The following is a 57,671-nucleotide window of genomic DNA, read 5'->3' as shown; positions in this document are numbered from 1 at the left end:
CTGGTGATAGTTTTTATGCATGATGCGCTGGTCTGTGGCAGACGCTTCAGGACCTTCAATGTGGCGGATTACTTTAACGGCGTGGCCCTCGCAATTGAAATCGATCTGAATATCCCGGCACAGCGAATGATCAGGGTTCAGGACAGGCTCGTGGTAAACCGGGGCTATCCGCTGAAACTGCGGATGGACAACGACCTGAAACTGGTTTCGCCGACGCTGGAGCAGTGGCCTGAAGAGCATGATTTATCAAACCGTGAAAGCCACGCAGATGCCTTACCGAAAGGTCTAACCGGACGTACCGGACAGAAATTTTGAGTTTATTTCTGTCAAGAACCCTGAAGGAAGCACAGGAAATCACCGAGCGCTGACTGACCAAATATTCCAGCGAGCGGCCTCATAAATCCCTGAATAACCTGACACCGGAAGAGTACCGGCTGATGGCTGAAAAACCGGAAACCACAAAAAGTGCGTTGAACTAAAACGGGTTTACTTACAATAATTGAAGAATACGGTATGTATGGCGAGATCTCCAATGCCCCGCTGCATGCCGTGATCATACACCCGGTGAATATCTCTTTTACCAGCGGCGCAGCCAGCTGGATGATGTATATCACACTGCGTATGGTGCGCTGGTGGAGCTCAGAACATTACAGGTGGACCAGAATGTAGTCATCCGGACCGCCTCCAGCAGTGTTGGGCTAGCCGCTATTCAGATTAGTAATATACAGGGAGCCAAATCGATCACCCTTACCCGCACGAGCGAGAAACGGGAGATGCTGTTGAAAACGGGCGCAACTGCCGTGATTGCCAATCACGGAACAGGGCATGGTCACGGAGTCCCTGCATGTGAACGCACAACAGGGCATACATATCGTTTTCCGCCCGGTTGGCGGGCCTAATATGGCAAAACTGACCCAGGTAATGGCCCATCTGATCATATTTTTCCAGTACGACGCCCTCGACAGCCGCAATCTGATGTCCCGGCGTTTGATATCCTCAACAATCACCTCAACCTGGCGGTTATGAACGGTTTGAAATCATGCCGGATGCTGAAAAACTGGCGCGCGCAAAATCCTTCGTGCTGGATGGTTTGCGTTGCGACAAACTACAAACGTTGATTGATAAGACCCTCAGTCTGGATGCGATTGCAGAAGCCCATCGTTACATGGAGTCCAACCGACAGGTGGGCATGATTGTTGTTACTCTATCTGAAAAAATGATGAAATCAGGGAGTATCTAATGGGTATGCAACCTAAGTGGCAGGCACCAGCAATTAACCGTACACAAGTTGGCGATATGCTCGTCACTATGCTGAGTGATGGCTATCTCGATGTATCTTTTGAATTACTGTCGGGGATTAATGGCTCATGGGCAGAAGCGTTACTCCAGCGTCGCGGTGCACCGGTCGCGCCGCGCATCAATATCAACGTTTATGTGGTCCAGACCGCGCAACATACCATCCTGATTGACAGCGGCGCAGGAGGGATTAAAGGCTGGGGTGGAAGATTGCCGGTGGCACTGGCAGCCGCAGGTATCGACCCGTTGCAGATTGATACTATTCTGTTGACCCACGCGGCAGCCTCGCAGCTCCCTTGCAGACGCCGCTGTTTCGAAATGTGCAGCAGCTATTTATCCACGAAAAAGAACTGGCGTTCTGGCGCGATCAAATCATAGCTGCCAGTGCTCCGGATGCGTTTCGCCCCTACTTTGAGCTGGCGGGTAACGCTTTTGGCACTTATCACCAAAAACTGGTGCCGTTCCGCGAAGAAGCCATTCTACCGGGCATCCAGGCCGTACTGTTGTTCGGGCACACGCCGGGGCATAGCGGTTATCTGCTAGGTGATGAGAAAGCATCGTTGCTAATCTGGGGAGATATTGTGCATTTCCCGCATATTCAGGTGTCACAGCCAGAGGTGACCATTGCCTTTGACAGCGATCCCGCTGCTGCCTCACAAGTTCGCGGCAAAATGCTGGATCGGGCAGCCAGTGATAACCTTGCCGTCAGTGGGATGCATTTTAACTTGCCTACCACCGGGAAAGTGATACGCGAGGGTAACGGCTTTACACTCAACTACGACCTCTGGTCGCCGCTGATTTGACGAATGGGCGGCGCAAAAAATTGCGCCGCTACACCAGGCGGATATTCTGCGATTTAATATGTTGCCAGAAACGCTCCGCCGCCAGATTCAGTCGCGCTCCTGAACGATACACATAGGCCGAAATCGGTAACGACAGCGTACCATCCAGAATCATCAGCTTGCCTTCACGCAGTTCACGCTGAATCGAATATTGCGGCAACCACCCCACCCCATGTCCGTTAACAATCATCCGCTTAAGCAGCTCGCTCATCGAGGAGACAAAGCTGAGCGTAAACGTATTGTCGGGGATTTTATCAATCACCTGATTCACCTGACGTCCCATATAACTGTCGTTGGCATATTTCATCAAGGGCAACCCGCCCTGATTAAGGCTAAACAGCGGCCTGCCATCGACATCACAGGGAGAAACCAGATGCAAAAATGAATCAAAGATTTTGTGGTGGATAAACGGATAATTCATAAACTCTTCGTTGTAGAAGGTCAGAATAAAATCGCTTTTGCCTTCTTTGAGATTATATACCGCCTCATCCACGTTGATCGACTCGACGTAATGAATCCTTTCAGCACTGTCGGCAAAACCGGCAATCAAGGTGGGAAGTAACAAAACAGACAGTGAGGGGGCGGCATCAAACTTGATACTTTGGCGGAAATTATCCAGCCCTTGAATCCGATTCAGCTGGTAATCCATATCATCCAGCATATTGCGCGCATAGCTGACAAAACTTTTGCCCTGGCGGGTAAGCTGCAACGGATTTACACTGCGATCAAAAATCGCAAAGCCAATCGCCGATTCCAGCGACTGAATACGGCGGCTGAATGAGGACTGGGAAATGTTGCGCTTTTCAGCCGCTAACGTGAAGCTCCGGGTCTCTTCCAGAGCGATAACATCATAAAACCACTTCACTTCCAGATTACTGACCATCGCGCTGATTCTCACAAAACACTGACTTCCTCCATGCAAAGTATGCATGGCACATAGAAATTATGCAATCAATGCATCTGAATGTTGGTGCTAGTATCCAGAACAGTTGCATAACTGAACATCGCTATTTCATTAACAGCTCAGTTAACTGTCAAACAAACTAACGGCCGCAGTGCTATGCAGCCCAATATTCAGCCAGCAATCAGTCAGGTATAACATGTACAGCTCAGAGAAGATTAACACAGCCCTGTCAGATTTAGGGATCACCAACGTGAGCGAAGTGATCTACAACCCCGAGTATGACCTGCTCATCGAACATGAAACCTCGGCAGCGTTAAGCGGCTATGAGCGCGGTATCATGGCTGCTTCTGGCGCGGTAGCAGTCGATACCGGTGAATTTACCGGTCGTTCGCCGAAGGACAAATATATTGTCCGTGATGAGCTAACCAGAGATACCGTTTGGTGGTCTGATGCTGGGACTGGCCGTAATGATAACAAGCCACTTGCGCCGTCGGTGTGGGCTGAACTGCGTCATCTTGTCTCGAACCAACTATCTGGCAAGCAACTTTACGTGGTAGATGCCTGGTGTGGTGCCAGTAACGATTCACGGCTAGCGGTGCGCTTTATCACCGAAGTTGCCTGGCAGGCCCACTTCGTAAAAAACATGTTTATTCCTCCACTGGCTGATGAGTTGGCAAATTTCGACCCTGATTTTATTGTGATGAACGGGTCAAAATGCACTAATCCTAACTGGCAAGCACAGGGTCTGAACTCTGAGAATTTCGTCGCGTTTAACCTGACTGAAAAGATGCAGCTAATCGGCGGCACCTGGTATGGCGGCGAGATGAAGAAAGGTCTGTTCTCAGTGATGAACTATTTTCTGCCGCAGCGAGGCATCGCCTCCATGCACTGTTCCGCCAACCGGGGTGTGGCAGATGATGTGGCGTTGTTCTTTGGTCTGTCCGGCACCGGCAAAACCACCCTTTCCACCGATCCTCAACGTGAACTGATCGGTGACGATGAACATGGCTGGGACAACGAAGGCGTATTTAACTTTGAAGGTGGCTGCTACGCCAAAACCATCAATTTGAGCGAAGCGGCAGAGCCAGAAATTTACCGTGCGATTCGTCGGGATGCGCTGCTGGAAAACGTGGTGGTGCTAGATGACGGTTCGGTGGATTATGCGGACGGCAGCAAGACCGAGAACACTCGCGTCTCTTACCCGCTGGCGCATATTGAGAATATCGTCAAGCCGGTATCACGCGCGGGCAATCCGTCTAAAGTGATTTTCCTCGCGGCTGACGCCTTTGGTGTATTACCTCCGGTATCACGCCTGACTACTGATCAGATGAAATATCATTTCCTATCAGGATTTACCTCTAAACTGGCCGGAACAGAACGCGGCATTACCCAGCCTACGCCCACCTTTTCTGCCTGCTATGGTGCTGCGTTCCTGATGCTGCATCCAACGCAATATGCCGAAGTGCTGGCAGAGAAAATGGCGGAAAGCGGGGCTGAAGCCTGGTTGGTGAATACCGGCTGGAATGGTGAGGGTAAACGCCTTTCCCTGCGTGATACACGTAATATCATTCGTGGCATTCTTGATGACAGCATTGTATTGGGTGATAACACGGTGCCGGTGTTCGGCCTGTTGATCCCGGACGAGGTGCCGCAAGTCGAGTCACGTCTGCTGGATCCGCGCAACGGCTGGGCTAACGCGGAACAATGGCAGGAAGAAGCGGAAAAACTGGCGCGACTGTTTGTGACGAACTTCAGCCAGTATACCGGGACCCCGGAAGGGAAACGCATTGCACTGGCGGGACCAAACGCAGCATAACCAAACGATACCCGTCATTGTTCAGGCAGTGGCGGGCATCTGCTTTATCTTCAGGTATCCAATAAGCTTCTGATTTACCCCTCCTTCGATTTCTCCTCATTCACTGACCCTGACTGAACACAGTTTTTTTGTGATTCTCGCTGCAATTTCAGCCTTTAAGAGTGGATGAAAACCACACAACACTCGCACAATAGAATATATAACCATACTTGAATATATATTCTATCACAATGAGTTACTGACATCCGTATTCGTAGCGAATCTCTCAACATGATCATTCGAAGGTTTAAGGAGAACATCTTATGAGTACCTGGAACTACCCAAAATTCGGCGCGGGCTTGTGGCACTTCGCAAACTATGTTGACCGTTATGCAGTCGATGGTTATGGCCCGGCCCTGAGCACGCTGGAGCAAATCCGCATCGCTGGCACCGTCGAAGACCTTTCATATGTTGACGTTCCCTATCCCTTCACTGAGGGAGTCAGCGTCAGTGATGTCAAACAGGCGTTGGCTGCGGCGGGTTTGAAAGCCATCGGTGTTACCCCGGAGATCTACTTACGTCGTTTTTCTCGGGGAGCGTTTACTAACCCGGACCCGGTACTACGCAAGCAGGCATTTGATCTGATGCATGAAGCAGCCAGCGTGGTGCGTGAGTTGGGGGCTAACTATGTCAAGGTATGGCCAGGTCAGGATGGTTGGGATTATCCATTCCAAGTCGACCACAAAAATCTCTGGCGGCTGGCGGTTGATGGCATGCGCGAACTTGCCAGCGCCAATCCGGACGTAAAATTTGCCATAGAGTACAAACCCCGCGAGCCACGGGTCAAAATGACATGGGATTCCGCAGCGAGGACGCTATTGGGTATTGAGGAAATGGGGCTGGATAATGTCGGTATTCTGCTGGACTTTGGGCATGCATTATTTGCCGGCGAGTCACCTGCTGGTTCCGCGCAGCTGATTATCGATCATGATCGCTTGTTCGGCATGGATGTAAACGACAACCTGCGCGGCTGGGATGATGACCTGGTGGTGGGAACGGTACATATGACGGAGATCTTCGAGTTCTTTTACGTACTGAAGATCAATAACTGGGAGGGAGTCTGGCAATTGGATCAGTTCCCGTTCCGTGAGGATAATGTGGAAGCGGCTAACCTGTCGATTCACTTCCTGAAGCATGTGTATCGTGCGTTGGATAAGCTGGATATTGCAGGATTGCAGGCTGCGCAAGCGGAACAGAACCCGTTGCTGGCGCAGAGGATTATTCAGAATGCGTTGCTGACGGTGATTGAGGAGTGACGACGAGTTTATTTTGTGAATGATGAAACATAGCCTAAGCACTTTTTGTTTTGATGCCATGCTGTTATGTATCTGATACAGCAGCATGGCATCATATTCCAACATTTACAGGTCTTAATCAAGAGCCAAGTATCAAACGTGTGTTAACACGTGTTTTTTTCAATGCATACACGCAAAAGGATATTATGGATATGATTAATATAGAAAAAATGGCACTAATTAGAACTTCAATTATGACACTCGAGCCTAAAGAATAAGAGTTAATGAGTTCAATCTTCTTCCTAAGAAAACCAACAAAATACCCATGAAGAAAATAAATAGCGAAACTTGACGTAGCCAACCATGACAATGGCGTGGTCACATATGGCATATTAATTGAGGAAAGAGTAATACATAAAAAAAGAAATAAAAAAATCTTCGATAATACTGAAAGACTTGGTGTAACGTCAAAAAACACACGAATACCAAACAGTACTAAAAAAGCGAAAAGAAAATACCACTTATTCTTATTTTCAATCAAAGTATCTCTATACTCGCATATAAACATACCCAAAACATATACAGGAAGGAAGTGAATATATGCCAAGAAAGAATTAGAGTCACCAACTGGTCGTGAAGTGAAAAGAATCACAACGACAGAAAACACCGCTGCATATAAAAGATTTCTTCTATTCTCTCCCAGCATTTTTAACGGAATTGAGCTAAGAAAAATCAGGGAAAGCATTGGGATAAACCACAATGGCCCCAGATGTGCCCCTGTAGCATAGAATAACATTAAGATATAAATAATAGAATGTTGCATCAACTCATTAATATCAAGCCAGTTATGTTCTTTCTTCAAACCAAAAATATAAATACTAATTGCAGGGATAGAAATTATTAAATATGGAAGGATTACATTTTTTAACTTACTGGCGTAAAATTTTTTTACTTCATACCGAGGTAATAAATATTGAAATAAAAATCCAGAGATCAGGAGGAAAATCGCAGTCCATTCCCTTAAAAATTCACTCCATATTCGGGCTAAAATACCATCATCAGTTGTGAATAAATTGCAATGCGTTGTGACGATGAAAAATATAGCAATACCTCGAATACAATGTATATAATTAATTTTTTTATTCGGCATGAAAAGACCCACCTCTTAGATTTCGTTTTTTACAGCGTTTTATCCTGAAAATCTAGATTGCATATACAAACAATACATTAATTAAACCACTTTATTAATTTTATGGTGTATAGCCTGATCGAATATCTTTACATTCATCTGATTGAAATTTTACGACATAAAGCGCCATAACAAAGCACCATATCAATAGCTCACTAAACGTATCAGGCCTATACTCACCATATTAAAAATTAAGCTGCCAAAACATCTCTTTGCAAAAACCCGTTTAGAGTCAAGTAAAAAAGATTTCTTCTCTTTTCAAAGAAGGTATAAGTTAGCTGGGACTTATACTCTCGAAGTTTTTTCATTGTTATCAGTAACGTTTGACAAATTCGATCATCATCCCAACCTCGCAAAATAAGCAAAAAAACTCGCATTCTTGCATTATCTTCCTTCTGTTTAAAAGGTTTTACTTTCTTGAATACTTTACACCCTTGAAAATAATCGAAGACATCTTGTGTCCGAACATCGAGTGCTACGAAAGATACATCGCAAATTGACTGTAGTATGAATACTTCAAGATCATTGTTGTAAACTAACACAACATTTTTAGACCTAGAATTTATATCCCCTCGAGTCAAAGCCAGAAGGAAATGATGAATATCACAGACAAACAAACTCAACTTATTGCAAGGCATATTTCTAGATAGTTTCTCTATTGCACATTCGATAAACTTATTCTGTAAGTGTGTGATGACAGAGTTGATCTTTATCATATTAACTCCATTTAATAAATAAGAGGAAATTAATAGGCACCGTCACGCTTAAGCACCACGCCAACTGTCTTAAAAAGAATCGCGATGTCATTCCATAGTGACCAGTTCTTAACATACCATGAGTCAAAATAAACACGCGTTTCATAATCAACATCATTACGTCCACTGATCTGCCACAATCCTGTCATCCCTGGCTTAGCCATCAGATAATAATCGACGTCTCCAGCGTATCGACTGAGTTCATCTTCGATAACTGGGCGTGGTCCCACGAGACTCATTTCACCCCGAACTACGTTCCACAATTGCGGTAGCTCATCAAGGCTGGTTTTACGGATGAAGTGACCTACTTTAGTGATACGAGGATCATTCTTAAGTTTAAAATCTTTGTCCCACTCAGCTCTTGCAACAGGATCAGTGCGCAATACCTCCTCCAACACTTCTTTCGAGTTAATAATCATCGAGCGAAATTTGAGGCATTTGAACTTGCGACCGTTCATACCAACACGTTCATGACCATAAATTGGACTACCTCCGTCACGACTTACAAGATAGCCAAGAATCAATAATGCGGGAGACAATGCAACTATAATCGAAAGAGCCCCCAAAAGGTCAAACGCGCGTTTTAGGAAACGTGATGTACGTTTTGCCAGGTTATTGTTCACACGAAGAATCATCACCTCATGGCTGAAAATATACGCCATATCCGTCCCATAAAGTGGTACACCTCTCAACGTAGGAACAACTGAGACGGAACGACAATTACGTTTTGCCAAGGCTTTTAACCATTGATCACGATACTGACTTTGTTCGGTCTCAACTGCGACGATGAACTGCGTTTCATTATTTGTCAGCAACCAAAGGTCTTGCTCATTTCTCAATACCGGAATACCTGCCATACTAGACTGTTGGCAGCTACCATCCACGTCATAGAACGCAATGGTATCGAAGCCCATAACTTCTTCACTTTGTAATGCCTTCCACGCTTCCTGAGCATTCTTATTACTACCAATGATAATTGTCTGTTTTTTCCACATACCAAAATGGTTTAGTAACCGACGAGCAATGCTGCGACCGACCGGAATCACAATTAGTGCTAACAACCAGGTCAAAGCCCAGACAAATCGAGACATCTGCCACTGTGATAAGGCCGTGATTGCAAGATCAATCACTGAGAAGATAAAAATGGTGCGAAATATCTCTTTCAGTTCAAACCAGAATGGCTTGCGATAGGTAAAATGACGCAACCGTACCCAAAACCAAACAACACAGATAACCGACAAGCAGATATGAGTAAATATTTTCAGATTAAGATCTTTTGCTGATATATCAGCTAGGATCGAATGAGCCCCTGAGTCGATCAGTTTTAGTGCGATGAACAATGCTGCATTAATAAAAAGTAAATCTGAGAATGCCAAGGAGAGCTTTGTAAGCAGAGTTTTGTATGTAAACTCTGAGGTAATCTGTATACGATGCTGGAGTGTTGTCATATTATTAAACCCGGCCAATAAATCCATTAATGATTAGATGAATCTTGCCAAAAAAAGCAACAATGAATAATCTCTACTTCTTGTTGCATAGTGATAACTATGGTGAGCTAGTAAAAATGAGATTTAATTAATTTGTAAAGTGTGATTTTATTGGCAAAATCGCTTCTTTAATACGTTCTATTACTCGCCATTTACTATCTATTCCGCTACTGCAATTGAGAGTATGTTCCAGTGTATTGACCACCTGAATATTAATGCCGATATTTTCAGCACTTAGGAGTTTAATTTCCCCAAAAAAACCGTTGTCAACATCATAAAAAGAAAAGTGATTATCGAAAATTAGCTTATGAATTTCTGAGAACTTATTAATTGCCGACCGATAAACGACCAAGCCAAACCCAAGTGAACGAATATCTTGTGCGGCACTTATAAGCATGCCATCTGCTACCTTAGTTACAGATTCATCGATGATAGGAAAATAGACTTTACCATCCTCCTTTGACCTAATGTTAGGAATTTGCAGATCAATGTGAGTTGCATAAAACCTATCGAGATTGTTTAAATAGTTTTTATTCAGGAAACTATCATCATCTAAAAATACAAATCGTTCGATCTCACAATACTCATTGAGAATTTCATTATAGATTTTGCCGAGCAGGAGAGCATCGAGATACTCTTTGATATCTATACTTTTGACGTAGAAGCCCAAAGTATGGATAAAATCCTTATCAAACTGTAAAGCATCAGGCCCTGTATTAATAATAATGAGATCACAATTAACGTATGCCTTATTCATTAGGCAATTAAGTGTTGCAGAGTCTTTGTATGTCTTACCGCTTAAAACGACAACTAATAGTGTCTGGTACATGAGGATGCCTTTACTCTTTGAAATTAAACCCAGGTTTAACTTCTTTGTGGCCTGATGTGTCGAGACTGAAACACGACAAATTTTGTTGTAACTATCATGAATAGACCACTTCCTTGCTCAGTTTGAACATCTCCCATTTACTTTTAATGTATGTGTCCAGTTCATTACGAAAGCGCTCTGCTGAAAAACGCGTTGCATTGGTACGGCAATCAATTGGTAGTATGTCATGCCCAATAATATCAAAACTCTCAACCGCTTCGACAATAGCAGCGGCAGACTGTTCATAGAAGAATAATCCTGTCGGATATTCTTCACCATAAGGACGAATAGTTTCCAACGCCCCACCTTTACCAAAGGCAATTACCGGAGTGCCACATGCTTGAGCTTCAACCGGAGTAATGCCAAAGTCTTCCTCAGCAGCAAACACGAATGCTTTTGCACGCCTCATGTAGTCTTCCATTACCTCATTCGGCTGGTAGCCAAGTATTTCAACGTTTGGTGTTGCCTTAGATTTAATTTTAGCCATCTCAGAACCATCACCAATTACGACTAATTTCTTTTCTGGCATACGACTAAAAGCTTCAACAATCAGATCGATACGCTTGTATGGCACCATCCGCGAGGCTGTAAAATAGAAATCATCTTTCTTTTCATTTAAGGTGAAGCGTTCAACATCAACAGGTGGATAGATAACGTCTGCATCCCTGCCATAAACTTTCTTGATACGACGCGCAATAAAGTGTGAGTTAGCGATAAAATGGTCAACACCATTCGCCGTACGGTAATCCCACATGCGTATATTGTGAAGCATCCAACGAGCAAGCTTACCCTTAAATCCTTTATCTAACCCAGATTCACGCAGGTATTGATGCTGGAAGTCCCAGGCGTAACGGATGGGTGAATGAACATAACTGATATGAAGTTGATCAGGACCAGTCAACACCCCTTTGGCCACAGCATGGCTGCTGGATAACACCACATCATGTTTAGTGACATCAAGTTGTTCAATGGCTAATGGCATTAGCGGTAGATAGGTTTGATACTTTTTTTTAGCTCCAGGTAGACGCTGAATAAAAGATGTTGTCGCTTTTTTATCTTGAAAATGATGGCGGGAATCATCTGATAAAAAATCCACAACCGAATAAATCTCGGATGAAGGGAATAGATGGATAAATTCGGCAATCACACGCTCAGCACCGGCAAAGCCTACTAACCAGTCAGCCACGATCCCTATACTTATATTATGTGACATAATTTAACCCTCTTTAATACTGATTACGTCGAACAAAACTAACTCTCATAAAGCTTATTTTCTTTTAATTCCATTTTCAAAAAATGGATGGAGGAAGAAAATCGCAATATGAGAACAAATTGATGTAATTACATGATGATGAATAATGTTTAACTACGCAGAATAGCGAGAATATTATCAGTGTGCTTTTGCATTAAAGCGACGTTTGCGCGAGATTCTACATTGAGTCTAACTACTGGTTCAGTGTTGGAACTTCTTAAGTTGAATCGCCAGTCAGAAAACTCAAGACTAATACCATCAGTTCTATCAAGACTTAATGCTTCATCTTCATAATGCTGTAATACGCGTTCAATCGCCTGCTGAGGCTGGTCAATTATACTATTTATCTCGCCGGAAGCGGGGTAGGCCAGCATACGACTGTTAACTAATTCCCTCAGAGATTGACCTTTGACCTGGAGTAATTCGGTTACAAGCAACCACGGGATCATCCCACTATCACAATAAGCGAAATCACGGAAGTAATGATGAGCACTCATTTCACCACCGTAAACCGCGTCTTCATGACGCATGCGTTCCTTGATAAAGGCATGCCCAGTTTTCGACATTACAGGCACACCACCAGCGCCCGTTACGATATCTATGGTATTCCAGCTAAGGCGAGGATCATGAATTATGCGTGCACCCGGATCTTTTTCAAGGAAGGCAGCAGCAAGTAATCCGACAATATAATAACCTTCAATGAATTTTCCTTCGCTATCAAATAGGAAACAACGGTCAAAATCCCCATCGAATGCGATGCCCATATCTGCTGCATTTACGATGACTGCATCTGTGGTGTCCTGCCTACACTCAGGCAACAACGGATTGGGAATACCGTTAGGAAAATGTCCATCTGGTTGGTGATGTACCTTGACGAACTGAATATCAACTCCAGCTTGTTCGAAGCGCTCTTGGATAGCATCAATTACATGTCCTGCCGCCCCGTTACCGGAGTTGACCACAAGTTTCATTGGTTGCGTGAAATTATTCAAGTTGACATAGCTAAACAGTTTCTCGACGTAAGCATCCAGAACTGAGAGTTTGGTATAGCTGCCACGATCTTCTGGGGCAGACGGTGAGAAACTATTTTCCTCAGCAAGGCGCTGAATATCACGTAAGCCAGTATCCCCGCTTATCGGTTTAGAACCCTCACGAACTAGCTTCATGCCATTATAATCTAGCGGGTTATGACTGGCTGTAACTTCAATGCCACCATCAATATTTAAATATGAAGTAGCAAAGTAAATCTCTTCAGTGCCGGATAAACCAATATCAACAACGTCTGTACCGGCATCACGTAGACCATTAGCCAGTGCATTTTTCAAACCCTCACTAGTTAATCTCACATCACCACCAACCACCATTTCTTTAGGCTTCAGATATTCACCATAAGCACGGCCAATCCGGTAAGCAATATCTTCATTTAATTCTTCGCCTAATTTCCCTCTAATGTCATACGCTTTAAAGCAGGTTAATTTACCAGACATTTTGCATCCCTTGTTTAACTAAGGCCATAGTGATCTTTAGTACGAATAATATCATCATCACCAAGATATGAACCGGACTGTATTTCCAACAATTCAAGAGGAATCCTTCCTGGGTTTTCCAGCATATGTTGAGAACCTATGGGAATAAATGTGGATTGATTCTCTGTTAGTAAAAAGGTGTTATCTTCAATAGTCACCTTTGCAGTTCCTGAAAGAACAACCCAGTGTTCAGCACGGTGATGATGCATTTGTAGGGAAAACATACCTCCAGGTTTTACCGTCACACGGTTAACGTTATAGCGAGGCATGCTTACAACTTTGTCGTTTTTTCCCCACGGTTGGTATGACTCACGGTGGACTCGATGTTCACCACGCTCATTTTTCTTGAGAAACTCAACAACTTTTTTAACGTCTTGAACCTGTGATTTATCAATAACCAGTACTGCGTCTTTGGTATTGATAATCACCAGGTTATCAACACCGACTGCTGCAACCAATTTTTCGTCAGTGTTAATGTAGCAGTTACTGGTATGGTGTGTGAAAACATCACCGGCCAGAGCGTTGCCTTGAACATCTTTACTATTGACATCCCAAAGTGCCGACCATGAACCTACATCATTCCAACCCGCATCAAGAGGAACGACGACAGCATCAGTTGTTTTCTCCATAACAGCGTAATCGACTGATTCATCAGGACACGAGATAAAGGCTTGTTTATCGACACGGATAAAATCTTGATGTGTATCTGTCTGAGCAGACGCAATAGCTGTTTTGCATGCTGCCAGAATATCCGGTCTGAACTGAGACATTTCTTCCAGGAATCGACTTGCATGAAACAGAAACATACCGCTGTTCCAATAGTATTCACCTGACTCAAGATACTGTAATGCCGTTGGAAGGTCCGGTTTTTCAACAAAACGATGAACCCTGAATACAGGCGGGTTGCCACTTCCTAATGACGCACCACGTTGAATGTAGCCATAACCTGTTTCTGGCTCTGAAGCAACAATACCAAATGTCACAAGCATTCCCTGTTCCGCATAGGGAATTGCATCCTGAACCGCACAGTGAAATGCTTTTTGATTCCCAATGACATGATCTGCTGCTAACACTAATAACAGCGGGTCTTCTCCGTGAGTGATTGCATTTAACGCTGCCAATGTTATAGCAGGAGCAGTATTTCGCCCAACGGGTTCAAGAATAATATTCTTAGATAATTGCCCAATATTACGGAGTTGCTCAGCAACTAAAAAACGATGTTGTTCATTACAGATCACTAATGGCTCAGAAACGTCTAACCCTCTCAATCGGTTGATTGTTTCTTGAAGCATAGAGTAATCGCCATAAAGACGAAGGAATTGTTTAGGATAAAGTTCGCGAGACATTGGCCATAGGCGACTACCAGTGCCGCCAGCCATGATTACAGGAAGAATCATAATTCACGCCTCATAGTTAAACATATAGAATTAGTAATCATTCAAAAAAACCCAGTTAACTGTGACAACTAAGGCAATTAATAAATTCGCATGAGACTTATAAGCCAAGCTTTAAAAAACCATTGCTCTATTGAGAGAGCATTCAAATAATTTTATTTCTTTCCATTACATAATGACCTACACATTCAAAATTCATGAAATATTCGATCATTTTTTGGTTTTTAACAACACGTGAACTCTATTATCTATGAACATAAATATTGCTATAAATTTTCCTTCAGCGTCTTTTGTTTTCGCAATATCAAACTTAATCAAGGTCGGCTTCTCTGTATGGAAATTATTTTTGGAAACAATAAAATCACCATAACATTGCACGACCCTTATAAAATACTGAAGTTGTTTATACCGAATATTGAAATTTTCGCCATTGACTGTCTCTTTAAAAACATTGTTAATAATATAAATATTCTTTGCTTTTTTAGCATAATCATATGTGAGAATTGATACGCCAGTTAAACAATCTTGGATTTTATTATTCTTGAACGTAATGTTAGATATAAGTGATTTGGTATTTTTGTTAGGCCAAAACCTGATTCTCAATGCACCTGCCTCATCACTTTTAGAAGAAAGGCCTATTGCAGAAAAAAAGTTCCCCATTATAACGATGTTGTCTACCGTCGCATCATCTATTGAGTTCTTATCATCAGTTATATATACACCTCCTTCACGAGAATTAACAATACGATTGTTGTTAATGTTTACATCACTCGCAAATGAGTAAATTTTTATTCCACTCTTAGTGTTGTATATGTAATTATCTTTGATTACTACATTTTTAATTCTATATTTTGGATCAAATGAACCTGTAGAAATAGCATCATCGCCAACGTCATGTATGACATTATTTTCCACTAAAATATTCTCAGACCTATATATATGAATGCCATCTGTGCCGCTGGCTCCTCCCATATCATCTTGATGGTTATGTACATGGCAACGCTTTATAATTATGTCGTTGCTAAAATCGATATGAACTCCATAACCAATGCCATAGCACTCTTCTACATCATAAATTCTCAAAGGACTAGCATTAGCGACATACAAACCTTTAGGCCCAGCTGCTGATTTATAATCATTCGAATTTAGTCGCTTTATTGTGAAGCCAGAAAGATTAACACTACATTTATCATTTTTATTTCTCGGCTCGTCATATACTACCCCATGATTAATATGATCCAGTAAGAATACCGTCCTACCTTTTCCAAAACCCATGAAATCCAGACTTACTGCGGATATTCTGACTGTATCCCGGAGCAAATAAACCCCTTTATCAATTGAGCGTATCACTAAGCCCGAATTAAGTGCTAAGCTGATCTCTCTGGAACAGTCAGTTACACCATCAGAAATTGCCCCGAAATCTTCAAGCGTAAAATAATAATTTAATCTAGCCCAAACACCTCCTCTTCTGGTATAGACATAATCTCTACTATGAAATCCTAAGTTTTTAGGTTCTTCATGATAGACGTATAAATCCGCAATACCATCATTTTTGTTTTTTACAAACAAAAAATCAGAGTCGAATGAATCATTATTAATTAAATACTCTCTATCGACTTTATTACCTGATTTATGTATCAAAACATCCTTGTCAAATTTAAGCTCCGTAAGATCAGGTGAAATTGATGGTTTTGCAAAGCAATTCTCATGCAACGCAATTGAAGAAAGAATTACCGCGATAAATGAGCGCCTGTGCAAAATGCACCTCCAGTTCATAGGAGCTTTTTAATGCTGATTTGCCTAAATTTCATTAATTGCCGTTAGCATCTTTTTCATTCTTGTTTCATAGGTATACTCTTTCGCAAGATTAAGAAAATCCAGTTGTCTTGAGTTATTTTCCTCCAGGCAATCATCTATATGCCTGAGGAACTCACTGTGAGAGTGACCAATTTTAACCACTCCATCAAATTCACGAATTGATGAAAGATTGACACTCACTACAGGCCTACCTGCTGCAAGATACTCGAAGAATTTCATAGGGAACATGTTGTCAGTGTACTCATTTAACCTATTTGGTAAGAGCGCCACATCGAAGAACCTTAAGTAACTCGGTAAAGCATCGTAACTTTTTGGTCCTAGAAAATGTATATTAGAATATTTTTTTAATATGTTTACATTTGTTCCTGGTTCTCCCTCACCAACGAGCCCTATAATTACAAAATTATAATCTGGCCGTGAACTGGCGATATACTCTAAAAGTTCAAAATCCACTTTGTAGTTGCTTACTGCGCCGATAAATCCTATAAACGGACCTTTTAAACTTCTTAATTCTTCAGGTAGTTCATAGTCTACCGTAACTGCCTTGTTAAAATGACTGTAATCAGCAACATTAGAAAAATAAAAAATATTACTATTCCATTTCTTCTTACTTTCATAGAGCTGAGGGGCGGTAACAAAAATAGCATCCGAAACCTGCAATAACTTTATCTCTTCCCTTTCCAATATTTCTCTCGGCATTCCGGGCTGCTCTTTGATCTCATCCACGCAATGATATATTGTTTTCTCGTATTTACTTGGGTCGAGAAACTCCGTTGTTAAAGGATTGTAAGTCCATAAAATCGGACTTTTGAATTTAAGAGTCTTACTCCAAACCGAAAGGAATAAACGCAAGTAAGTTTTATTTACGAATCGCGCAATTGAAATATTATTCCATGGCAAATTAATCGGAGACCAAACCCATATGTTATCGCTCACTTTTTTAGGTGGTTTCAGTGCTTTGAAAATTCTTAAAAAAACACGTCTCATGTCCTTTTTATTCAGACCAGGCTTTCTCAGACCTAAAGAATCAACATATAATACTTTATAACCTAATCTGGCAAGCTCCACTGCAACATGTTGTTTATTTGTCCAAAAGGGGTTATCCCAATCTGCAGTTGATAATAGTATTATATATTTATTCATAAATTCCTCTTACCCGTTTGACCGGATTGCCTGCGTATAAGCTCTTCTCGTCCAACGAACCTCTGACGACAGAATTAGCACCAACGACAACATTCGACCCAATACTTGTTCCCTTAGTTATTACAGAACCTGCCCCGACCCAGACATTATTCGCAATGCATATTTCACGCACAACATACCCCTGGGAACTAAACTTACTACCAGGAATATCAAAGCGATGGTCTGAGTCAAAAATGCAAATATTATGACCAAACATACAGTCATCCCCTATTATTATCTTTTTATGACACACAATATGCGCGTTACTATTAAAAAAAACACCGCTTCCAATTTCCAACTCACCACCAGAGGCTAAAATAGATGAACCTTTAGAGATGTAAACTCTTCCGCCAGTTGTGCTTATTTTTATTCTTCCTTCACCTTTAATATTTACAGTAGCACTTGGATGAATGAAAACCTTTCTTATATCTAACTTTATTTTACTACCAAACCTAATTTTTAGAATTATAACGTTTAACAACGAAAGAAGATGTATTGGTTTTATTCTATTTTTTGCCACGACTTACTATCTCCTTAACAATTAGCACTCTCCAGGATGGAATTAGAAATACGCACCCACTCCAAAATAACAAGAACACAGCACTATTAATATAGAAAGTGAACATTGACCTATCGTTCATGTTAAGTGAATATGAAACCACAAGATAAATAACTGAAGATATTAATATCGGTGGTATTATTGTTTTAAATTCACCCCACAGCTTTAAATATGTCATTGCAGATATAAACATTACAATCCCATATAATGAATTACCTAAGCCTAAAGATATTTCTCGATAATGTTCATAAAATAGGATATTGAAAAGAGCATTAGAAACCACACTAAAGAACATAATTATTAAGACTGTTCCATTTCTAAACTGAGCAGTTAATGCTTTTACGAGTACATATCCAACAACATTAGCCCATAAACCAATAGACATACCTTTCAAAATCATTGCTGTGACATCAATTGACTCTTTATTAAAACGCCCTCTTTCGAATAAAATTGAAACTATCATTTCTGAATTCAGATAAATGAATAATGAAATAGGTAGTGAGATAATTAATATTATTTTTATTGCTTTTGCTAACTTTAACGTTAAGCCTTGTTTTGTTTCACCTGACCAATTCACAAGACCAACTAATGCAACTGGCGTTGACACTATAAGAAGCAAAGTTTCGTTGATAAACTTTGCGTAATCCAGAGCTGATATTGCGGTTAAACTAATTAGAGTTGCAACTGCTCGTTCTATCGCAATGTTACCCTGATATAAAAAGGGTAAAAATACTAAAGGTTTGATAGTTGCCCAGAAAGATTGCATTACATCCTTAATATCAATGCGTTGTATTTTACTTGGGAATGCAATAATTTTTTTCTTCAGGCCTCTTTTCAACACCCACAAAAAGAAGAAAACATAACCCACTGTAAATCCCCATGCTAAATAAAGTGGGTCATGGAGATAATAAGCAAAAAAAGCGCCTACAAGCATGCCTAAATTTTGTATTGATGGTCGAAGTGACATTGGTGTGAAATCTTCGTTTGCCATTTCAATATAATTTATTAGCGCTGAACTCAAGTATAAAATTATACCCAAGCTCATTATTAGTAACATTGATTCAGACAACGCTCTTGTCTTTGGGTCTAACCCAGGAGCGAGTAAGCTCAACCACTCATCTACAAATAAAAATGCCCCTAAAGTTAGCACAACCGAGAAAATGAGAAAGAAGAGCTGCATCAACCAAAAAAAAAGTAAGGCCTTATCTTCATCGTCCTCTCTGAACTTTTTGAACAATGGTATAAAAGCTGTCAGACTATCGCTTACAAGAAAGTTGACAGGTACTAAAGTTCCAGTTTGTGCTACACGATATGCTCCATTAACGTATCCTGTTCCGAATAAAGCTGCGACCACCATTTCTCTTATCAGGCCTAAGAGCTTCGATGCTAAATTACCACTCACCAATGATGTGATAGCTTTTTTCACTTCTGCTCCTTTTTAATCTGGCATATAGTTTCCAGATATTTTTCTGCAGTGTAATCAAGCGTATACTCGGACGGTAAGTAGGCATTGGTCAACGATTCTGTAGCTGACAATTTATCAACTATTATTTTAGCGTTTTTTGCGTACTCCTTTGGATTTACTGACGTTATTCTAATCGAATCAAAAAGTTTCACTTGCTCAGAAATAACAATATCAAGACCCACCGCAGATGCCTCAAGCACATTCAGTGGTAATCCCTCAACACGGTCAGTGAGAAATAAAAATAAATCACAAGCACTTTCGAGCTCTGCAATTTGTGGTCTCGATAATGAACCTGTAAATAGAACTCTATCTGTAAGCCCTAACTCATTAGTAACTTTTTTAAGATAACCTTCTTGTGGGCCAGAACCTACAACAACATAAAATAACTGTATGTCATCTTTTATTTTTTCCAGTGTTCTTAGACAATTCAAAACCCCTTTTTGTTCATGAAGACGGCATGCAGTTACTATCAGTTTTTTATTCTTGGGAATTTGGTATTTTTCTAAAACTTCATTTTTGATTACTTCATTGGGTGAGAACAAAACATGGTCTATCCCGTTTTTTATCATTATATGTTTATCAGGGGCTATGATTTTTGCGTATGGCCATTTTGAAAGATCATCAGACACTTGCTTACCGATACTGATTACTCTATCGAAATTGTTATAATTGACCAAATCTCTAAACATCCATGATAAATTTTTAGGCCATGTCAAGAATCCTTTTAGGGTTCTGGATTTTAATTTAGATATTAATTCTCCCCATGCTGTTCCATGAATCTGGATTACGAAGTCTATATCGTTGTAACTCATTTTATCTCTGAGTAAACCATACGCACCTGTGCTCACACTGAACACACAGTCGCATTTTTCTTTATAATTTAGATCAAAAATTTCTTTTGATCTTTTCCACCATTTCCTTGAATATTTCCCAGCTCTTACTCCTTCAATGAAATGTATTGGGACTCCATTTATTACATGTTTTCCTTTAAATTCTTTTGTTTCAGTAGTTATTATTTCTAGATCACACCCTAACCTGGACAAAGATTGGGCTAAATCCCACGCCACAACCTCCATACCACCAACACCGTGCATGGGTAAAGATCTTGTGAACATTATGATTTTTCTCATAGAGTGCTTCTATCCCTTGACCTGTAATTTTTTCATTTATTAAATTTAGGACTTTGGTATTTTTCTCGTGCTTGCGAATAAAATTAATGATGAACATAGTCCTAATGTTATAGGTGGAGCTACCGAACCGAATGATCCTCGGAATACAATAAATGCGAATGAAGAAATCCATAAACCTGTTAAATACATTGATGAAATGGCTCTATTTCGCAGTAACGAATCTGCCTTCCCTGTCAACCCACCTAATATGACAGCACCTAGTATTATAAATATAAAATTCCCCGCATAATACAATTCCCCAACTAGTGGCGCACTTAAATTAGTATAAAAATAACCTTGATGATCAGCTGCTAATATCCCTAAATTGCTAGGCTTCGATTCCCATATAAATCGTGGTATAAAGAAACAGACACCGGCAATGAAATTCATTCCATAAGAATATCCTTTATCCTGGACATATCTTAATATATTCACCAATTGTTGGAATGAATCAAAATCCACACCCTGCACGATATAACTTGCCGTATCATACGTCTTAAAATCTTGCGAAGAGTCTCCAATGTGCTTAATTGCGGGGAAAAGAATAAACAATAAGATAGGTGAAGCAAAAAATAGAATAACAAAGGATTTTTTACTATTCATAAATCCTGCCAAAATGACTAAAGCAATTGTCATACTCAGGAAGTGAAACCTTGGACTCGATAACGGATTGTTAATTATAAAATTGACCACTACAGACATCATCAAGACAATAGTCGCACCACTAGCATATTTGAAATCTTTTGTTTTTGTTTTCCATAACGACAAGTATACGACCAAGACTCCAAAGGCAACAAATTTTGACAATGCATAGAGCATCGGCATAAAACTATCTGCATATACCATTTCTCCCAGTGACGAGCGCCCTGAAAAAAAGGAACCAACACCTGTAATTTGAATGAATACAACAGCTGGTAGCAACATTATTATCGCCAAAACATTAGTCATTGTTGTAACTGAATATCTATACCCACTTGTGCTTTTTTCGCTTGTTTTTTTGAAACATAAAGAGTAACCAATAAATAAAAAGAGAGTAAACACAATCGACATTGTGTTTACCTCATTTATCTCGTTATCTTTAGGATAGTTTGGCCACGGAAACTGATGGGCGGAGTACTGTAAGAATGCAGGAACACAAAAGAACCATACAAGGTAAACTACCCATTGCGTGAAAAAAATCCCAACCTTTCCCGTTAACATCGAATATAAAAATGTTAGTATCGCTATAGTAACCAGAATAAACAATGATGTGTAAATCATCCTTTAAGTCTCAAGTAGTAATTTTGCTACACATCCTAATTTTTATCTTGCTTTAATCAGGAACTTCACTGTAATTATGACCATAATATCCATAACTATACCCATAACGGCTACTCCTTCGCGTTATACCATTCAAGACACATCCAGTTAAGAAACTACCACTTTTTTGGAATTTTGATCTGCTCAGAAGGATCTCTTTTAAAGTGTTAACGTCGTATCTGACGACATGCATATTTGCTCCACAATAGGCACCTACAATTTCTGCATCCGTAACAGATAAAACAGGCGGTGTATCTATAATAATCAGGGTATATTTGCTTTTTATTTCTTCTATAAATTCTTGCATTCTATCACTCATAAGCAGTTCAGAAGGATTAGCTGGAATCTTACCGCGAGTGATGAAGTCTAAGTTATAGTTTTCCAGTCTGTTAATTACACTCTCTAGTTTCTTTTCTCCACTTAATATATCCGACAATCCATTTTTTATCTCTACACCCAAAAGATTATGAGCTGTACCCTTTCTCATATCAGCATCTACGATTAGTACTTTTTTACCTGCCTGCGCCGACAAAACAGCAAGATTAGCACTAACAAAAGTTTTTCCAGCATTCTCTGTGGAACCAGATATCATCAGAATGTTGTTTGTAGCTTCGGCCATTACAAAATGTAAACTTGTTCTTAAACTTCGTATTGCCTCTACGGACATATCAGCTGGATTATCTATTGCAAGCAGCGCATGATTTTTATCCCCAGAGTTATGTCCTCCTTTACTTCTGTTCTTTATATTGCGTTTTAGCCATGTTGATTCTGGAATGCTTGCATATACATTGATACCTTCGTCTTCAAGTTGTTGTGGCGATACCAAACCTATTCTCAATGCATTCCTTAAAATAATCAGACCAATAGATAAAATTAGACCAATTACTAACCCCATCAAAACAACCAATATTTTATTTGGTTTTACCGGATCAACACCAACAATCGCAGAATCGATTATTCTAACATTGCCAATTGCACTGTTCTTCGCGATATTTAATTCTTGCTGCCTACTAAGCAACTGCATATAGACAGCTCTTCCCGACTCTACATCCCGGCTCAGTTTTAATACACCCTGCTGTGTTGCTGGCATTGACGAGATTTTCTTATTCAGAGTATCCTCTTCTTGTTGCAATGTTTTCCTTTTCTCTAAAAGAGATTTGTAAGTCGGATGCTCTTTTGTGTATAACTGTGAAATTTCGGCCTCTTTAAATGTTAATTCATTTAATTGATTATCAATATTGACCAATTGATCTAATGCAGACTTAGCTTCAAGAGATAAATCTACTGAGTCTTTTTTCTTTCTGTACTCATTTAGTTTATCTTCTGCAACATCTAATTCATTTCTTACTTCAGGTAGTTGGTTTTTCAAAAACTCAAGACTTTTTGTATCCTGAGCAGCCTGACGCTCCACGTTTTGATTTACATAACTTTCGTTTATCTTGTTTAGGATATTTTCAATTTTATTTTGATCAGTGCCCGTAAAAGTGACTCTTAATATCCCACTATCTTTGCCTTGGTCCGCAACATCTAAATTATTTAAAAGGTCATTTGCTGCTCTCAATTTAGTCAAATACTTAACTACAAATGTCGCACCTACATTTGCACTGATCTTATCGACCTTAATAGTTAATCCTTCGGAAATAAGAGCATTGCCTACTACTCCGTTTATTTCCTCATCATTAATCTCTACCTTATAATGTTCTTTATCTATAACAGTTAAAATCAGTTTCTGAGGATTCTTCGTTGTCGTTCCCTCTATAAACAAATCACTGATCTCGACACTACCTCTTTTTACTCCGAATAGTCTGTCCCAGCCTCTACCAAAAATAGGGAAATAATCAGGTTCAATTGATGTTTGTAGATTTAAATCTGAAACCACTCTACTTGCAATCATATTTGATTGAATAATTGATATTTCAGGACCAGTGAGGGGCTGCGAGTCCGGCAATATTTGATTAAGACTGTTTAATATTGCATTACCTTGATTTTGCTCTATCTGCAATATAGCACTAGCTTTATATACAGGGGTTGAAAATAGAACGTAGCAAATCGACAACATCAGAAAAATTGAACAGACGGATAAAATTACTTTCCATCCATCAAGAATTTCCCCGACGATACGGCTAATATCATAGCCCTCTGATCCTTCATTCCTGACTTTATTTTCAATTGAGGTTAACATCATTTTTCATCCTGACTTTAGTCAATAAGTTTTGCAACCCAGCACTGGCATGCTTTTTCAATCAATTTGAAAACTGATTCAAAGGCTTCATTACTCTTTCTATATGGGTCGGGTATATCCTTATTACCAATCCAATGACCAAGCAACATCGTTTTCCCGCGCAATTCAGGCGCACGACGGCTAATTTCTTCCATCTGTTCTTTTTCCATTACCAGTAGTAATTCATATTGACTAGCCTGCAAAACATCGAACTGTCTTCCGTAGTGTTCGAAGAGTGAAATACCATATTTTTCAGCAACGCGAACTGCACCTGGATCTGCGGGTTCCCCAACTAATGCCCCAATACCTGCCGAATCGATTTTTTTTCCAGGAAATGCTTGCCGCAAAACTCGTTCCGCTATCGGAGACCGACAAATATTCCCAGTGCAAATCACCAGAATTGAATCAAACATACTCATCACCACTCGCGGATGTACTGTCCAGATTGGACAAGGTCATGCACGCCGCCAATCGTCGGAACCAATTGCGAAATAACACGGTTCCAACGCACAATTGGTGCGGCAGTGACATAGACGATGTCATACGGCTGCAACTGGAAAGAAGTACTCATCACCATCGCCGCAGCATCTTTCGCATTTAGCTGGTAAATATTGGCTAGCTTCCCCTTCCCTGCCGGGTTATGTAGTTGACGGATCACAAAGATCCCCGATGCATCCGCCAATTCCTGTGAAACACCTTCGGCATTACCGAGCGCTTCAGCTAACGTCATACCGCTGCGGTCCATCTTGAGCGTGGACTGTTTATTAACTTCGCCCATCACGAATACTTTCAGGTCGTCATTACGCGGTACAAACAAAATGTCCCCAGGTGTCAGCAAACGGTTTTCACGGAGATCGCCTTGCTGCATTAAGGCTTGTAAAGAAATCAGGCTGTCTTTTCCATTGTGAGTCAGCACCACATTGCGCCAGTCCGCATCCGGGGCTAAACCACCTGCAGCATTGATCGCGTCCATCACCGTTAGGGGGATATTGCTGATGGCCTGCTGGCCCGATCGCACCACTTCCCCGGTCACATAGGCTTTTTGCGATCGGAACGCGGCGATGCTGACATCAACTTGTGGGCTTTCAATATAGGTTCTCAGACGTTCGGTGATTTCGTTACGGACTTCATCGATCGTGCGACCTGCAACATGTACCTTGCCAATATAAGGATAAAAGATGGTGCCATCGGTGTTCACCCAGTTACCAGTATCGCTGGCACTGCGGTATTGCCCGGCTGGTGTAGTCAGTTCAGGGTGATCCCATACCGTCACCATCAAGACATCACCAATGCCGATACGGTACTGGTAATTTTTGATTTCATCTTCCAGCTGTGGGTTGGCGCTGGACATTACTTTTTGTGGTTGCAGCGAATCAAGCAATTTTGGTGTTAGCGGATAAACAGTAACGTATTTGCTAATGTCCGTATTCGAATCCATCTGCTCTACCACATCTTTATCACTCGTTGATAAATGTTGGCCGGGAACGATGGTGCAGGCAGAAAGAAAAAAAACAGATACCGCAATAGCGGATAATCTGAAAGGCAATTTCATCATCATGAGTTGAACTATCATCCTATTAAATGCAAGAAAATAAGGCCTCTTTATCAATTTGCTAAAGAGGCATAGTAAAGGGAAACGTCATTACCCACCTTTAGAAATCCATCCCTGCGTGGCTGCGTTGTTTTCCATAAAACAGATTTCTGAATGATGAAATGTCTCGATGCAACATATGTAAATTACTGACCTTCAGTTTCTTTAAACCTGAATTTTTTTGTGCACTGATTGTTTTTGGGCTAAGCCCGCAATTCCTTGAGATCTCAAGAATGTTTCGTCCGTCCAGTAAATCTTTCAAAACATCGATTTCTCGCGGAGTCAGATACATGGTTTTTCTTTCAGCGATGAGCCGGTACAATTTGTGATGTAAAGGAGTAAGCCCATCATCTAATTGGTAACTCATCACAAAGGTTGTCAGGCAATTACCGACAAAAAACTTCTCATTAGAATAAATGCTTATGTCTTTATACAGTCTGAGGGTTTTCAGGTCAGAACTTAACGAGATAGTCATGTCCTTGAGTCCGCCTTCGTGGACTTTTAAAGCTTCCCGTAAACCCAGACTTAAATAGTAATCATCAGATATTATCCTCATATCTCTCTGACACCTTTGCGATGCCCTCCGCTGTCTGGTTACAACTATCTGCCTGTGGTGCTGGTAGTGGTGGTGGTGGTCGTTCCGGTGCTACTGCTATCGTTAGCCTGTGCTGCCAAAGCAAGCGCTGTCAGCGCGGAAATCGCAGAAACACCCACTACCACGCTGGTTCCCGATGCATAACTTGTCGCGCTTTCACCGGCTGGCGCACCCACATTCTGTGCCGCTGCTGTTTGTTGCGTAGTCGTTTCTTCCGCTGCGTTTACACTCAAACTCAGCAAACCGGTTAATAACAACGTAGTTATTGCTGTGATTTTCATAATGTTACCTCTTTGGTTATTAGCGATAATGAATGATATTTTTTACTACTTTACTACTCACTCATTCTTGACGTTTCAGGCACGCTACCGCCCTTAGCTTACTGGCGCCAATAGCCTGAAAAGAAATAATTAAAACAACAGACGCAGCGTCGCCCTTGCGACGCTGGCAAAAATATAAATAATGTGCAGGACAACGCTGCCAGTTTGCTGTAAAAAAAAGACTTATAGTAAAAATGCAGGGTTATAATATGAATTTCTTATTTAAACTTTCGATATTTTCAAATCTTACGCTTTTAAAAAATCCACCTTGAACCGCTTTGATATCCTTTTCGATGGCATGGTATTGCTCAGTACTTTCCACACCTTCGATGATGATAAACTGACAATATCGCATTATGTTCTTGATAACGACTGGCCAGATACCTGAGTTGCTGTAGATTTTAAAAAAATCATTATCAATCTTTACGGCGTCATAGAGATTTTCCTGCAATGCTCTCAGGCTAGATTCGCCTGAACCTAAATCTCCCAACCACAAGCGGTACTCTTCGGCTAACGCCTGCAAGACCCTATTACTTCTACCATCGGATAGATTTGGAAAGCCTTCTGAAATCTCTAAACGTAAAAAGGGTTTTGATTTGGCTAAATCTGCGATCTCCTCTTCCTGTATCAAGATCGCGGCCATATCAAAATCAATGCTGATAGAGCATAAAATATTATTATTTTGAAAATATGCTGTTTTGTGACTAATAATATTGAGTTGTTCCTTCAACAGTTTTTTTTCTGTTCTTTGCCTATCTTACCCGTTTGCCGGAAGAACCACCCTGGTGTGGCACTGTCTGTGCGTATCTTTACCGCCAGAACGTTCCCTGCTCTGTCAACTATCGGCTCTGCTTCAAAACCACTGATAACTTTACCTGTTAAGACTTCGCTGAGATTCATGAGGATGTTTTCCATAACACGCATCAGATGATTCTCATTCTATGATCACTAATACCAATCAATAAACACCTTATGATCGTTTTTGCCTATGTTTTTACCTATCAAAAAAAAATCTTTGATCGATCGATCCTTTCCTAAATCGAATGAATAGAATATTGCCCCAGATATTGGGTTAGGGATGGGTATTTAATGGCTTTACGCCATAAAAATCAGTTAGATAATCCAGGTGGGAACAATTTTTTGATAAAATACAGTTGGATATTAGCGGTCACCTTACGAGCACTTAACTCTTAAGACTCACCGCGCCAACCATGTTAATGAAATGTAACGAAATTCTTCGCTTGACCTGCTAAAACCAACATTAAATGATTGATTAGCATTTAAAAACAGATCTACTAGTTCCGTTACTGAACTATTAAGATTATGTTTCCTGCATTATTAATGCTGATGAATGGCACGAATACAGGCCCAGACTGGGTTCGAGGGCTGATACCAATCCTGCCTAAATTTGCAACAACAACACTTTTAAAATTAATCATTAAGCACAACTTCACTTACGCATTTTCCAAAATGTTACCTGGTTGCCAAGCACGTAAGTATTAACGGTTATTCTTCACTGAACGTCATCACATCAATTGGCAAAAAAGAGACGGGTAACTATGCTTCTTCGTGTGATTGTCCATTCAATATTATCTTTTCCTATAGAACAGTTGCGTGTATCTCATTACCTGAAATAGCGTATTTTTTGCTAGGTGTTAGGATGCATGGAGGGCGTTACGCAGGAGTAAAAGTATGAGGACCAAGAGATTAACCTGAGCTATAACATTATTTCAGGTAGGTTTTCAACTCTTCCGCCGCCTGGCGCAGAGACGTTTTCACTGCCGGCACATTACTCCGCGGATTCAGCAGACCATAGTCGTGGATTAGACCGTTATTGCGCGTGACGGTTACATCTACCCCGGCCTCATCCAGTTTACGACCAAACGCTTCGCCTTCATCACGCAGCACATTTAACTCGGAGGTCTGAAGTAATGTCGGCGGCAAGCCCTGCAATTGCTCACGGGTAGCACGCAGCGTAGAAGTCAGAATGTTGTTGCGTTCGCTCTCTATGGTGGTATAGACACTCCAGACCACTTCATAATATTGCGTGTCAGAAAGTAGCCATTCCCGTACTGGTGATAAGAAGGGTATCAAAGTGCGCGTCAGTACACGTCATAACGAATCGCCGGGGTGTGCTGCTGTTTTGCCTGCAACGCTACTGCAGCTACCATATTGCCCCCTACGCTGTTACCCACAGCGCCAAGCGTGTACCGACGACGCCAATTTCCTGTCCATGTGCTGTAACCCAACGTGTGGCGGCATAGTCCTGATTAATAGCAACCGGGAAATGAGTTTCGGCGGAGAGGGTGTAATTAGCGAAAACCGCCGCTACTTCCGATTCCACCATCAGGTCACGCACCAGACTTTCATGGGTTGGGAAGTAACCCAACACCGAACCACCGCTGTGGAAGAACATAAATAATAGCAACGTGCCGTGTACCTTTCACAATATTAAGCTTCAGCGGCTGTCCATTATCTTCAATGTTTTTTCAGTTACGTCTGCGGCAAGCAACACGACTCCTTTCTGGGCAACAATCAGCACCTCACTTGCATCATGAGGTGATACTGTTCAATGGGTTTGCCGCGGCTTCTATTAAGAGCAGTGAGGAATGACTGTACGTATCGTTCTGGCTCCCCCACTACACTCTACGCAGAGACAGCAGTTAAGGCTGCGGCTAAAAAGTTTTGCTCAGTTTCATGATGATCCCCTTGAATTAATCACGCTATTATATATCGCACTATTAAATTGGTTAAATGTCCGTATATCAGTTGATTACTTCAAGATTGAATTTAAATAACGAGCTATTTAGTAGCAAGATATTCAAAATATATCTTATTTAAAGAGAACCGTATCATGCTGATTTAACTTACGTACAAATGGCACAAATAGCTAAGTCATATCTACAGATCGCATTGACTTCATCAAAGTTATACTTAGCTCTACTCGCACAGCCATTTCCGCGCTAACGCTTGTTACTGATGATGCTCCTTGACAAGATGCGGATTCAGAAAAACATAACAATGTCTCAATTTTGCGTTACTGCTGTTAAGGCATTATTTCGATGATTTTGAGAATTTTTAGCTGAGTAGCAAGTGAAAATTGTTTCTGCCCCTCGATGTGGAAGTTATGATGCTATGCTTAAACCTGTACAGGAATGCTTTGACGAAAAGCACCCCCCTCTTAAAACACGCATCTGCCAACGCCACTCGCAGGCAGATACGCCTCAAAGCACTTTAACGTCAAATCAAATTACCCACATGTTGTTTCATCAGATGAGTCAACCAGGTTATCCATCAGTCAAGAAATGAGCCATCCAGCGAGTTGTACAACACTGTATACGCGTGAGAGAGGGTGATTCGCCACAGTGATCTATTACGTTGGACGTTGTGTCACTGGAGGAGGCTCGCCCCTCTGCAGGTTACCAGGCAGTAATCCCCGTACCTTGATACACCTTATCAAACACGCTTTTAACCGCATCATTCTGATACGAAGCCACCAGCGTTTTGACCCATGGGGCATTGATGTTCTCTTTTTTCACCGCGATAAAGTTATTGTATGGGTTATCTTTTACTCTTTCCTGAGCAATACGATCTGCCTTACTCAAACCACTTTTCAGCGCCCAGTCGGTATTCACGATCGCTGCATCCAGGTCAGGAACGGAACGTCCGATGATACCGGCGTCCAGTTCTTTGATCTGAATATGCCGCGGGTTGTCTGTGATATCTGCGGTGGTTGCGAAAATTCCCGCGCCTGGTTTCAATTTTATTAAGCCTTCCTGCTGTAACAGATTCAGACCACGGGCTTCATTTGCCGGATCATTAGGGACACCAACTACCGAATATGTTTTCAGCTCGGTTACCGATTTCACCTTTTTCGAATATAGACCAATCGGCCACACTGCGGTATCGCCAACTCGCACGATGTCATAATGATTAACTTTGATTTGATTATTGAGGAATGGCTGGTGTTGAAATGCGTTGGCATCCACTTCTCCATCCTGTAAGGCTTCATTCGGCTGATTATAATCATTAAAAACCACCGTCTTTACAACCAGCCCTCTATTGGCAGCCTGCTTTACCACTTCTCGCCAAACGTCTTCGTCTTCACCACTCATAATGCCGACTTTAATCAAAAATTTCTCTTCAGCATTAGCTAATTTTGGTGCTGATAAGAGTGCCATAGCCGGAAGAACCAACCCTACTGACGTGAGTATAAATGGTATAATTTTATTTTTTTTATAGGTCATATATGTATGCATAAACCAACTCCCGAATAATTTTAGACATTATTTTATGACTGCCTCTATGGCAGATAGCGGGAGTATAACCGATTGATGTTTGAGCGATTATAATTTATTCGGCATATGTTATTTATAAAAAGTAAAATGCCGAAAACAAAACACCTCTTCAGAGGACGTTGAATCCCATCTACCATTATGCATGGCATTTTTAACACCGGGCTTCACCTGCTCTTTCACTTTAATTTTATTAAACAACCTGTTGGATGATGCATTAAAACAACACACCCTAACAATTCCGGGTTACATTCAACAAAAAAATAGCATCCTTTACATTGCCCTACAAGTAACGGATAAAAACAAATAAAATCAATTGTTTAAAACAAAACCGTTAATGTTGCGTCTTTAAACCCATAAACTATCTATTCCCCCCCCTTCATCCATGTCTATTTTAACAGTTAATTTCTTGACCAGGATTATAATTAGTCTCACCATGCGAGAACCTACTTAACTTAAATGTCTGCAATATATGTTATTTATATAAAACCCTTTCATGCTATTAAAACCAATGACAGAGCATTAGGAAAAATAGAATCACAACTACAGCCCAATCAGATCCACTTCATTCCACCCGAGAAAACGAACATAAGACTAATCAACTTAGCATACATCACATTCATGCATCACGCATAAAGCCTCTGTCTCTCACTTAAATTCCGAAATGGATTTAAAATCTGACCTGCCCACAGTATTAGATACAACGTTCAGTTAATAATGTTGTTTGGTGACCCTGACCCCGAATATGGTCCAGCCGTAATCAGGAATAACCGGTTTCATGTTGGCTGCATATTATTCTGGCAACCGGCAGACTCCTCAGCAAATTCAGATGGCGTCATCCAGCCCAGTGCAGAATGGAAACGTCTCTGATTATATTGTATGCGCAAAGCCTCGATTTTGCACCGCGCATCCTACAGGGACATGAACCAGTTTTCGTTCAGGTATTCCTGTCGCAGCCTGCCGTTGAACGACTCCTCCGTGGCATTGTCCGTTGGTGTTCCCGATCGTGAGAAGTATATACTGATCCCTCGACCATACTCCCATTTGTCCAGCATTTTTCCTGCAAATTCAGAGCCGTTATCTGTTCTCAGCAACTGTGGTAAATGACGTCTTAGCGCAATGGTGTTCAGCATCTCTGCAACCTCCGTTGAGCGCAGATTCTGGCCCACGCAGATCCTCCCAGACCTTCGCGCGTTTAGTGTTCGATTACTGTCTACAGACGTAACCGATGCCCGTCAAATAATGCGTCAGAGTAATGTCCATACCCCTGACATGATTCGGAACAACCCTTGAGGTTGGGTTTATCGACGCTGTGCCGATTTATTCCGGCGTGGCAGTTTGAGACGCAGGGACAGACCCTGCTCGCTGTAGAATCGATAAATACGTTTATGATTACCCCGCAGCCTTCCAGTCTGAGCTGGATGTGAACCCGCCGGTATCCGTAATCCACACGGGTTTCCGTGATCTCCCTGATACGAAGGTGTAGTGCACTGTCGTCTGCCACCACAGAATGGTAGTGGAAAGAGCTGCGGCCAACCTATAGTACAAAACAGGCCTGCCTCTAGCTGGCCCAGTAGCGTGTCTGCCGGTCCCGGAACCATTCGCACATGTGCGCAAGCGCCAGTTCTTTTTTGCCAGCACATCCTGCAGCATGGCTTTGTCGAGGCTCAGATCGGCAACCAGCTTCTTCGTCCTGAGATTCTCTTCCTCAAGCTGCCGCATGTGCTTCAGTTCTGAAGGAGAAATCCCGCCATATATAAATAACGTGGCATCAGAAATACCAGATTACGACAAACCTCTGGCACGAACGTCCCTAGTTCGACCTGCTTCAGGGCAAAACAATCTGCTTTTCGGTAAATCGTGATTTTTTCAACAGAACCACCTCCATACAGGGAGTGTAGATAATGCCGGAATTCTGTTTCTTAAGGGCGCGGGATTTTGGGTCAGGAGGAGCATTCTGAAGACATTACTAACATCGCGGTGTATTAATCAACGGGGAGCTGGTCAGGATGACTTCTATGACTTGATTTACAGAAGATACATTTCAGTCTGTTGTAAACAATATCAATCACAGCACGCAAGGAATAGAAATAGTGCAATCTGAATCGGGATGCATTGCTAATAAGTTCCGATGCACTATTCTTTATTCCTTTGTATCAAGCCCACACAACGCAGAATTTATAACTATCTCAGTACACTGGGTCTGGGTGCATTCAGGTGCGTGTTCATCTCAGTGATGATCCTTCTGCTATTTCATCCCCCTGTCAGCACTAAGCATAACACCACGCTGTCACTCTCTAATTTTTGCGCCTTTCACACTTCGCAGGATTTCCCTGATTGCACCTTCAATCTGGTCAACGGTGTCCTTAGGTAAACGCACAAATTCATAGCTGACAGAACGTTTTTCTGCGCTCACTTTCCGCCGGGCCTGGATATTGCGGTCTTCAAAATCGGCCAGTTTTTCCGTTACCAGGGTTTTGGGCTTTGGCGGCACGAGGTTACGTCTTGCCACACGGAAATGGCCGAGGATCTGATTCTTCTGTTCATCGGCGGTGCTGACCTGCTGCGAATTCTCATTTATAAGCCTGAGTACTTGCTCAGCGACATCGCTGATTTCGACGCTTTCGGCTCTGGCATTGTCAGTCACATCCAGCAGCAGCTGATAATCCGGAAGTGTCAGTTCCGAAACCACTGGAAATAACGCGATCAGTTCCGCCGGAACGGATGCGGCCTGAAAGGCGCGTGTCACTTTGGCGTTGGAGATCCCCTCAGCTTTTGCGATGTCGCTTTTACTCATTCCATTTTGGTTCATAAGTGCAAAACGCAGCCCCAATTCACGCAGGTTATGTTCTTTCGCCGTCTGAATGTCTGCCGCAAGTTGACGCGCATCACCAATATCCAGTTCATCACTGGTGACCAGCACTTCTAGGCTGGCACCCGCAAACAGGCAGGCGGCACGGCGCCGTGAACCATCCATTATCTCGATACGACCATCTTTCTGACGACCAATCGCCGGAAAGAATTGTTGTAGACCGATGGTGCGCGTGATATCCCTCACCGACGCTTCAGTCAATGTGGTCTGATCGCGGCCATTGACCTGTGCATCGACATAGGTGCGCGATGCAATATCGTCATGTGGGATCAGTTGCCGGGTAAAGGTAGCGCTCTTTCCAGATTTAAGGGTAAACGTGCGCGAGGCATTATTGTTGTCAATAAAGCTGGCGATAGCCGTCTGTCCCATTGTACGGCCAATACGTTGTACCGTTTTATGTGTACTCACAGTGTGCTCCTGATGTATTCAATTCGATCGAAAACAGCGCGGGAGAACTGCTCTGCTTCATACTTAGCTTTTCTCAGTGCATCGGCACTGCCCGGATATGAAATGGGGTTAGCACTTATTACCGTGTCAAAGGACTCTCCACAACGTTCGAAACCATCGAGCCGTGGTAGTGATGCATCCAACATCGATTTGGTAAAGACCTCACGGGCGTAACTTTGCGAAGTGAGATGATCATGTTTGGTTGTCATCTTAGACATAAAGCCTATGTTCGCTTTCAGGCGAGGTTCCACGCCCTCTTTCTCAATCCGCTCAAGCATCTCGGGCAGACGGGTAAGATATTTCATAGTTGAGTGAAAATCGACTTGTGCAGGCGGTGTTGGCGTCAGCAGAATGTCACTGGCAGCAATGGCGTTCAGCATGAAGGAGTCAAGATGAGGTCCAGTGTCGACGAAGATAAAATCATAGTCGTCAGCCAGGCGGTCAATTACATTGCGACGCAGCACTTCCGATGGCGCGACACCCGGCAGATACTGCTGCACCAGCGCGTCCCAGTCACTGGCGACAAAACCGTCATCTATCGATGCAGGCATTACATCCACACCCGGCATTACCGTTGGCTGAATAAATTCACTGCGCAGCTGGTCACGTCCGAGATCATTCAACATAGCCTGAGCGGCGGTTTCTGCTTTTGAACCGATGCTGTCTTTATGGCTTAAAAACATGGTACTGGACGCCTGCGGATCGAGATCGATAACCAGGATGCGTAAATCGTTATATAGCAGGGCCGGATGGGCACGCATGCCGTGAGCCAGCGTCACAGTACTGACCGTTTTAGATACCCCGCCTTTGAGATTGACCACGAACACCACAAACGGGCCTTTATGCTTGTCTCTGTATTTCGGGACATTGCGATGCTGATAGATATCGATGACGTTTTGCAAACTCAGCGCATACTGAGAGGTGCTACCAGTCTGCTTTTTGCCAAACTCGTAACCCGCAGATTCCATATCACCGATTGCAGCCACCACCGCATGCTTACTCAATAAAGGGAAGTTAGCCACCGCGTTACGTGACCAGCTCTGGTAGTAGCCAGTCTGATTGAATTCAGCACGTTGTTGTTCAATATGGTTGCTCAGTCCCTGCAACAGACTGTGCGCTCGCTTGGCTGTTTCCAGCACATCGCCATAGTCGCGTCTCATAACATCCTCAAGAATATGATTTTTTGGCATGATACACAAAAAGTCGATACCTGCCAATTTTCCGGTAAAACACCCTGAAACTGGATTTTTTCTTTCATATTGGATTTATCTTAACGGAATGAGATGTCACATTGTCTCTTCTGGGCGAACACAGGTATTCAGCATGGAGTTTTCAGGCTGAAAATCCTCTATGTAATTATTGTTTATCATACGGTTAGCGTTATTTCCCCGCGGTGAAAATTCAAAAAGACCACGCGACTGCATTACAGGTCCAGGTCGGGGAACATCTCGACAAAGGGCATAATCACCGACGCATCTCTACTAACATGCTGATACAGCAGCCAGGTGCGGCTTTTTAATGGCTCACCCGCTACCTGCAATGGCTGACACCAAAGGTGTTCGGACAACGGCTGGTAGCTCGAAACAATCGCATAACCCAGACCACGTTCAACCATAGCCAGACATACCTCCAGTTTGTCGACCTGCATCGCCACACGGGGTGCCAGGTTAAAGTTGGCATTCCACCAGCGCTCGATCAAATGAGTGATATGTCCACCGTGGTTGATGCGGATTTGCGGCAGCTGGGGTAATAATCGCAGGTCGAGTGGCTGCTGGCTCACCAGCCAGTAATCATCAAGGTCCACCAGACGTTTACCATCGCGCCAATGATAGTCATCCTTGACCAATGCCACGTGGACTTCATCACGCTGGAGTTTTTGATACATCTCTTCGCTCAAACCACTCACCAGATTGACGCGAATGCCACCATGCTCCTCGCTGAAACGCGCGAGAATTTCAGGTAATCGATAGGCAGCATAGTTGCTGGTGACACCAATACGTAACTCACCCTGCCGTGGCTGGCTGAGGCTATGCAACGTTTGTCGCAACTGCTGCGACTCTTGCAACATTTTGGCGGCATGCTGTGCCAGGTAACGCCCCTGCGCGCTGAAGATCAGACTGCGCCCACTCTCCTCGAACAACTGCACATTCAGCTTGCGTTCAATCTGCTTAAGCCGATAGCTCAGTGCCGGCTGTGAGGTGTAGAGCTGCTCTGCAGCTCGCGTGATATTTTGCTGCTGCCAGACAGTAAAGATAATCAGCCAGTCTTTCTCGTTCATCTCAGCTTTCCCTGTTTGCCCATATCCATAAAATATTTTTTGCCAGTCAGACGCAAGTAATAAAAAAGCTCAATTGGGCTTTTAGGTTAAAGCGCGGTATATCTGAATAACAGGATTTAATTCAACACATTAGACGCACCAGTTTGGTGTCAATGGAGCGCATGCTGCACCATGAATGAGCAGAAACAAAAAATTATTTATGCGGTAGAGAAGATCCGAGAGACGATGTGTGGCCTTGCCCATGAGATTCATCGCGATCCGGAGCTAAGCTTTAACGAACATCGCGCGGCGCAACGTTTGCAAGCACCGTTGGCAGCGGCAGGTTTTACGCTCACACAACCTCTGGCTGGCCTGGAGACGGCATTCTGCGCCCGCTTTGACACTGGTCACCCCGGCCCTCGACTGATTTTGCTGGCTGAGTATGACGCGTTGCCTGAATTGGGACACGCGTGTGGACACAATCTGATTGGCACCGCCTCGGTTGCGGCTGCGCTGGCTCTGGTGAACAGTGGTACCTTTACCCGGGGAAGTCTGGAAGTCATGGGAACACCGGCCGAGGAGGAAGGCGGTGGAAAAATTATTATGGCGGATGCCGGAGTGTTTGCCAGTGCCGACGCTGTGATGATGTTCCATCCTCGAGAGAAAAACATGATGACGCGCGGCGCACTGGCCTGTGTCGATGCGGTGTTTAAGTTCTATGGTAAAGCCGCACATGCCGCTTCGGCGCCCCATCTTGGTATCAGCGCACTGGATGGCGTCATCCAGACCTTTGTTGGCATTAACGCCCTACGTCAGTTCTTTACTGATGATGTGCGGGTGCACGGCATCATTACGCATGGCGGCAGTGCTACCAACATTGTACCGGCCTATGCGGAAGCGAAGTTTCTTCTGCGCGCATCGACCGTAGGCGCCCTGGAATCCGTGCGACAGAAAGTATTTTCTGCCGCTTCAGCTGCCGCGGCCATGAGTGGTGCGCGTCTGGAGATTGAACAGGGCCTGACTTACGCCGAACGAAATAACAATCTGGCGCTGGCCGGGCTGTTCCAGCGCAATATCGAACAACTGGGGCTCAGCGCTGATGCAGCACCACAACGCGGGGGGGTGGGATCCTCAGATATCGGTAACGTGAGTCAAATCACTGCGGCCATACATCCATATCTACGGATTGGCGATGTGGTGCCACATACGCCGGAATTTGCCGCCGCTGCCGACTCGACCGCCGGTCACGAAGCGATGCTGAATGCTGCCAAAGCTTTGGCAATGACTGTGATTGATTTGCTCGACCCCGCATCACTACAAAGGGTGCGCGATGAATTTACTGCCTGGAAAACTGGAGAAGCCCAATGAAGTCTGCTGTAACCCTGTTAACTGTTATGACGATGGCGCTGAGTGCTCAGGCGCTGGCGGCCGGTGAAACGTTGCGCGTCGGAGCGGATCTCAGTTATCCACCATTTCAGTATCGCGATGCTGCAGGGACACCCACTGGGTTTGAAATTGACATCACCAATGCCGTGTGTAAAGCGGTGCAGGTAAAGTGCGAATATGTCGTCAGCAGCTTTGATGCCGAGATTCCGTCATTGATGGCGCGTAAGGTAGATTTCATCTCCCCGCTGGGTGCCACTGCCAAACGTCAGAAATCAATCGATTTCAGTGATTTTATTTACCATATACCGACCAAGCTGGTCGCACATAAGGGCAGCAATTTGCAGCCTGATGTGACGTCGCTTCAGGGTAAACGTATTGCCGTGCAGCAGGGATCAATCCAGGAAATGTACGCCAACAAATACTGGGCTCCGAAAGGTGTGGATGTGGTGATGTACCCTGATCAGGATGTGATTTATCAGGACCTGGCGGCCGGTCGTCTGGATGGCGCATTAAGTCCTGGGGTAGCCGTAACCTATGGTTTTCTCAATAAACCGGAGGGCAAAGATTTTGCGCTTACTGGTCCGGAAGTTCGTGATGATCTGCTGTTCAGCATCGGCTCAGCTTATGGGGTGCGTAAAGGCGATGAGAAAATGCAGAAGCTGCTAAATGAAGGGCTGGCGAAAGTCATGGCCGATGGTACCTGGGAAAAGATTAAGCAGCATTACTTTGGTGATCTGGAGATGAAAGTCACCCGCACGGAGCCGGTCAATGCAACTCAGTGAGTGGCAACCGATCATGCGACAATTGCTGGAAGCCTTTGCTGACCTCCATCGATTGTCCGGCAGCGAAGATGCCGAACGCAGCGTAGATGTACTGTGCTTATTGCTGGAACAACAGGGCATCCCCTGTAAACGTGAAAGCTGTCGGCTGTGGCTGAGTGACCCACTCACCGCCAGCCTGAGCCTGCCCGCGTTTCCGGATATACGCTTTCAGGCGAAAACCCGTTCGTTCTCGGCCCACTGCCCTCAGGGGTGTGAGGCCGAGCTGTTTTATGATAGCCAGGCGATGTCATTTGTCACTGATAACGCCTTTGCCGACTGGAGTGCCTCTGTGCGCGGCAAGCTGGTGATTGCCGATCAGGGTTTTGAAGATTATGTACAACGTTTGATGCGGGCAGGTGCGGCAGGTTTAATTCATGTCTGGGGTTCTCCGGAAACGGCGTTGCATGAAGAGACCGTTGGCCCCATCTGGGGAAGCCCGGTGCCCGAAGATACGCTGCGCTATCCTCGCCTTCCGGTCATTTCCATCAATCAGCAACAGGGAAACGCATTGCTGGCTCTGTTGCAGCAGCGATCTTTGCGTGCCCGGATCACCACTGAAGTACGCGAACATGTAGCAACCTGTTCCCTGCCTGTGGTGGAGATTCCAGGGAACAGCGATGAATTCGTGCTGCTCTCGTCGCACTATGACTCCTGGCACCAGGGACTAACCGATAACGCCACAGGCAACGCATTATGTCTGGCAATGGCGCTGGCGTTTGCCCGACATCCACAACCACTTCAACGCGGGTTACGCATCGCCTGGTGGCCAGGCCATTCCAATGCCCGCTATGGCGGTTCTGCCTGGTACGCCGATAGTCACCGCGCCGAACTGCTGCATCATGCAGTGGCGCATATAAATGTAGACTCGCCCGGCTGTCTTGGTGGAGATCAACTGATGATTAACGCCAGCGGTGCCGAGTCTAGGATATGGCTGAATCAGGCGTTACAGGCTGTGACAGGAAATGAGGCCAATCGTATCACCCCACTCGGTAAAGGTGCCGATCAATCTTTCTGGGGAGTGGGTATACCACTGCACTTCGCGTTACGTGAAACCCAAACGGTGCGGTCTACGCTCTCCCCCGGCAGCGGAGGTGGCTGGTGGTGGCATACGGAAGAGGATACGCTGGATAAAGTTGATGAAGAGAATTTACTGCGCGATGCCCGTATCCATTATCTCTGGCTGCAGCAACTCCTCACAGAAGAGAGACTGCCCTTAGACGTACACCAGTATCTACAACAGATGATCGACGAGCTGACACAGTTACAAAGCATCATTGATCCGGCGTTTTCGCTGAAACCGTGGGTGACGTTGCTGGGAGAATTAAAACAGGCATGCCAGTCAGCCTCACCACACCATCTGCATACCGCCGTCGGGCTCTGGCACCGCCTGCGTTATAGAGCTGCCGATGATTATCATCCAGACTTAAGTTACCACAATGGCGCTTTTCCAGGTATGCAGCTACTCAGTGGCCATCACCGCCATACATGCAGCGACCACTACTGGCTTATGCTGGAGACACAATATCTGCGTCAGCTGGCAAGGGGAATGGAATTATTACAGCAGAGTCTGAAAGTGTTGCAATCATAATAGAATAGGTACCTTTACATGGATTATTCGCTATACCCGTGAGACATCCGTTCCCACCTAAAACTACTCGAGTCAGGCCAAGTGTCTGATTCCTGCTTCAACAGGTGGCCAGACTGCGCCCCGCAACCAGCTTTTCACCGCTGACGTTGTCGCCGTATCCTTCAGGCCTAAGTCGATACTGACGGCATGAATGCCTTTGGTTAATTGTACTTCGTAAGTTACATAAGGCGGTTGCAAGTGATTACTATTATCATTAACTTGTCATCTTTCTCATCCATCACTTTTTGACTGGGTGGCACTGCGAAAATAAATAATCAGTGGAATCAAGAAAGGGACGCAAATGAATCATCCGTTATGCAGCAAGATATGTAAGAGTATCTCTTCGCAACTAACAGCTTTATTTTTGATCTTTATCTGTGCATCTAATAGCTACGCAAGACCAGACATGAGACCTCTTGGCCCCAATATCGCAGATAAGGGTTCGGCTTTTTACAGCTTCTCAATTACAAAATTTGATTCCACTGATGGCCAACGCCATTATCAGGTCTGGACAGCCGTACCGAAAAAGGCACCTCCTGAAGAAGGATTCCCCGTTCTTTATATGCTGGATGGTAATGCTGTGATGGACAGGTTATCTGACGGCTTTCTGAAGGAACTATCTTCCCATACACCTCCCGTTATAATAATCATTGGCTATCAGACTCCACTACCCTTTGATCTGCATGCCAGGGCTTATGATTATACGCCTTCGGGAAATGGTAAAGTGAAGGATATGCATGGCAGAATAGGAGGAGGCAGTATCAATTTTCGTCACCTGATCGAAGAGAGCATTGCTCCCCGGGTTGAAAGAAATATAAGGATCAATACGACTAACCGCGGAATCTGGGGACATTCCTATGGTGGCCTCTTTGTACTCGACTCTTGGTTATATTCGTCTTTTTTCCATTCATTTTACTCAGCAAGTCCATCTCTCGGTAACGACAATAATATGATGAAAAAAATCATGTCGGTACCGGGAAGTGCGATCAGAAATAAACGCCTGTATCTGATGGAAGGTGATGGTGACGAAAAAAAAACCAGAGATGGTACACCATCGGAGATTCTGAAGGATGTACAGAATATGATATCTACCCTAAGTGCAGAAGGAATTTCTGCCTCATACCAACTCTATTCGGGTCTGACACATGGCTCAATGTTTAATGCATCGCTGCAGTGGGCTTTGTTAAATATGTCTGAGGACAAGGTCATATGTGAGAAAGACGAATCCCCATCATTGCCTTGTAAGAAGTAAAGCAGGCTTGAACCGCAGGGGAATCGTTCAACACCCGCCATAAATGAATTTAAATGATGTTCATAAAGTTGTGGCTTTATGAACAGTATTAGTATTATTTGCTCATTGCTACAAATATGGGCGGCTGAAAAGCCGTCACTTCTGGCAACGGCTCATCCCAACGCTCAATTTCCACCCAACAACTTTGCGCGCTGCAACCCTGGCCCAGCCTTGAACTGCCCCGATCTTCTGTCAGTACGTTAGGATTACCGTGTTTATCGAGTGAGTCCGGCAGACTGGGGTCTTGTGGGTCATACCACGCCCCGGTCGACATCTGCACCACACCGGGACGAATATCCTCGCTCAGATGGACGCCCGCAAGGATCTTACCACGTGAGTTGAAGACCTTAACCACGCTCCCCTCTTGGATATTACGCGCCGCCGCATCCTGCGGATGCATCCACAATGGTTCACGATCCTGAATCTTGGTTTTGCGGCTTACGCTGCCGTGATCATACTGACTGTGCAGGCGGGTACGCGGTTGGCTTGAAAGCAGATGCAGCGGCCAGAGGGCGGCGGTCGCTCGTTGTGACTGCGCTTCCGGCTCATACCAGAAGGGATGACCGGGGCACTCTTCATAGCCAAAATCGGCGACCGTCTGGGAGAATAGTTCGATTTTTCCCGATGGCGTTGGTAATGGCGACTGCTCCGGGTCATCGCGGAAAGCTTGCAGGAAAATCTGCGGTTGGTCCGGGCGTTCATACTCCAGCATGCCCTGCGCCCAGAAATCATCAAACGCGGGCAGTTCGATACCGTCGGCCACCGCACGTTGCCGAGAGGCGTCATAAATAAAGCGGATCCACGCCTCGGCATCGCGTCCCTCACTGAAGCTCTCGCCAAAACCAAGTTTTTCCGCCAGCGCATGGAAGATGGCGTAATCACTGCGGGCTTCGCCCTGCGCGGCGATATGCTGACGCATAGCGATCATGTAGCCATCATTGCTGGAACTGCCAATATCATTGCGCTCCAGCGAGGTGGTCACCGGAAAGACGATATCGGCGAACTTGGCCTGTGCCGTCCAATACTGTTCGTGTACCACCACCGTATCCGGTTGTCGCCACGCTTCCACCAGCCGGTTCAGATCCTGATGATGGTGGAACGCATTACCGCCAGCCCAATACACCAGGCGGATGTCGGGATAGGTGCAATCCTTACCATCAAACTGATAGGCACCACCTGGATTGAGCAACATGTCAGAAAGCCGCGCCACCGGGATGACCTTGTTGATCGGATTGCTTCCGGCCGGAAAACGCGGGCCGGAGAAGGTACGACGCACCGAACCCGCCAGATTGGTGCTGGCATAAGCAAAGCCAAGGCCACCACCCGGCGTGCCGATCTGGCCGATCATCGCCGCCAGCGCCACCGTGGCCCAGAACGTTTGCTCTCCCTGGAACGCACGCTGGAGCGACCAGGCGATATTGATCATGGTGCGCTTTGCCGCCATAAAGCGTGCCAGCTCGCGAATTTTCTGCGCATCAATGCCGGTGATCTGCGCTGCCCATGCCGGGTCTTTTGCTTTGCCGTCTTTGTTGCCCACCAAATAGTCACGATATTGCGCAAAGCCGACGGTGTGGCTGGCAACAAAATTTGCATCGTAAAGTGACTCGTCAATCAGTACATAACTCAACGCCAGCAGCAGTGCGGTATCGCTACCGGGTTGTAATGACAGCCACTCCGCATTAGTGACGCCTGAGAGATCGTTCTTAACCGGACTGACATTGATAAAGTGCGTCCCGTTACGCTGCATCTCTCCCAGCCAGTGTTTAAGCGAATGATCGTTCGCGGCACCGCCATTAACTTGAGAATTGCGCAATGGCAGGCCACCAAAGGCGACAAACAGCTCACAATGTTCTGCCAGCGAAGACCAGTGAGTGTGTTGCTTTTGCAACACATCTAATTCACCGATGATGTGAGGTAGCAACCGCTCGGCTGCCGCCAGGCTGTAGGTATTGGTGCTGTCGGTATAGCCACCCAGCTGATTGAAAAAACGGTGCAACTGGCTTTGGGCGTGGTGAAAACGTCCGGCGCTGGACCAGCCATAAGACCCGGCATAAAACGCCTGATTGCCATGCGTCTGTTTCACCCTGGTGAGTTCATCAGCCACCAGCGCCAGTGCGGTTTCCCAGCTCACCTCGACAAAGGGTTCTTTACCGCGCCCCTGGCGTGCACCGCGCCCATGTTGAAGATAGCCGAGACGGACGGCGGGACGACGGATACGGCTTGCGCCATCGACCGCACCAACCAGTGACTGGCCAATGGCGGAGGGGTTACGATCCCATTCGACCGGTTCTATGCCCGTCAGAGCGCCTTCAGTTGTGGAAACGCGATATGTGCCCCAGTGCATTACAGCAAGTTTATGATGTGTTGTCATGTCGTGATGAGTTTGTGCAAGTGATAGGAGTATTTATAGGAAACGACTGTATCACAGCCCTTTTATAAAATTGCTGAAAACAGCGCGTTAAATCGCACCACTACGAGCGAGTTTTACTGTGCTGCGCCCGCATGATTAATAAGCCAGACGGATACACCGCCAGGTGTTATCCATCAATTTCGGCAGCACGAATAATGCGATCCCTCTGACAATTATGGGTTCGGTGACAAGTGTCGCGGTTGTGAATCAGGCACTTGGCTCCCTGCCTTCCGGTTATGAGTTCCGTACAGCGGATAGTCTGATTTCTCCTTATGCGGGTGTGCAATATTATCGCACCTGGCTTGATGGCTATGCAGAATTGGAGTGGGTGCATTTAACCTTGCCTTTGCACCGCAAACCTCTTCCCAGGTTGTTTCCAGTGCGGGTCTCCGTGGCCATCACGCTGTACCGGCTACCTAGGGCTACCTGAATTTACAGGGTCATATTGAACGACGACGGCAGTGCACGTGTGGGTTATGCCGCTCTATGCACAGAGTAGGAAACTGCTTTCGCTCGGAGTCGGAATGGACTTCCTGTTGCCTCACCACATTACGCCAGGCATCGCTTATCAGGGAACCCTGGGCTGGGCCAGCAACAAACCTGATCGCAGATGATAATGGTGCGGGTTAATTTTGGCTTCTGATAGACCTGAACCGCACTGGTGTTAACCGGTGCGGTTATCCTCACGACCTCTTTTCTACGTCTGATTCGATGCCAATGCAATTTGGCATGACATAGCAGTTAGCAAGTAAGATGTTATCCTGTTAAATAATTATCATATTAAGATAGCATCTTAATACATCCCTCTTCTCACGGTTAACTTAACATTTTGATATCTTAATAAGATAATCTAACAACATCATAACAAGACAACTACTTTGAAGTCTCGTCTTCCCTTCTGATGTTCACTCATCTTTCGCGCTTTGCCATACGCTCACCTGAACAACAGGCATCCAGGACAGGCAGGGAAAATCACGCCAACAACTTAATAAGATATTACTTTAGCCTCTTAATATGTTGGTATCAACATATCTTAACATCATAACATTATTTTTTTATTAAGTTGTTATGATAATTTCCTAGTAAGAAATTAAACCATTTGCCGTTCTGATTAGCCATCCTCAATAGTGCTTATCAACTCAGCACCCGAATTGTCATCTTTAGGCATCGGCAGGATGGATTGTGCAGCGATGCCGAGGGTGACACGAATCAAGAAGTTAAGAAGTTAAGAAGTTAAGAAGTTAAGAAGTTAAGAAGTTAAGAAGTTAAGAAGTTAAGAAGTTAAGAAGTTAAGAAGTTAAGATAACAACTTATGAAGTTAGTACAACATAATTCGCACGCACGAAACATCAGCATGGCATAACATGATACCATCTTAACAAGATAGTAAGATAACAACAAAAGGGCATTTTTGTCATCGCGTATTTAAGAATGAATGCCAGAGATGAAACAGCTGAAGTGCTTTGAACATCCGGGCAAAGAGCGATGCTGGTGCGAAGTTATCGCTTGGCAAAAACGACATGACATCGTTGCGAAGCCCATTATGTTCTGGTCTCTAGTCAGCACCTTCGTGAAGATGACGACTCAATAAACTCTATTCTCTGACTCAAAACGTGGCATCGGTTGACTGCAAAATATAACAAGTTGTTAAGATAATATCACACAAAAAACATAATATCTTGATAAGTTAACATGATATCAATACATAAATATCATGATTTTGCTAAATAATATTATGATCCAATCCAATCTTAACAAGATAATATCTTGTCTTGTTGTTATTCAGGTATCTTGTTAAGATAACCAAATAAGGTCAATTCTGTTTGAACGACATCTATGGAGGTCATCAATGATTATCGTTTTAGGTAGCCAGAAGGGTGGGGTAGGCAAAAGCACGTTGGCCGTTTCCATTGCCGCTGGTTTACTCTCTCGTGGCTACCGGGTGTTGATTGTAGATGCCGATGACCAAAAATCAGTGCTGACGTGGTACAACAATCGGCCGGAATCACTGCCGCATATCCCAGTCACCGGTGCCTCCGGTAATATCAAAGCAATGCTCAAAGAACATGCAAAATCCTATGATTATATCATTGCTGACTGCGCCGGACGCGATAGCGCGGAGATGCGCAGTGGCCTGATGGCTGCTGATGTCTTCATCTCTCCACTACGTCCCTCACAGATGGACCTCGATGTTGTGCCGCATACCTGTTCAGTGTTTACTGCCGCGAAAGATTTCAATGAGGAAGTAAAAGGTTACCTGGTGCTCAACATGACCCCCACCAATATGTTTGTGAATGAAGGTAATGAAGCGGCACAAGTCCTGGAAGATTTTCCGCAAATGAAACTGGCGGTAACCCGCATTTGTGATCGTAAAGCACATCGTGATGCCTGGGCTGAATCCATGACTATCTACGAGACAGAAAACAGCAAAGCAAAAGATGAAGTTGAGAGACTGATCCAAGAGGTCATCCTATGAGAAACCGATCCGGCGTAACAACAGAAAAAGAAAACAACTTTATTAATGGAGGAACAGCCGCATTATCAACAGCCGTTCCTTCAGAGACGAAAACAGCCGGAGCTGAGCCAGTGAAGAAGGCTAAAGCAAAACCGGTTAGCATTTCTTTCACTGATGAAAATCTTAGCGAGATTGATAATCGCATACGTAATGAAATTCTTGCTGGTGGTACGCGGGTAAACCGTTCCGATATCGTTCGTGCAGCGATTCTCGGTCTGGAACGTTTCTCCGACGAAGAGATCTCATTGTTGATTAGTAAAGCAAAATTGCAATAATTATTTATTAAATACGTAGTTATTATCTTAATAAGATTATAACTACGTTGTGACATTGTAACTCCGTTTGATCCTTCTTCCTTTGCGTTAAGTCCTGACCAACAGCCTGATTAATTTTTAGAACACGATGTGAAGACGCTGTAGAGCGACGTATCGATTTATCAGGAGCAAGAGAGGGGAAAACCCAGCATTTGAACCTGCATGCCATACAGAGGAGTACGAAGGCTATCTCGGCGCTTGAGTATGTTGCCTGACCCTTACAACTCATAAAAGCCAATTGAAGCAGAAAGCATGTCATCGCATTGCGGGATGTCATTTGTTTCTATCAGATGATGATATCTCAATGCTGATCCGCACAGACAGGAACATTTGCTCTTCCTGCAAGACGGTTTTGACTGGGATTTCCTCGTATTAACGGCAAGATTACTCAAAGCAGTCAGCAAGATATCCACTTATCCACTGCCCAGATCCCAATAATTTAGATCCAATTTAGATCCCATATAGATCCCAAATAGATCCCTGATCGCGGCAGGCCGCACCAGTTCTGGTCTCATAGGGGTATTGCATAAGCTATAGAAAGTAAATTATAAACTATAGGCAGATTACAATAAGCTATAGAATGCTAAATCTAAGCTGTAGTTAGAAAACGACATAAGCTATAGTGAGTCAACCGCACTGAAGATGGATTTTGCTGTGGATAGTTTTTCCTGCTTATCTTCATGCAATTAGGCTCACATTACGTGAGTTGTTGTTCTGTCATTCACAAATCCAGATGTCTCGATCCTTTATCGATCATCATCGAAACCGCGAGAAAGCCTGTGGACAGCGAAAATCTTGACCTCAAAAAACTGTTTGAAGAAACGGACAAAAATACAGGTGAGGTGATCACGCTAACGCCGAACGCGAATAATACCGTTCAACCGGTTGCGTTGATGAGGCTCGGCGTATTTGTTCCTACTCTTAAGTCACTGAAAAATAGTAAAAATAAAACCTTCTCGACGACAGATGCGACGGAGGAATTAACCCGACTGTCTCTGGCTAAGGCCGAGGGGTTCGATAAAGTTGAGATCGTGGGTCCACGACTTGATATGGATAATGATTTCAAGACATGGGTCGGGATCATTCATTCCTTTGCCAAGCATAAAGTCATCGGAGACAAGGTACAGCTTCCTTTCGTCGAATTTGCCAAACTCTGCGGTATCCCCTCCAGTCGTTCCTCTAAGAAGCTCAGAGAGCGTATTAGCCCGTCTTTAAAGCGTATCGCGGCGACAACTATCTCCTTCGCCAGCAATATGGGTGAAGATAGTAAGGAATACATCACCCATTTAGTGCAGTCAGCTTATTACGATACCAAAAAGGATATCGTGATTTTGCAGGCGGATCCTAAGCTGTTTGAGCTATATGAGTTTGATCGTAAAGTACTTTTACAGCTTAAAGCGATCAATGTTCTGAAACGCCGGGAATCAGCCCAGGCGCTATATACGTATATCGAAAGCCTGCCGAGGAATCCCGCTCCCATCTCTCTGGCTCGCTTGCGTGACAGGTTGAATCTCAAGTCACCCGTTTTTTCGCAAAACCAGACGGTACGACGGGCGATGGAGCAACTTAAGGAGATTGGTTATCTCGATTACTCTGAGGTTCAGCGGGGGCGTAGCATCTATTTTCATGTGCATTATCGCCGGCCAAAGCTGAAAGCGCCGAAGAACGAGAGTGCTGAAAACCCACAACCGCCAGTGCCCGTCACACCTGCAGAACCGGTTGATGCTGAGCTTCAGGAAAAACTCAATCTATTGAATAAATTAGGAATTTCCATGGCTGACCTCGAGAAGCTCTTCAAAGGAAAATGAAGTTATAAGCTGTAGTGAGTAGCAACTCACTACAGCTTATGTTGCCTTCCTGCCAACTCCCTATAGCTTATCTCACACTTTAACCTGCTGATTTATCTCCTATTATTAGACGTCTTTTCAGTATAGGGTTGGTAACAGTACTCCCTATAGCTTATATGATCACTCACTACAGTTTATACAATAAGCTGTAGTGAGTAAGTTTGCTCACTATAGCTTATGATGGAAGGCATCAAATGCGTCAGAAGGGCTTACTCCAATGCTCCTGAAGCGTATGGCGGCCGTAAAACTGCGCACTACCGATTATCAAACGGAAGCTATAACACACCTTTTACTCTCTATAGCTTATATAGACTGAAGAAAGTAATCGACTGACTATAGCTTATATTCTATAACTACCCTGGTGACCGCTTACATTTATCTTATTGATTTAAAATGGTGTTAGTATTCGCTAACTTTACATGTGAGAAAAGATAAACCACTTCATCCTGACTATAGCTTATGTGAACATGCTATAGCTTATGCAGTTCTTTTGAATACACTTCTGACTACAGCTTAGGTTGAATGAGAAAGGCATTTTACTCCCCACAGCTTATACATAAGCTGTGGGGAGTAAAATGCAACCGGAAGATACTTGATGAGATGAAGTGAGTTGCTCATCTAATCCCAATTACTGCTACTCAACTTATATTGTGACGCCGTCACTTATGCTCTACAAGCAGGATGCCTAGTAAGGTAAAGAGCTTGGATGAAATGCCTTCCGGTAAGCAGGGAAGACTTACATTTGAATCTGATACTGGCTCAGTAATCAGCCCTTCGTTAATCCAATATTGAAGTTAGACCCCGATTGCTCGCAATAACGACGTCTCAGATCAAATTATGGGAATGCTTATCATTTATATAATCGCTTCCTCCTGAAAAACAGACTGGCTAAAGTTATGCATCTAAAAAAGCGAAACATCTGGCGCATTGTGGGTTACCGAGCTTCGATTAACCCAAGCTGGCGGCAAAAATTGCTAACCTTGGGAATGCTTCCCGGATCTTTGATTGAGGTGATCCGGGTCGCGCCTCTGGGAGACCCGGTGCAAATTCGCACTCGTCGCGTTAGTCTGGCGGTTAGATCCAGCGATCTGTCCTCGTTGTTGCTAGAGGAGGTGGAGTCATGAAGCAACTAACCATTGGTCTGATCGGCAATCCCAACACAGGAAAAACGACCTTATTTAATCAGCTGACAGGTGCCAGACAGCGAGTAGGCAACTGGGCAGGAGTGACTGTAGAGCGCAAAGAGGGGCAGTTTTTTACTCCGCATACAGATGTTCGTTTGATTGACCTACCCGGAACTCGTTCACTTACGACACTGTCAACGGATAGCTCGATTGATGAAAGTATCGCCTGTCAGTATTTGTTCAATGATCACGCTGATCTGTTGATCAATGTTGTTGATGCATCAAATCTGGAAAGTAACCTGTTTCTCACCCTGCAATTGCTCGAACTCGGTATACCCTGCATCATTGCTCTAAATATGCAGGACATTGCTACCAGCCAACATATTAATATCGACGCCCTGGAATTGTCGCACCGTTTGGGGTGCCCGGTTGTTTCGCTCACGTCGACGCGCGGTGAAGGAATAACTCAACTCAAGGAACTTATCGATAGTGGTCATCACTGGCAATTTATGAGGCTCGATCGTTATTCGGAGGTGGTGGAGGGAGTGATTTCCCGCTTGTGCACAATTATGCCGTCAAGTATTTCGGCACAAAAGCAGCGCTGGCTGGCGCTACAACTGTTGGAAGGGGATATCAATAGCCAGAAACTCTGCCCGGAGGTAATACCGCATCTGGAAGAGCTTACCCGGGCTGCAGGTGGCGACCCCGCGATGGATATTGTTGATTCTCGCTATCATGCTATAACCGCCTTGTGTGCGGCCATCAGCAATATTCAGCAAAGTAAACCGAGTCGCTTTACCGATAAGCTCGATAACATCATGCTTAATCGTTGGGCTGGTATTCCGCTTTTTCTCGGCGTGATGTACCTGATGTTTGTTTTGTCGATTAATATCGGTGCCGCTTTACAACCGATCTTTGATGGCGGTTCTGTGGCGCTGTTTATTCATGGCGTGCAATGGCTGGGTTACAGCTTGCATTTACCGGAGTGGCTAACCGTATTTCTGGCGCAGGGCATCGGTGCCGGGATCAACACGGTGCTACCTATCATTCCACAGATTGGCATGATGTATCTGTTTCTTTCTTTCCTTGAGGATTCCGGTTACATGGCACGCGCTGCTTTTGTTATGGATCGCTTAATGCAGTCTCTTGGACTGCCGGGCAAGTCCTTTGTGCCTCTGATTGTGGGTTTTGGCTGTAATGTGCCGGCTGTCATGGGTGCCCGCACATTGGACACCGCTCGTGAACGCTTGATTACTGTTTTGATCGCACCCTTTATGTCCTGCGGCGCACGGCTGGCAATCTTTGCGGTATTTGCCGCTGCTTTTTTCGGTGCGCACAGCGCCAGCCTCGTATTCTCTTTATATTTGTTAGGTATTGTGGTGGCGGTTGGAACCGGATTGCTTTTAAAACATACATTGTTACACGGTGAAGCTACGCCGTTCATTATGGAGTTACCGGTCTACCATCGGCCTCACCTCAAAAGTTTGCTTATTCAGACCTGGCAGCGTCTGAAAATGTTCATCGTGCGTGCTGGCAAGGTGATTATTCTAGTCAGTATGTTGATTGGTGTGCTGAGTAGCTTTTCATTAAACGGCCGTACTGTTGATAGCATCAATGATTCCGCGCTGGCTGCAGCAAGCAGAGTCATTACTCCGGCCTTATTCCCCATTGGCATCACCCAAGATAACTGGCAGGCCACGGTGGGCTTGGTGACAGGTATTATGGCGAAAGAAGTCGTGGTCGGGACGTTGAATAGCCTCTATACAGGAGAAGATATTGAGAGTGGAAAATTCAACCCAAGTGAATTTAATCTGCGAAGTGAAATGGAAGATGCGCTAATACAAACCCGGGATGGATTAGCTGCAGCGTTTAGTTTTACAGCTTTATCAAACCCCATTGAGGCCAGTAAGGGTGATGGTGCAATGGATTCCGGACAGATGGGGGCCATGAGTGCCAGATTTGGTAATGGTTTTGCGGCATACAGCTACCTGATCTTTGTACTGCTTTACGTTCCCTGCGTTTCAGTCATGGGAGCGATTGCAAGAGAGGCAGGGCGCAACTGGATGTTATTTTCCTTTTGCTGGGGGTTAAATGTGGCATATTCCCTCGCTACCTTATTTTATCAAAGCGTGAGTTTTGCTGACCATCCTGGTTTTAGTTCTTTTTGCTTGATCGGCGTTATCGTTTTTAATGGACTGATTTTTGTGGCGTTACGCCGTAAAGGCGAGCGAATAAATCAGAAACGCTTTAGGGTGCCGGCTATGAGTAATGCAAGCGGATGTAGTGGATGCAGCGGCTGTTGCGACAAGTAGCTGAGTGGCGGCGCGATTATGTAAACAACAGGTTGACACTCCCCTCCCTAAAGGAAGGGGATTCTTGTTTCGCGGAGCCGAACCTGAGCCGCATTGCGCGGTTCAGGATTTACAGGCTCTCCACAAGCTAACGCGGTCAGCCCGACCGCTTTTATATTCTACGCGGCGTTTACAGCACGATCAGGGTTTGCCCCACATTCAGGGCAGATCCACGAACGAACGTTAAGCGCCATTTTTGGCATGGTATACCCGCACCCGCTGCAGCGTTTTGAGGACGGGAAAAACGGGTCAATTGCGACGACTGCTCGCCCCGACCATTCGCCCTTATAATCAAGCTGGCGAACAAACTCCCCCCAGCCCGCGTCTGCTATCGCTTTGGATAGCGTCGGATTGCGGATTATGTTTTTCACTTTCAGGGATTCGACGCAAACAACTTGATTCTCGTTAATGAGTTTGCGGGACAGCTTGTGCAGGTTATCCATTCGGCAATCAGCAATTTTCGCGTGGGTGCGGGCAACTCTGGCGCGGTTTTTTGAGCCTTTTTGTTTCTTGCTCAAACGGCGCTGCAGCAGAGCGAGACGCTTCGCATATTTAGTGGTGTGACGGGGATTACCTGTTTTGAATCCGGTATCGGTGACGAACGAATCTTTTAAACCAACATCAATGCCGACGGTTGAAGCGGTGATCGGCAGTGATACAGGCTCAAACTCGCAGAGGCAGGACACGAAATATCGTCCGGCTGCATCTCTGGAAAGGGTGACCGAGGATGGTGCAGACGGCAATTCACGGCTCCAGCGCACGTCTAACGGCGCTTTGCTCTTTGCCATATACAAAACTTGCCGTCATGGTATTTAAAAGCGGCATTGGTGAGCGTAGCCGCCTCTTTATGGCGCTTGCTTTTGAATGTCGGGTATCTGGCGCGGCTTGCGAAAAAGTTTGAGAATCCGGCCTGTTGATGGCGTAAGGCTTGCTGTAACGGCACGCTGGATACGTCATTTAGCCAGGTAAATTCCGGCTCTTTTTTCAGTGCCATTAAGCGGGTGCTGGCTTGCGTATAGCCGATCTTTTCCTGGCGCTCATAATAAGCATCGGTTCGCCAGCGCAGGATTAAATTGTAGACAAAACGCACACACCCGAACGTTTGAGGCAAAAGCTCAACGTGTTCGGGTGTTGAATAAAATCGGTATTTACAGGCGCGTTTCACAGGACTTACAAAATACACTGAAAATGTAAGCCATATTGACGGAGGTCAAAACGGGTTAGGCAAAAGGTCAACGGCACGCCTTATATCCCCGACCTAAAAGGACGTGGTTTTACAGCGCTTTCAGATAAATCGTGCCGTTAGATTTGTGTCAGGCAGAGCTACTCCGGGAGATGCCGCACTGGCACCCGCTCCTGACGTGGCCGGGAAAAATGATACAGCCGGCGCTTGAGGACACATTGTGGGCAGGGTGTCACCTTTCTGAAGTTATTGCGGGAAACACCCAGCGCAATCACGAGCTGTTCGTAACGACCAATCAGAATCATATCCTCTTTGTTTTCCGAGTAGATCCGGCAAGTGGCGTTATGCAGGATATGATTATCATTGGTTTTAGATATGCTGATGTAGTAAGTATTTTTCATTGTTATTATCTCTGCGTAATGGGAGCAAGCAGCATCTCTTACCGGTCCGAAAAAGTGTAATTATTTTGGAGATTTTGCAGGTCGGCTCTTATTACGTTTCGTTACAAGATGGCTTAACTCATTGAAATAACTGTTATGGAATAATCTACTGAAATTTCTTTTTCAGAATAATGTTATATGAAATTTATTTGAATCAAAATTTATGATAATCATACCTAGCATTCTGACAATAAAATTGTGTTAACGCTGCGCCTGCGTCAGAACCCATCACTCAAACGTCACTCAACTTAAATAATTCCTTCATTATCCCCAGCTACCTTACCGCCATTCTGATCTCAGGCACGAGGGCGCATGAGCTACCTTTCTCTTCAACACATCACCAAATCCTGGGGCGAAAAAGTTGTCCTGAATGACATCAGTTTTAGCGCTGAGGAAGGCACGTTTGTCGCATTACTGGGGCCATCTGGCTGTGGCAAATCGACGTTATTACGCACCATTGCCGGTCTGGAAACGGCCGACCAGGGTGAGATAGTGTGTCGCAACAGCACCATCACCCATTTGCAACCGTCCCAGCGCCAGTTGTCGATGGTGTTTCAGTCTTATGCATTGTTTCCACATCTCAGCGTGCGTGAAAATCTGTTGTTTGGCCTCAAAGCACGTGGCGAAGATAAACAGACGTTCGCTGCGCGGCTGGCGGAAGTCAGCAAGCTGATGGAATTGGACACATTGTTGGAGCGCCGTCCCGCGCAGCTTTCCGGCGGGCAGCAACAACGAGTGGCGCTGGGACGAGCGGTGATAGCCAAACACCGCCTATGCCTGATGGATGAGCCCCTTTCGAACCTCGATGCCAAATTGCGTCAGAGCATGCGGCGCGAGATCCGCACATTACAGAAGACGCTCGGCCTGACCATGCTGTACGTGACGCACGATCAGACCGAAGCGATGAGCATGGCCGACAGCATCATTTTGCTTAATGATGGCCATATTGAGCAGCACGCCACCCCCGACGAGCTCTACAACAATCCCGCCAGTATTTTTGCGGCGCAATTTATAGGTGCGCCGCCGATGAATATCCTGCCGCTGCACTGCCGCGGTAGCGCACATTATCTCAGTCGCATGGTTGCACCGATCGTCATCGATGCGGATGAATCCGCGCTAAGCCTGGGTTTGCGCGCGGAAGATATCACCCTCGTCGAGCCGAGCCACGCGCTGCTGACTGCCCATGTTATCAGCTACGAATATATGGGGGCCGACACCTTGCTGGTGTGCTCGCTGCCCAACATTACGGAAACCCTCACCATTAAAGTGCCAGGCATGAAACGCTTCGATGAAGGCACCCTGGTTGGGCTGCAATGGTCGGCGGCGCAGCAATATCTGTTTGCCAGCCAGAGCGGTAAACGCTGCTGGCTGGCCGAGCAACACCTTATCGCATCCGGAAAAAAATACGCTGTTTAACCTTCATCTTTTGATCAGGGAAATATCATGTCTGCTATTCGTCATTTACGCCTGGCTTCAGCTCTCCTCGTTTGTTCCGTGTCTGCGGCTCTGGCCGCCGAACCGGTCAAATTGCAGATGTATTACCCGATTGCGGTAGGTGGTAAGGTCAGCCATACCGTAGATGCCTTGGTCGCCGACTTTGAAAAAGTGCATCCGGAAGTCAGCATCCAGCCAGTTTACACCGGGGACTACGCCACCACCGTCACCAAAGCACTCACCGCCTTTCGCGGTGGTAACGCACCGCAGCTGGCGGTGATTGGTGATATTGAAGCCTATTCGTTGATTGATGCCGGTGCCATTGTGGCCGCCAGCGATCTGGCCAATGATGCCGCAGGCAAAAGCTGGATCGACGGATTTTATCCGGCGTTCCTGCGCCGCATTGACGGTAAAGTCTGGGGAATTCCGTTCCAGCGTTCCACGGTGGTGATGTACTGGAATAAGCAGGCGTTTGAAAAAGCGGGTCTGGACGGCAACACGCCACCAGCAACCTGGCAACAGGTGGTCGATTTTGGTAAGAAGTTGGTGATCAAAGATAACAACGGGGTCAGCCAGTGGGGGATTGAAATCCCTTCAACACCAAACGGTTACTGGAACTTCCAGGGATTGTCTGCCACCAACGGTGGTCGTCTGGATAACGGCAAAGGGACGGCCGTCAACTTTAACACGCCGGGTAATATCGCCACGCTGCAATGGCTGACCGATCTTGGTCAGAAAGAAAACGTGTCGCCGAAAGGGGCGATCGCCTGGGGTACCACGCCACAGGACTTTATCAGCGGTAAAACTGCCATGATGGTTACTACCACCGGCAACCTGACCGTGGTGCGTGAAAACGCCAAATTCCCGTTCGGTGTGGCCATGCTGCCGGAGAAAACCCAGCGCGGTAGCCCTACGGGCGGCGGCAACCTCTATGTATTCAAAAATGCGTCACCGGAACAGAAAAAAGCGGCGATGGAGTTTATTCGCTGGGTGTCTGCGCCTGAGCAGGCAGCGCGCTGGAGTATTGCCACCGGTTATGTCGCCACATCCCCTGCTGCCTGGGACACTAGCGTTATGAAAGATTACGTCAAAGATGTTCCTCAAGCGTTGGTGGCACGCGAACAGTTGAAATACGCACAGCCAGAGCTCTCGACCTATAACAGCGTGCAAATTCAGGAAGCGCTTAACCACGCGATTGAAGCGGCAGTGACGCAGGCAAAAACGCCAGCCGATGCGCTGGAATCGGCACAGAAACAGGCCGATCGTCTGCTGAAAGCTTATCAATAATGAGCACGGTTCTCCCAACAGTGGTGGCCAAACACCCGAGATACTGGTCACTTCAGTTATATGGTTATTTGCTGATGCTACCGGCGCTGGTTTTTTTGTTGCTGTTTACCCATTATCCGGCACTGGCAACGTTGTGGGAGAGCGTGTTCAGCGCCGCGCGCAACGGTCATCCGGCCCATTTTGTCGGGCTGGATAACTATCGCGCGCTACTGGATGACGAGGTATTTATCCAGTCGCTGTGGAATAACCTGTTGTATGCCGTCATCACCATTCCGTTGGCGGTGTTGTTGTCGTTGATGATGGCGCTGGCGGTGAACCGCCATCTGCGCGGCAATGCGCTGGTGCGCGCCGCCTTCTTTATTCCGTCGCTGTTGCCGATGATCGCCATTGCCAATCTGTGGCTGTTTTTCTATACCCCGCAGCTCGGTTTGCTCAACAAATTGCTGGCTCTGTTCTCGATCCCGGCCATCAACTGGCTGGGTGAGCCGGGCAGTGCGTTGTATTGTCTGATGGCCGTGTCGGTGTGGCGTGAGGCAGGGTTTTTTATGATTTTCTACCTCGCGGCGTTGCAGCAAATCGATCCACGTCTGAGTGAAGCGGCTGAAATAGAGGGCGCGTCGCGTAGTTATTTCTTCCGACGTGTGCAGTGGCCATTGCTGATGCCGACCACGCTGTTTGTGTTGATCAACGCCTCGATGAATGCTTTCCGTATTGTCGACCAGGTGATTGCCATGACCAATGGCGGCCCGGATAACAGTAGTAGCCTGTTGCTGTTCTATATTTATCGCACGGCATTCAGTTACTGGGATATGCCTGCCGCTGCCGCGATGACGGTGGTATTGCTGGTGATCCTCGCCACCATTGCCTTGATTAAATTCAACCTGTTGGACAAGCGAGCGCATTATCAATGAGACTTCTCAACCTGGTGATTTGGCTGGCGGCGCTGCT

Annotated in this window: 44 protein-coding genes and 5 pseudogenes (2 of these 49 running past the window's edge); 19 read left to right on the top strand and 30 right to left on the bottom strand. The window is 44.8% G+C overall.

The genetic code is table 11. From position 1 onward, the window contains the following. The 4 genes and pseudogenes from PAT9B_RS30420 to PAT9B_RS31235 form a co-directional block, all read left to right on the top strand. Positions 1-479: pseudogene (locus PAT9B_RS30420) on the top strand (transposase) (it extends 602 nt beyond the left edge of the window). 16 nt (positions 480-495) lie between these two features. Continuing rightward, positions 496-1,240 (top strand): annotated as a pseudogene (locus tag PAT9B_RS31525) (zinc-binding dehydrogenase); the annotation flags it as partial. Beyond that, positions 1,240-1,674, top strand: a complete 435-nt coding sequence (locus PAT9B_RS31240) for an MBL fold metallo-hydrolase (RefSeq protein WP_223300506.1) — start codon at positions 1,240-1,242, stop codon at positions 1,672-1,674. The pseudogene PAT9B_RS31525 and the gene PAT9B_RS31240, both read left to right, overlap by 1 nt. Then, positions 1,617-2,099, top strand: coding sequence for a hypothetical protein (locus PAT9B_RS31235; RefSeq protein WP_223300505.1), 483 nt, complete (start codon positions 1,617-1,619; stop codon positions 2,097-2,099). Before PAT9B_RS31240 ends, PAT9B_RS31235 begins: the two co-directional genes overlap by 58 nt. Positions 2,100-2,127: 28 nt before the next feature. On the opposite strand, the gene PAT9B_RS25230 is transcribed toward PAT9B_RS31235, so the two are convergent. Then, a complete protein-coding gene (locus tag PAT9B_RS25230) occupies positions 2,128-3,021 on the bottom strand; it encodes a LysR substrate-binding domain-containing protein (RefSeq protein ID WP_013512130.1) in 894 nt (297 codons plus the stop codon). A gap of 217 nt (positions 3,022-3,238) precedes the next feature. On the opposite strand from PAT9B_RS25230, the gene pckA reads away from it, so the two are divergent. Together pckA and PAT9B_RS25220 are read left to right on the top strand one after the other, a co-directional pair. Next, positions 3,239-4,858: a phosphoenolpyruvate carboxykinase (ATP) gene (gene pckA / locus PAT9B_RS25225; RefSeq protein WP_013512129.1), complete on the top strand. Its 1,620-nt coding sequence runs from the start codon at positions 3,239-3,241 to the stop codon at positions 4,856-4,858. Positions 4,859-5,160: 302 nt separating this feature from the next. Further along, the gene (locus tag PAT9B_RS25220) at positions 5,161-6,153 is read left to right on the top strand and encodes a sugar phosphate isomerase/epimerase (RefSeq protein WP_013512128.1); all 993 of its coding nucleotides are present in this window, start codon (positions 5,161-5,163) and stop codon (positions 6,151-6,153) included. A 118-nt stretch (positions 6,154-6,271) separates the two neighbouring features. On the opposite strand, the gene PAT9B_RS25215 is transcribed toward PAT9B_RS25220, so the two are convergent. The 26 genes and pseudogenes from PAT9B_RS25215 to PAT9B_RS25090 form a co-directional block, all read right to left on the bottom strand. After that, positions 6,272-7,282 carry an acyltransferase gene (locus PAT9B_RS25215; RefSeq protein WP_013512127.1) on the bottom strand — a complete coding sequence of 337 codons (1,011 nt, stop codon included), beginning with the start codon at positions 7,280-7,282 and terminating at the stop codon, positions 6,272-6,274. A gap of 230 nt (positions 7,283-7,512) precedes the next feature. Continuing rightward, positions 7,513-8,037, bottom strand: a complete 525-nt coding sequence (locus PAT9B_RS25210) for a hypothetical protein (protein ID WP_013512126.1) — start codon at positions 8,035-8,037, stop codon at positions 7,513-7,515. Positions 8,038-8,066: 29 nt separating this feature from the next. Further along, positions 8,067-9,524: an undecaprenyl-phosphate galactose phosphotransferase WbaP gene (wbaP, locus tag PAT9B_RS25205; RefSeq protein ID WP_041526163.1), complete on the bottom strand. Its 1,458-nt coding sequence runs from the start codon at positions 9,522-9,524 to the stop codon at positions 8,067-8,069. A gap of 127 nt (positions 9,525-9,651) precedes the next feature. After that, positions 9,652-10,392 carry a hypothetical protein gene (locus PAT9B_RS25200; protein ID WP_013512124.1) on the bottom strand — a complete coding sequence of 247 codons (741 nt, stop codon included), beginning with the start codon at positions 10,390-10,392 and terminating at the stop codon, positions 9,652-9,654. Between the two features lie 94 nt (positions 10,393-10,486). After that, positions 10,487-11,644 (bottom strand): glycosyltransferase family 4 protein, encoded by a 1,158-nt coding sequence (locus PAT9B_RS25195; protein ID WP_013512123.1) that lies wholly within the window; start codon positions 11,642-11,644, stop codon positions 10,487-10,489. A gap of 149 nt (positions 11,645-11,793) precedes the next feature. Next, positions 11,794-13,170, bottom strand: coding sequence for a phosphomannomutase CpsG (cpsG, locus tag PAT9B_RS25190; protein ID WP_013512122.1), 1,377 nt, complete (start codon positions 13,168-13,170; stop codon positions 11,794-11,796). Positions 13,171-13,184: 14 nt separating this feature from the next. Continuing rightward, positions 13,185-14,606 carry a mannose-1-phosphate guanylyltransferase/mannose-6-phosphate isomerase gene (locus PAT9B_RS25185; RefSeq protein WP_013512121.1) on the bottom strand — a complete coding sequence of 474 codons (1,422 nt, stop codon included), beginning with the start codon at positions 14,604-14,606 and terminating at the stop codon, positions 13,185-13,187. A 207-nt stretch (positions 14,607-14,813) separates the two neighbouring features. Further along, the gene (locus PAT9B_RS25180; protein WP_013512120.1) at positions 14,814-16,361 is read right to left on the bottom strand and encodes a right-handed parallel beta-helix repeat-containing protein; all 1,548 of its coding nucleotides are present in this window, start codon (positions 16,359-16,361) and stop codon (positions 14,814-14,816) included. A 42-nt stretch (positions 16,362-16,403) separates the two neighbouring features. Continuing rightward, entirely contained in the window at positions 16,404-17,564 is a 1,161-nt protein-coding gene (locus PAT9B_RS25175; RefSeq protein WP_013512119.1) for a glycosyltransferase, read from the bottom strand. Further along, positions 17,557-18,123 (bottom strand): acyltransferase, encoded by a 567-nt coding sequence (locus PAT9B_RS30030; RefSeq protein WP_013512118.1) that lies wholly within the window; start codon positions 18,121-18,123, stop codon positions 17,557-17,559. Before PAT9B_RS30030 ends, PAT9B_RS25175 begins: the two co-directional genes overlap by 8 nt. Beyond that, a complete protein-coding gene (murJ, locus tag PAT9B_RS25170) occupies positions 18,110-19,588 on the bottom strand; it encodes a murein biosynthesis integral membrane protein MurJ (protein ID WP_013512117.1) in 1,479 nt (492 codons plus the stop codon). Before murJ ends, PAT9B_RS30030 begins: the two co-directional genes overlap by 14 nt. Then, the gene (locus PAT9B_RS29480) at positions 19,585-20,757 is read right to left on the bottom strand and encodes a glycosyltransferase family 4 protein (protein WP_049792236.1); all 1,173 of its coding nucleotides are present in this window, start codon (positions 20,755-20,757) and stop codon (positions 19,585-19,587) included. The genes murJ and PAT9B_RS29480 overlap by 4 nt, the downstream gene beginning before the upstream one ends. A gap of 45 nt (positions 20,758-20,802) precedes the next feature. Next, positions 20,803-21,846 (bottom strand): hypothetical protein, encoded by a 1,044-nt coding sequence (locus PAT9B_RS25160; RefSeq protein ID WP_150105868.1) that lies wholly within the window; start codon positions 21,844-21,846, stop codon positions 20,803-20,805. A 262-nt stretch (positions 21,847-22,108) separates the two neighbouring features. Beyond that, positions 22,109-24,280: a polysaccharide biosynthesis tyrosine autokinase gene (locus PAT9B_RS25155; RefSeq protein WP_013512114.1), complete on the bottom strand. Its 2,172-nt coding sequence runs from the start codon at positions 24,278-24,280 to the stop codon at positions 22,109-22,111. A gap of 14 nt (positions 24,281-24,294) precedes the next feature. Continuing rightward, complete coding sequence (locus tag PAT9B_RS25150; protein ID WP_041526220.1) at positions 24,295-24,729, bottom strand: low molecular weight protein-tyrosine-phosphatase; 435 nt, start codon at positions 24,727-24,729, stop codon at positions 24,295-24,297. A gap of 5 nt (positions 24,730-24,734) precedes the next feature. Beyond that, positions 24,735-25,871 carry a polysaccharide export protein gene (locus tag PAT9B_RS25145; RefSeq protein WP_041526219.1) on the bottom strand — a complete coding sequence of 379 codons (1,137 nt, stop codon included), beginning with the start codon at positions 25,869-25,871 and terminating at the stop codon, positions 24,735-24,737. A 97-nt stretch (positions 25,872-25,968) separates the two neighbouring features. Continuing rightward, positions 25,969-26,382: a helix-turn-helix transcriptional regulator gene (locus PAT9B_RS25140; protein WP_190274691.1), complete on the bottom strand. Its 414-nt coding sequence runs from the start codon at positions 26,380-26,382 to the stop codon at positions 25,969-25,971. A gap of 125 nt (positions 26,383-26,507) precedes the next feature. Next, positions 26,508-26,783, bottom strand: a complete 276-nt coding sequence (yjbE, locus tag PAT9B_RS25135) for an exopolysaccharide production protein YjbE (protein WP_013512110.1) — start codon at positions 26,781-26,783, stop codon at positions 26,508-26,510. A 241-nt stretch (positions 26,784-27,024) separates the two neighbouring features. Continuing rightward, positions 27,025-27,552, bottom strand: a complete 528-nt coding sequence (locus PAT9B_RS25130) for an EAL domain-containing protein (protein ID WP_013512109.1) — start codon at positions 27,550-27,552, stop codon at positions 27,025-27,027. After that, positions 27,549-27,746: a hypothetical protein gene (locus tag PAT9B_RS25125; protein ID WP_013512108.1), complete on the bottom strand. Its 198-nt coding sequence runs from the start codon at positions 27,744-27,746 to the stop codon at positions 27,549-27,551. The genes PAT9B_RS25130 and PAT9B_RS25125 overlap by 4 nt, the downstream gene beginning before the upstream one ends. 801 nt (positions 27,747-28,547) lie before the next feature. Beyond that, positions 28,548-29,462 (bottom strand): annotated as a pseudogene (locus PAT9B_RS25120) (alpha/beta hydrolase). 779 nt (positions 29,463-30,241) lie between these two features. Next, entirely contained in the window at positions 30,242-31,081 is an 840-nt protein-coding gene (locus tag PAT9B_RS25115) for a MetQ/NlpA family lipoprotein (RefSeq protein WP_013512106.1), read from the bottom strand. 812 nt (positions 31,082-31,893) lie between these two features. Further along, positions 31,894-32,990: pseudogene (locus PAT9B_RS25110) on the bottom strand (IS3 family transposase). A 417-nt stretch (positions 32,991-33,407) separates the two neighbouring features. Then, complete coding sequence (locus PAT9B_RS25100) at positions 33,408-34,358, bottom strand: ParB/RepB/Spo0J family partition protein (protein WP_041526217.1); 951 nt, start codon at positions 34,356-34,358, stop codon at positions 33,408-33,410. A 35-nt stretch (positions 34,359-34,393) separates the two neighbouring features. Further along, complete coding sequence (locus PAT9B_RS25095) at positions 34,394-35,596, bottom strand: AAA family ATPase (RefSeq protein WP_013512104.1); 1,203 nt, start codon at positions 35,594-35,596, stop codon at positions 34,394-34,396. A 263-nt stretch (positions 35,597-35,859) separates the two neighbouring features. Next, complete coding sequence (locus tag PAT9B_RS25090) at positions 35,860-36,714, bottom strand: LysR family transcriptional regulator (RefSeq protein WP_013512103.1); 855 nt, start codon at positions 36,712-36,714, stop codon at positions 35,860-35,862. Positions 36,715-36,885: 171 nt separating this feature from the next. On the opposite strand from PAT9B_RS25090, the gene PAT9B_RS25085 reads away from it, so the two are divergent. From PAT9B_RS25085 to PAT9B_RS25070, 4 genes are all read left to right on the top strand, one after another. Then, on the top strand, positions 36,886-38,061 hold the full coding sequence (locus PAT9B_RS25085; protein WP_013512102.1) for a M20 family metallopeptidase: 1,176 nt from the start codon (positions 36,886-36,888) through the stop codon (positions 38,059-38,061). Then, positions 38,058-38,861, top strand: a complete 804-nt coding sequence (locus PAT9B_RS25080) for a transporter substrate-binding domain-containing protein (protein WP_013512101.1) — start codon at positions 38,058-38,060, stop codon at positions 38,859-38,861. Before PAT9B_RS25085 ends, PAT9B_RS25080 begins: the two co-directional genes overlap by 4 nt. After that, a complete protein-coding gene (locus PAT9B_RS25075) occupies positions 38,848-40,488 on the top strand; it encodes a M28 family peptidase (protein ID WP_013512100.1) in 1,641 nt (546 codons plus the stop codon). The genes PAT9B_RS25080 and PAT9B_RS25075 overlap by 14 nt, the downstream gene beginning before the upstream one ends. A 340-nt stretch (positions 40,489-40,828) precedes the next feature. Further along, positions 40,829-41,779 carry an alpha/beta hydrolase gene (locus PAT9B_RS25070; RefSeq protein ID WP_013512099.1) on the top strand — a complete coding sequence of 317 codons (951 nt, stop codon included), beginning with the start codon at positions 40,829-40,831 and terminating at the stop codon, positions 41,777-41,779. Between the two features lie 94 nt (positions 41,780-41,873). On the opposite strand, the gene PAT9B_RS25065 is transcribed toward PAT9B_RS25070, so the two are convergent. Further along, positions 41,874-44,189, bottom strand: a complete 2,316-nt coding sequence (locus tag PAT9B_RS25065) for a molybdopterin-dependent oxidoreductase (RefSeq protein WP_041526161.1) — start codon at positions 44,187-44,189, stop codon at positions 41,874-41,876. A 1,888-nt stretch (positions 44,190-46,077) separates the two neighbouring features. Between PAT9B_RS25065 and PAT9B_RS25060 the strand changes: the two genes are divergently transcribed. The 5 genes from PAT9B_RS25060 to feoB all read left to right on the top strand — a co-directional run bounded on the left by PAT9B_RS25060 (position 46,078) and on the right by feoB (position 52,340). After that, the gene (locus PAT9B_RS25060; RefSeq protein ID WP_013512097.1) at positions 46,078-46,704 is read left to right on the top strand and encodes a ParA family plasmid-partitioning AAA ATPase; all 627 of its coding nucleotides are present in this window, start codon (positions 46,078-46,080) and stop codon (positions 46,702-46,704) included. Next, on the top strand, positions 46,701-47,018 hold the full coding sequence (locus tag PAT9B_RS25055; protein WP_013512096.1) for a hypothetical protein: 318 nt from the start codon (positions 46,701-46,703) through the stop codon (positions 47,016-47,018). The genes PAT9B_RS25060 and PAT9B_RS25055 overlap by 4 nt, the downstream gene beginning before the upstream one ends. A gap of 848 nt (positions 47,019-47,866) precedes the next feature. After that, the gene (locus PAT9B_RS25050) at positions 47,867-48,865 is read left to right on the top strand and encodes a RepB family plasmid replication initiator protein (RefSeq protein ID WP_041526216.1); all 999 of its coding nucleotides are present in this window, start codon (positions 47,867-47,869) and stop codon (positions 48,863-48,865) included. Between the two features lie 935 nt (positions 48,866-49,800). Further along, positions 49,801-50,028: a ferrous iron transporter A gene (gene feoA, locus PAT9B_RS30020; protein ID WP_013512094.1), complete on the top strand. Its 228-nt coding sequence runs from the start codon at positions 49,801-49,803 to the stop codon at positions 50,026-50,028. Then, positions 50,025-52,340: a Fe(2+) transporter permease subunit FeoB gene (gene feoB / locus PAT9B_RS25045; protein WP_013512093.1), complete on the top strand. Its 2,316-nt coding sequence runs from the start codon at positions 50,025-50,027 to the stop codon at positions 52,338-52,340. The genes feoA and feoB overlap by 4 nt, the downstream gene beginning before the upstream one ends. Positions 52,341-52,387: 47 nt before the next feature. Here feoB and PAT9B_RS25040 read toward each other — a convergent pair. Both PAT9B_RS25040 and PAT9B_RS30405 read right to left on the bottom strand, forming a co-directional pair. Next, a pseudogene (locus PAT9B_RS25040) lies at positions 52,388-53,544 on the bottom strand (RNA-guided endonuclease InsQ/TnpB family protein). Between the two features lie 158 nt (positions 53,545-53,702). After that, positions 53,703-53,963: a hypothetical protein gene (locus tag PAT9B_RS30405; protein WP_013512092.1), complete on the bottom strand. Its 261-nt coding sequence runs from the start codon at positions 53,961-53,963 to the stop codon at positions 53,703-53,705. A 351-nt stretch (positions 53,964-54,314) separates the two neighbouring features. Between PAT9B_RS30405 and PAT9B_RS25030 the strand changes: the two genes are divergently transcribed. The 4 genes in view from PAT9B_RS25030 to PAT9B_RS25015 are tightly spaced (at most 27 nt apart) and all read left to right on the top strand, a layout consistent with a single transcriptional unit that may run on beyond the window. Next, positions 54,315-55,418 (top strand): ABC transporter ATP-binding protein, encoded by a 1,104-nt coding sequence (locus PAT9B_RS25030; protein WP_013512091.1) that lies wholly within the window; start codon positions 54,315-54,317, stop codon positions 55,416-55,418. A gap of 27 nt (positions 55,419-55,445) precedes the next feature. Continuing rightward, positions 55,446-56,723 carry an ABC transporter substrate-binding protein gene (locus tag PAT9B_RS25025; RefSeq protein ID WP_013512090.1) on the top strand — a complete coding sequence of 426 codons (1,278 nt, stop codon included), beginning with the start codon at positions 55,446-55,448 and terminating at the stop codon, positions 56,721-56,723. Then, positions 56,723-57,634, top strand: a complete 912-nt coding sequence (locus PAT9B_RS25020) for a carbohydrate ABC transporter permease (RefSeq protein ID WP_013512089.1) — start codon at positions 56,723-56,725, stop codon at positions 57,632-57,634. The genes PAT9B_RS25025 and PAT9B_RS25020 overlap by 1 nt, the downstream gene beginning before the upstream one ends. Then, positions 57,631-57,671, top strand: partial view of a carbohydrate ABC transporter permease gene (locus tag PAT9B_RS25015; RefSeq protein WP_013512088.1) — the beginning only. 754 nt of this gene lie beyond the right edge of the window; only the first 41 of its 795 coding nucleotides appear in the window; it begins with the start codon at positions 57,631-57,633; its stop codon lies off the right edge, out of view. Before PAT9B_RS25020 ends, PAT9B_RS25015 begins: the two co-directional genes overlap by 4 nt.

This window comes from Pantoea sp. At-9b (assembly GCF_000175935.2).
Classification (GTDB): domain Bacteria; phylum Pseudomonadota; class Gammaproteobacteria; order Enterobacterales; family Enterobacteriaceae; genus Pantoea.
The sequence above is the reverse complement of the archived record's forward strand: the minus strand, read 5'-3'. Positions and strand labels throughout refer to the sequence as shown.

Bases quoted from the DNA above. Each gene is read 5' to 3' on its own strand.
- PAT9B_RS31240 (WP_223300506.1), top strand. From the start codon at position 1,240: ATGGGTATGCAACCTAAGTGGCAGGCACCAGCAATTAACCGTACACAA.
- PAT9B_RS25230 (WP_013512130.1), bottom strand. From the start codon at position 3,021: ATGGTCAGTAATCTGGAAGTGAAGTGGTTTTATGATGTTATCGCTCTG.
- pckA (WP_013512129.1), top strand. From the start codon at position 3,239: ATGTACAGCTCAGAGAAGATTAACACAGCCCTGTCAGATTTAGGGATC.
- PAT9B_RS25220 (WP_013512128.1), top strand. From the start codon at position 5,161: ATGAGTACCTGGAACTACCCAAAATTCGGCGCGGGCTTGTGGCACTTC.
- PAT9B_RS25215 (WP_013512127.1), bottom strand. From the start codon at position 7,282: ATGCCGAATAAAAAAATTAATTATATACATTGTATTCGAGGTATTGCT.
- PAT9B_RS25210 (WP_013512126.1), bottom strand. From the start codon at position 8,037: ATGATAAAGATCAACTCTGTCATCACACACTTACAGAATAAGTTTATC.
- wbaP (WP_041526163.1), bottom strand. From the start codon at position 9,524: ATGACAACACTCCAGCATCGTATACAGATTACCTCAGAGTTTACATAC.
- PAT9B_RS25200 (WP_013512124.1), bottom strand. From the start codon at position 10,392: ATGTACCAGACACTATTAGTTGTCGTTTTAAGCGGTAAGACATACAAA.
- PAT9B_RS25195 (WP_013512123.1), bottom strand. From the start codon at position 11,644: ATGTCACATAATATAAGTATAGGGATCGTGGCTGACTGGTTAGTAGGC.
- cpsG (WP_013512122.1), bottom strand. From the start codon at position 13,170: ATGTCTGGTAAATTAACCTGCTTTAAAGCGTATGACATTAGAGGGAAA.
- PAT9B_RS25185 (WP_013512121.1), bottom strand. From the start codon at position 14,606: ATGATTCTTCCTGTAATCATGGCTGGCGGCACTGGTAGTCGCCTATGG.
- PAT9B_RS25175 (WP_013512119.1), bottom strand. From the start codon at position 17,564: ATGAATAAATATATAATACTATTATCAACTGCAGATTGGGATAACCCC.
- PAT9B_RS29480 (WP_049792236.1), bottom strand. From the start codon at position 20,757: ATGAGAAAAATCATAATGTTCACAAGATCTTTACCCATGCACGGTGTT.
- PAT9B_RS25160 (WP_150105868.1), bottom strand. From the start codon at position 21,846: ATGTCGATTGTGTTTACTCTCTTTTTATTTATTGGTTACTCTTTATGT.
- PAT9B_RS25155 (WP_013512114.1), bottom strand. From the start codon at position 24,280: ATGATGTTAACCTCAATTGAAAATAAAGTCAGGAATGAAGGATCAGAG.
- PAT9B_RS25150 (WP_041526220.1), bottom strand. From the start codon at position 24,729: ATGTTTGATTCAATTCTGGTGATTTGCACTGGGAATATTTGTCGGTCT.
- PAT9B_RS25145 (WP_041526219.1), bottom strand. From the start codon at position 25,871: ATGATGAAATTGCCTTTCAGATTATCCGCTATTGCGGTATCTGTTTTT.
- PAT9B_RS25140 (WP_190274691.1), bottom strand. From the start codon at position 26,382: ATGACTATCTCGTTAAGTTCTGACCTGAAAACCCTCAGACTGTATAAA.
- yjbE (WP_013512110.1), bottom strand. From the start codon at position 26,783: ATGAAAATCACAGCAATAACTACGTTGTTATTAACCGGTTTGCTGAGT.
- PAT9B_RS25125 (WP_013512108.1), bottom strand. From the start codon at position 27,746: ATGCGTGTTATGGAAAACATCCTCATGAATCTCAGCGAAGTCTTAACA.
- PAT9B_RS25115 (WP_013512106.1), bottom strand. From the start codon at position 31,081: ATGCATACATATATGACCTATAAAAAAAATAAAATTATACCATTTATA.
- PAT9B_RS25100 (WP_041526217.1), bottom strand. From the start codon at position 34,358: ATGGGACAGACGGCTATCGCCAGCTTTATTGACAACAATAATGCCTCG.
- PAT9B_RS25095 (WP_013512104.1), bottom strand. From the start codon at position 35,596: ATGAGACGCGACTATGGCGATGTGCTGGAAACAGCCAAGCGAGCGCAC.
- PAT9B_RS25090 (WP_013512103.1), bottom strand. From the start codon at position 36,714: ATGAACGAGAAAGACTGGCTGATTATCTTTACTGTCTGGCAGCAGCAA.
- PAT9B_RS25085 (WP_013512102.1), top strand. From the start codon at position 36,886: ATGAATGAGCAGAAACAAAAAATTATTTATGCGGTAGAGAAGATCCGA.
- PAT9B_RS25080 (WP_013512101.1), top strand. From the start codon at position 38,058: ATGAAGTCTGCTGTAACCCTGTTAACTGTTATGACGATGGCGCTGAGT.
- PAT9B_RS25075 (WP_013512100.1), top strand. From the start codon at position 38,848: ATGCAACTCAGTGAGTGGCAACCGATCATGCGACAATTGCTGGAAGCC.
- PAT9B_RS25070 (WP_013512099.1), top strand. From the start codon at position 40,829: ATGAATCATCCGTTATGCAGCAAGATATGTAAGAGTATCTCTTCGCAA.
- PAT9B_RS25065 (WP_041526161.1), bottom strand. From the start codon at position 44,189: ATGACAACACATCATAAACTTGCTGTAATGCACTGGGGCACATATCGC.
- PAT9B_RS25060 (WP_013512097.1), top strand. From the start codon at position 46,078: ATGATTATCGTTTTAGGTAGCCAGAAGGGTGGGGTAGGCAAAAGCACG.
- PAT9B_RS25055 (WP_013512096.1), top strand. From the start codon at position 46,701: ATGAGAAACCGATCCGGCGTAACAACAGAAAAAGAAAACAACTTTATT.
- feoA (WP_013512094.1), top strand. From the start codon at position 49,801: ATGCATCTAAAAAAGCGAAACATCTGGCGCATTGTGGGTTACCGAGCT.
- feoB (WP_013512093.1), top strand. From the start codon at position 50,025: ATGAAGCAACTAACCATTGGTCTGATCGGCAATCCCAACACAGGAAAA.
- PAT9B_RS30405 (WP_013512092.1), bottom strand. From the start codon at position 53,963: ATGAAAAATACTTACTACATCAGCATATCTAAAACCAATGATAATCAT.
- PAT9B_RS25030 (WP_013512091.1), top strand. From the start codon at position 54,315: ATGAGCTACCTTTCTCTTCAACACATCACCAAATCCTGGGGCGAAAAA.
- PAT9B_RS25025 (WP_013512090.1), top strand. From the start codon at position 55,446: ATGTCTGCTATTCGTCATTTACGCCTGGCTTCAGCTCTCCTCGTTTGT.
- PAT9B_RS25020 (WP_013512089.1), top strand. From the start codon at position 56,723: ATGAGCACGGTTCTCCCAACAGTGGTGGCCAAACACCCGAGATACTGG.